Here is a 56,262-nt window from a genome sequence, read left to right as displayed (position 1 = left end):
CGCAAAAGCCCGACAAGGACGGTACGACCGCCGAAGAGCGCTCGAATACGGCGCGGCTCAATGCCGAACAGGCCGCGCGCGCCAAGGCCGACAACACGACCTATGCGCAGGAAGTATCGGCCGCGCAGCAGCAGGTCGCACACGACCAGCAGGTGTTTACCGAGGAAACCGCCGCCTATGAGGCGGAGAAGGCCCGTGTTGCCGCGATGTCCGCCGAAGAACGGATGAAGTGGGAAGCCGATGTCGCCGCGTGCAAGGCGGGCGACACGACGCGCTGCGCTGCTCCGGCAACGCCGCCGCACTAAGGCGTCAATTTGCCGGAACGGGCGCCATTTCATCGGTGGGTGCGTCCTCGCCCGCCGGTGAAATGATGCGAGGGCCGTCGCTTGCTGCTGCCACAGGCGGCTCGGGGTCGGGAAAGCGCCCGCCGTAGCGATAATCGTCGCGCACGTCATGGGATGGCGATACGTCGGCCTCGACCGCACCGAGTTCGCGGAATTCGTCGCTCATCCGGTCGTCGCGGCTCGCGCGCAGTCGCATAGCGACGCCATAGCTGTCCGCGCAATCGGGGCAAGGTGCGGCACCTTCGCCTTGCGCGGTCAGTGCGCCCGGGTTGGCGCTGAGGTGCGAATAGGACGCGGGCTCGCCCGGCCCGCGGCCCAGTCGCGATCCCGCCGCCATGTCGCCAAGTGCAATCCCGCCGGCAGCGCCTGCGAGCGCCAGCAGCGACCAACGCAGCAGCCGCGCGCCTCTATGCCGACTCACGGCGAAAGATAATTTCTTCGCCATCGACAGATTTGCTCATGACTGTGCGTATGATGCAAGTCCTGCGCCATGATATTGCCCGCCGGCTGTCCGTTGGTCGACGGATGAGCGCCTTTCGTCCGCAAATCGAGCCGCTGTTCGCGCCGATCGATCCAAACGCGATTCTGATGACGTCTAGGGAGTATCACCCCCTTGCGGGATATCGGACGACGGTCTCCCCGGTCCGCCAACCGGTATCCCGCATCCTTTTGAAGAGAGGACTCCCCCATGGCGAAACTTTCCTTATTGCTGGCCGCGCCGGTCGCGCTCGTCGGCTTTGCCGTCCCGGCTGCGGCCGAAGGCGATGGCGAGCGGCGCAGCGTTGTTGTTCGGTATGACGACCTGAACCTGTCGAGCGTCCAGGGTCGCGAACGGCTCAACACGCGCATCAAATTTGCGGTGCAGACGGTGTGCGGCAGCCGTGCGCATTACCGGCAAACCTTGAGCCAGCAGGCCAGCGCACGGCAGTGCGAAGATAGCGCAATGGCCGACGCCGATGTGAAGCTGGCCGGACTGATCAGCGGCGACGGCACACGGCTCGCCGAGCGCGGCCGGATCGTCATCAACGCCGCACCCTGACGGCCCCGCGATCCGGTGACGGAAAAAAAAGCGGCCATGCCCCCGGTTGGTGGCATGGCCGCTTTTCGGTTCAGCCCTGCATGATCGCCTTGACGTCGTGCAGATAGGTGCGGCCGATGCGGTGCACGCCGCCTTCGCCCAGGTCGACGCTCCACGCGCCGTCGCCATGATGTTTCAGCCCTACGATGCCTTCGCGGCGGATCATCTTCGACCGGTGGATTCGCATGAACTGGTCGGGGTTCATGCGCGCTTCCAATGATTTGATCGTCTGGTGGATCAGCCAGCTCCGCCCGCCGACATGCAGCCGCATATAGTCGCGCTCGGCCTCGATCAGGTCGACCTGGCCTGCATCGATGCGCAGCATCTCGCCGCGGTTCTGGACCCAGAACTCGTTGATCCATTTGCTTTTCTGCGCGGGCGCGCGTTCGGTCGCGCGCCATTCGCGCACGCGCGACAGCGCGCGCGCAAGGCGGTCGGGCGAGACCGGCTTGAGCAGATAGTCGACCGCCGCGACGTCGAACGCGGCGACCGCGTAGCGATCGAAAGCGGTAACGAAGACCACCGCGGGCGGATTGTCGAGCCCCTCGATCGCGGCGGCGACCTCAAGGCCATTGAGATCGGGCATCGCGATGTCGCAGAGCACGAGGTCGGGCGCGAGCGCATCGACCATCCGCAGCGCCGAGGCGCCGTCGCTGGCGGTGCCGACGAGCGACACGCCGTCCTGTTGTCCTGTCAGGATCTGCAAGCGTTCGATCGCGAGCGGTTCGTCGTCGACGATCAGGGTGCGAAGCGTCTGGATCATCAGCAGGCCTCCCGTGCCAGCGGCAACCACAGCGACACGACAAAGCCGCCATCGTCCGACTTGCCCCATTCGCATCCAGCCGAGGGACCATAGCGCGTCAACAGGCGTTCGCGGACATTGCCCAGTCCCAGCCCGGTTCCCGAAGCCGGAACCGGCGCCTTGGGGTCGATATCATTTTCGATGCGGAGCACCAGCAGGCCATATTCGGCGCTGGCGGACAGGCGGATCGCGATCTTCCCCTTGGTCGGTGCGACACCATATTTGATCGCATTTTCGATGATCGGCTGCAGGATCAGCACCGGTACGCACGCATTTTTCAGCTCGTCGGGCATCGTCACCGCGACCTGCAACCGGTCGGGAAAGCGCGTCTGTTCGATGTCGAGATAGAGCCGCTGGAGCGCAATTTCCTCGTCGAGGCTGACAAGCTGTTCGGGATCGACCGCGAGGCTGGAGCGGAGGAAAGACGAGAGGTTCATGATCATCGTCTCGGCCTCGCTCTTCGACCCCTTGAGGACGAGCGTCGACAGCGAGTTGAGCGTGTTGAACAGGAAGTGCGGATTGACCTGGTAATGCAGCGCGCGAAGCTGCGCATTCTTGGCTTCCATCCGGAAATGGTTCGCGCGGCGTTCGACCGCGCGCATCTCGTTGGCATAGCCGAAGGCGACATAGAGTGCGGCCCATACCGCAAAGAAGAAATACCAGCGGATCGAGCTGTCGAGGATCAGCACCGTTTCCCATGCGCCGGGATATTTCGCCTGCATTTCCTCGATGATCTTGGCGCCGTCGGACACGGGGAACCAGTAATAGAAGACGAGCAGGTTGACCGTCGCATAGACGATCACCAGCGGCACCGCGGCGCCGAGCGCCGCCGCGAGCCGCGCGCCGAAGCTTTGCGGCTGGGCGCGGCGGAGGAGCTGGTAGAGCACGAAGGTGCACAAAATGCCCGCGATCACCACGACGGCGCGGCGTCCGGCCGAGGGCCATTGCTCGGGCGCTCCGGTGAGCATCGCGAGGCCCGTCGTGATCAGGAAATAGATCAGCCACATGGCGATGATCGACCCGATCGCGACGCGCGGATTGACGCGGGCGTCGGAGGCGCGCCAGTCGGGCGCCGCCGCCAGCATTTTCGCGCGCTGATCGCGTAGCGCGTCTTTGCGGTTTGTCACATTCATTGACGTTGCCTTAGCGCCAAAAGCCGGTCGATGGCTAGCGTGCGCCGGGCCGCCAGTCGAAGCTGCGCGCGCCTTGGTCGAAAGCCATATGCCGCTCAGGCCACGGGTTGCGGCAGCGCCCGGCGCCAGTTGCCGCGCCGATAGATCGCCCATGCCATCGCCAGCGAAGCGAGCGAGGACAGCGGGAAGCTCCACCAGAGGATATCGCTGCCGACCGCCGGATAGCCGAAATAATAGATGCCGAGGCGGATCGGGAACATCGACAGGAACAGGATGACGAGCGGCGGGACGACCGAACCATTGGCGCGCAAGGTGCTGATGAGCACGATCGTCGTGCCGAAGGGCAGGAAGGTCCAGGTCGCGATCAGCTGGATATTGCGCGACACCTCGATCGCGGGGCTTTCGCTGCCGAGGAAGAGCGCGAGTGCGGCGCGGTCGAAAACGAGGAGGAGGACGATCAGCACACCCGTCATGACGAGGTTGATCGCTATGCCGCTGTTCGTCACCGACGCGACACGATCCCAGCGCCCGGCGCCGATATTCTGCGCCGCCATCGAGCTGACCGCGGCGCCGACCGCGAGCGCGGGCATCTGGATATAATTCCAGAGCTGGAGCGTCGCGCCATAGGCAGCGGCGGTGACGAGCCCCTCGCGGTTGACGAGCCCGACCATGACTAGCCCGGCGCCCGAGATGACGAGCATCTGCGCGCCCATCGGCAGGCCGCGGCCGATGATGAAGCGCAGCTCCGACCATTTGGGAAGGAGGTAGGCGAGTTCATGCCCGCGCAGGCGCAGAACATGGTTCTTCGCGTAGAACCAGCCGATCATGCCCGCGAGGCTGATCGTCCCCGCGAGCGCGGTCGCGAGCGCGCTGCCCGCGATGCCGAGGCGGGGGAAGGGGCCGAGGCCGAGGATCAGGATGGGGTTGAACGCGATGTCGAGCACGACCGCGAGGATCATGAAGCGCAAGGGCGTCATCGCGTCGCCCGCACCGCGCGAGGCCATCATCAAGGTGACCGACAGCATCGACGCGGGGACCGCGAGGAAGGTGACGCGGAGATAATCATGCGCGAGCGCAAAGGCCTCGGGCGGCGTCTCGAGCCAGCGCAATATCTGGTCCGACGCGAACCAGCCGATGATCGCGATGACGACCGAAAAGATCAGCGCGAGGCCGATCACGCCGCCGGTCGCACGGCGTGCGGCGTCGATATCGCCGCGGCCCATCGACTGACCGATCAGCACGGTGGCGGCCATGCCGAAGCCGAAGAAGGCGCCGAACATCAGGAACATGATGATGTTCGCATTGGCGGTCGCGGCGAGCGCGCTGTTGCCGAGGAATTGCCCGACCCAGATTGCGTTCACCGAACCCGACAAGGTCTGGAGGACGTTCGACGCGAGCGTCGGCAGCGCAAAGAGGATCAATGTCTTGGTGATCGGCCCCTGCGTCAGGTCCATCCGCCCGCCGCCGCGTGCGGTCTGGCGCGGCGGGACGGGGCTCGCGGCCGGATCGGCGGCGGCTGCGACGGGGGTCGGGGTGACGGGACCATCCTCGCTCAACGCGCGGGCCCGCCTTCGAGGTCGCCAGTGCATTGGAGCTCGGGATCGGCCTTCGCCTTGCGTTCGAACTCGCGGGTCTGTTTGGTAACGCCCGGGAACAGGCGATCGGGCGCAACATGATAGGACTGGATCAGCGTCAGCGCCCATCCATAGTGGCGCGCCCCGGCGGCGCAGCTATCGCTGCCGCCGTCGCCTTCGCCCCAGACGGTGCGCCAGCTCGCTGTGCCATCGCGCGTCAGGATAAATTTGAAGCCACCGATCGCACCATTGTCGCCCTCCGCATAGGCGATCGCGCGATCGCCGTCGTGCCAGACCCTGAGATGGCGAAAGGTGAAGCGGAAATCCGGGTGCGAGCGCAGCGTGTCGAGGATCGCGATGCGCTCGGCGCTGCCGACGGCGGGGGTATGCGGGGCGGCTTCGCTTGCAGCCAGCGGCGCCGCGAACAGCAGCGCCGTGGCCAGAAGCGGAACCCGCAACCCGCGCATCACCCCAGCCGCGCCAGTGCGGCGGTCAGGCGATCGGCTTCGGCCTCCTTGGCGGCATGATCGGCGCGCGCCTTTTCGACCGCTTCGGGCTTGGCGCGTTCGACGAACGACGGGTTGTTCAGGCGTCCCGCGAGGCCGTCGCGTTCCTTCGCTGCGGCGGCGAGCGCCTTGGTCAGCCGGTCGCGCTCGGCGGCGATATCGATCACGCCTTCGAGTGGGACGGTGATCGTCTCGCCTTCGACGACGAGCTGCGCCGAGGCGCCAGCGGGGGCGGGGTCGAAGCTCACGTTCTCGAGGCGCGCGAGGCGGTCGAGCTGCGCCGCGAGCTTGTCGGTGCGGCCCTTCAGCGACGCCGGGAAGTGCGCGGTCAGGCGCGCGCCCGGCGGCAGGCCAAGTTCGGCTTTGGCGGTGCGCAGTTCGCTGACCAGCTTGATCAGCCAGTCGATGTCGGCGCTGGCGTCGGTATCGCGCGCGGCGTCCGGAGCGGGCCATTTCGCGGTGATCAACGGATAATCCGCGCGGTCGCCAAGCCCTGTCCACAGCTCTTCGGTGATGAAGGGCATGAAGGGGTGGAGCATGACGAGGATCTGGTCGAGCACCCAGCCGGCGACGGCCTTGGTCTCGTCGTCGATCGCGCCCTTGATCAGTTCGAGATACCAGTCGCAGAAACGGTCCCACGCAAAGCTGTATATCGCGTTCGCGGCTTCGTCGAAGCGATAGGCGGCGAAGGCGGTCTCCATCGCCGCAACGGTCGCGGCGACCTCGCCGATGATCCAGCGGTTGACCGGCAGCGCCGCGGCGGGCGCTTCAAGGCTGGTCGAGGCGGAAATGCCATTGGCCTCGCAGAAACGCGCCGCGTTCCAGAGCTTGGTCGCGAAATTGCGATAGCCCGCGAGGCGCGCGTCATCCATCTTGATGTCGCGGCCCTGGCTTTCCATCGCCGACATGAAGAAGCGCAGCGCGTCGGCGCCATACTGGTCGATCAGCCCGAGCGGGTCGACGACATTGCCCTTCGACTTCGACATCTTCGCGCCGTCGGGCGCGCGGACGAGGCCGTGGAGATAGAGCGTCTTCCACGGCACGTCGCCCATGAACTCCATCCCCTGCATCGCCATGCGCGCATCCCAGAAGAAGAGGATGTCGAAGCCCGAGATCAGGACGTCGTTGGGATAGTGGCGCTTCAGCAGGTCGCTATTCTCGGGCCAGCCGAGCGTCGCGAAGGGCCAGAGCGCGGAAGAGAACCAGGTGTCGAGGACGTCGGCGTCGCGAGTCAAAATTATCGCACCGGGAAGATCCTTCTCCCTCAGCTTCTCACGCCACTCGTCTTTCTGGTCGTGGGAATCCGCAAAGAAGATGTGATCTTCGGTAAGGCCTTCGATGTTATAAAATTCCACGGCCTGCTTCCGAATAACATCTTCGGATTCACCTACGAAAATGCTTTCTAAGCGGTTCTTTTCGACGCCAGTGAAGCCCACATGCCCATCGACGATTTGGCCGCCTGTCGTTTTCGCAGGCCCATACCACGCCGGAATCCGGTGACCCCACCAGAGCTGGCGCGAGACGCACCACGGCTGGATATTCTCCATCCAGTTGAAGAAGGTCTTTTCCCACGTCTTGGGGACGATGTTGATGCGCCCGTCGCGCACCGCCGCCATCGGCGGCTGCGCCAGCGTTTCGGCGTCGACATACCATTGATCGGTCAGCCATGGCTCGATCACCACGCCGCCGCGATCGCCGAACGGCGTTTGGATCGTGCGCGGTTCGAAGTCGTGCTCGCCGCCGTCCTTGTCGACGTGCGGGATGAGGAAGCCCGCTTCCTTAATCCGCGTCACGACGAGTTCGCGCGCACCGTCGACCCCGTCGCGCTTGAAACGGTGGAGGCCGAGATATTCGTCGGGGACCAGCCCATCGGCGGTCTGGATGACGTTCGCGTCGCCGTCGAGCATGTTGAGCATCTCGGCGGGCTTGAAGCCCGCGCGCTTGCCGACGTCGAAGTCGTTGAAGTCGTGCCCCGGCGTGATCTTCACCGCGCCTGAACCCAGCTCGGGGTCGGCATGTTCGTCGGCGACCACCTTGAAGCGGCGGCCGGTGAGCGGCTGGAGAATATCCTTGCCGATCACGCTCTTGTAGCGCGCATCGTCGGGGTGCACCGCGACCGCCATGTCGGCGAGCATCGTTTCGGGGCGCGTCGTCGCGACCACGATATGATCGCGGCCATCGTCGAGCGTCACGCCATCGGCGAGCGGATATTTGAAGTGCCAGAAGCCGCCCTGCACCTCGTGCGTCTCGACCTCGAGGTCCGAAATCGCAGTCTTGAGCTTCGGATCCCAGTTCACGAGGCGCTTGTCGCGGTAGATCAGCCCCTTTTTGTGCAGGTCGACGAACACCTTGACCACGGCCTCGGTAAAATGCGGGTCCATCGTGAACTGCTCGCGCGACCAGTCCATCGAACAGCCGAGGCGGCGAAGCTGGCCGGTGATCTGGCCGCCGCTTTCCGCCTTCCACTGCCACACCTTGTCGATGAAATCTTCGCGGCTGTAATTGGTGCGCTTGTCCTGCCGCTCTTCCATCTGGCGTTCGACGACCATCTGCGTCGCGATACCGGCATGGTCCATGCCGACGACCCACAGCGCGTCCTTGCCGCGCAGGCGCTCGTAACGGACGAGCACGTCCTGCAACGTGTTATCGAGCGCATGGCCGATATGCAGCGCGCCGGTGACGTTCGGCGGCGGGTTGACGATCGTGAAGGGTGTCGCATCGGGACGCGCGGGACGGAAGAGTCCACGGCTTTCCCATTCATGGGCCCATTTCACCTCGATAGCGGCGGGATCGAACGTTTTTTCCATCGGCATAGCCCGGCGCCTTTGCCAGCCGGGGGGCGAGGCGGCAAGGGGGCGCGGTTACCCACGCCCCCTGTCGTCATCATTTTTTGAGGTGGCTGCCCAGCCAGTTGAACACCGTCTGATGCCACTGGACGCTGTTTGCGCCCTTCAGAACCCAATGGTTTTCGTCGGGGAACACGAGCAGTTCCGACGGAATGTTGCGGCGCTGGAGCGCCGTGAAGGCGGCGAGGCCCTGACTGTAGGGGATGCGGAAATCCTTCTCGCTCGTGATCACCAGCATCGGGGTTTTCCACTTGGTGACATGATTGACCGGGTTCCACTTTTCGGGGTCGGTGCGTTCCCACCAGGGGCCGCCATGATCCCATTCGTCGAACCACAATTCCTCGGTCTCAAACGCCATCGCGCGGAGATCAAAGACGCCGTCATGCTGGACGAGGCATTTGAAGCCGTCGGTCCACTGACCCGCGATCCAGTTCATCATATAGCCGCCATAGGAGGCGCCGAGCGCGCAGGCGTTATTGAGGTCGAGCTGCGCATCCTGCTTGCCCGCCGCGGCGAGGCCGAGCTTCAGGTCCTCGAGCGGCTTGCCGCCCCAATCCTTGTTGATGCTGTCGGTGAATGCCTGCCCATAGCCCGTCGAACCGTGGAAATCGACGGTGACGACGCCATAGCCCTGCTGCGCGAAGACGCGCGGGTTCCAGCGCGTCGACCAGCTGTTGCCAAAGCTCGACTGCGGGCCGCCGTGGACGATGAAGGCGACGGGCAGCTTCTGCACGGGGCTGACGGGCTTCAGGATCATGCCCCACACCTTGTCGCCGTTCGCGCCCGCGAACTGGATGCGATCGAGTTCGACGCGATCGAACTCAGCGAGGCGCGCGGCGTTGACCGCGGTGATCTGCTTCACCTTGCCTTTCGCGTCGCGAACGAAGAGGTCGGTCGGCGCAAGTGCGCTGTTGCGCGAATAAAGAAGCGCGCCGCCGGGCAGCGGGCTAACGTCGCCGATATTGCCTTCGAAGGCTTCGGTCGTCGCTTTCAGCTTCTCGACCTTACCCGTCACGGCGTCGACGCGGAACACCGGATGCTCGAGCGTGTCCTGCGCGGTCACATAGAGCGACTTGCCGTCGGGTGCCCAGGCGATCGAGCCGACCGAGCGGTCCCACGCATCGGTCAGTTTCTTCGTTTCGCCGCTTTCGAGATTGCGGAGCATCAGCACCTGCCGGTCGGCCTCATAGCCGGGGCGTGCCATCGCGGCATAGGCGAGCCATTTGCCGTCGGGCGAGGGGGTGGGCAGGGTGTCGGTCGCCTGATTGTCCTGCGTCAGGTTGACCGGCATCATCCGGCTGTCGACGAGCCAGCTATAGATATCGAGATTGGTCGACATCGGTTCGTTCCGGTCGGCCTTGCGCAGCGTGAAGAAGACGGTGCGGCTGTCGGCGCCCCATGCGAGTTCCTCGCCGCCGCCGAAAGGCTTCGACGGGCTGTCGCCGGTCAGGCCCGCGTCGACGGCGCGCGCGGCACTCGCCTTGCCGCCTGCGAGATTGAAGACAAAGGGGCGGCTGTAAGTGCCGGGGGTTTCCCACTCGTCCCAGTGGCGGACGAAGCCCGCGCCATCCCTGTAAAGACGGCCGGCGCCGGGGCCGGGAAGCGCGCCCTTGTCCTTGGCATCGCAGCCGAAGTCGGTGCATTCGCGTGCGATGTCGCCCCATGCGAGCAGTTTCGCTGCATCGGGCGAAATCTTGAAGCCCGACACGTCGGCCTTGGTATCGGTCACCTGCGTTGCCGCGCCGCCCGCCTTGGGATCGACGCGCCAGACCTGGCTTTTGCCCGAGGCGTTCGAAAGGAAATAGAGGATGCCGTCCTTGTCGAAGGCGGGGGCGGTTTCATTTTTGCCCGCGGCATCGGCGATGGCGACGGGCTTTGCGTCCTTTGCATTGCGGTCGACGAGCCACAGCCCGGTCGAGCGCTTGTACGTCTCGCCCTCGGTCTCGGTCATCTGGAACACGACCCAGCGCCCGTCGGGCGACGCGGTCGGCGCGGCGACGCGCTTCAGTGTCGCAAGGTCGACCTCGGTCATCGGCCGGGCGAAGGCGGGGGTAGAGAGGGCGGCGGCGAGCGCGATCGCGCTGCAGAGGATGTGGTTTCGCATGAAAGCGGTTTAGCGATGCGGCGCGCCGGTTCAAGGACGAACCTTTTCCGGTTCGCGATCATGCCCTGTCGGCTGGCCCCGCGATATTCTGGCTTGCGGATGCGCAAATAAACCTCTCTGGCCCGCTGGCTCCAAAGATCGCATCGGGCCGGTCGTGCAGCGAGAAGGTAATCGATGTTCCGCGCCCTGTTGAACCGCACCCGCCTGTTCGTCCCGCTGCTTGCGGGGGCAAGCCTGCGCGACCGCGTGATCGCGAGTGTCGGGGCGGTGCTGGGGATCGGTTTTGTCGGCCTGTCGTGCGTGGCGCTGTTCCCCTCGTCGATACCGTGGATCGTCGCGCCGATGGGCGCATCGGCGGTGCTGCTGTTCGCGGTTCCGGCAAGCCCACTCGCCCAGCCATGGTCGATTGCGGGGGGCAATTTCGTTTCGGCGTTCGTTGGCGCCGTGGTCGCGCAGCTCATTCCCGATCCCGCAATTGCCGCGGCCGTCGCCGTTTCGCTGGCGATCCTGACGATGTCGCTTCTGCGTTGCCTGCATCCGCCGGGGGGCGCCGCGGCGCTCAGTGCGGTGCTCGGCGGCTATGCACTGCTATCCGAACATGTCGTCGAGTTCCTGTTCGTCGTGCTCGTCAACTCGCTGCTGCTGGTGTCGATCGGCTGGCTGTTCCATCGCTTTTCGGGGCATAGCTATCCCCACCGCGCGCAGCCGGTCGAGGGCAGGGCGCTTCCGCCAGCGCCCGCGTCGGGACTGTCGATGGACGATATCGACAAGGCGCTCGACGACCTTGGCGAAACCTTCGACATCAGCCGCGAGGACCTCGCCCTGTTGCTAGAGCGTGCGGAGGTGCACGCCGCGGCGCGGAGCGCCCGGCGCTAGGCGGCGCTACCGCACCAGCACGCCGCCCTTCATCACATGGTCGATCGTTTCGAGCGCGCCGATGTCGGTGAGCGGATCGGCCTTGACCGCCACGAAGTCGGCATAACGGCCGGGCACGATCGCGCCGACGTCGGTACGGCCCATTTCCTCGGCGGCGCGGCCGGTGGCCGACCGGATTGCCTGCATCGGGGTCATCCCATATTTGACCATGTTGCGGAACTGACGCGCGTTGAGCCCGTGCGGATAGACGCCGGCGTCGGTCGCATAGCCGATGTTGACGCCCAGTTCGACCGCGCGGCGGAAGGCGGCGCGCTGCGCATCGGTCGTCTCGCGATTCTTGCGCAGATACTCTTCGGGCCAGCCCTCCTTCGTGCCGACCTCGTCGATATAGGTGCCGTTGTAGATGTCCATCGCGAGCCACGTGCCATGCTTCTTTGCGAGCTGCAGCGTCGCTTCGTCGGCGAGGCTCGCATGTTCGATGCTGTCGACCCCCGCGTTGATGGCGTTCTGAATCCCGATGGCGCCGTGGGCATGCGCAGTGACCTTCTTGCCGCGGGCATGGGCGACCTTCACGATCGCGCGCAGCTGTTCGGGCGTGAGTTCGGGCGCGCCGGGCTCGGTGCCGATCGCGAGCACGGCGCCGGTCGCGATCGTCTTGATGAAGTCGGCGCCATGGTCGAGCAAATACGTTGTCTTTGCCGCCGCCTCTTCGGGCGTCGCCGCGACACCGAGCCGCATATCGGGCGGCAATTGTTCGTTCGGGACGACGCCGTTGAGTTCGCCGCCACCCTTCGGAATCGTGAGGTAGGCACCCGCGACCCACATGCGCGGGCCGGGCACGTCGCCGCGCTCGATCGCGTTGCGCAGCGTGACGTCGGTGAGCCCGCGATAGGTGCCGACGTCGCGCACGCTGGTGAACCCGGCTTCGAGCGTGACGCGTGCGTTGCGCGCGCCGACGAGCGCGGTTTCGGCGGGCGACGCCTTCATCGGTGCCGCGAGATCGGCGCTCTGGCCGAGGTCGGCGAGGTGGGTATGGAGATCGATCAGACCGGGCAAGACGGTATAGGCTGACCAGTCGATCACGTGCATACCGCGCGGGGTTTGCCCGCAGCGTTCAATCCGTTCGATCCGATCGTGCATGACGATGATGCACTGATTCACCTGCACCGTGTCGCTGACGCCGTCGATCAGTCGCCCGGTGCGGATATATTGCGGGCCATAGTCGGCCTGCTGCGCGGTAGCCGGGGCGGGCTGGCCGAATGCCAGAGCCGCGACGGCGGCGATCAGCCCGCGCTGCCGAACGCGTCGCACTGGCGCGGATCCCCCGATTGCAGTCCGCGGCGCAGCCAGCTCATCCGCTGTTCACTCGTCCCGTGGGTAAAGCTCTCGGGCACCGGCCGCTGCCCGGCCGAGCGCATCAGCGTATCGTCGCCGATCGCATTGGCGGCGCGCATCGCTTCTTCCATGTCACCCGGCTCCATCACCGGCTGGCCGTCGCTGGTCTTCGCACGCGCCGCCCAGACGCCGGCATAGCAGTCCGCCTGAAGCTCCATGCGGACCTGCAGCGCATTGCCTTCGGCCTGCGAGGCGCGCTGCTGCGCGCGGCGAACCTGTTCGGAAATGCCGCTGATCGTCTGGATATGGTGTCCGACCTCGTGCGCGATCACATAGGCCTGCGCCGCGTCGCCCGCGGCGCCGAAGCGTTGTTCAAGCTCGCGGAAAAAGCTGGTGTCGAGATAGACTCCCTGGTCGGCGGGACAATAGAAGGGACCCATCGCGGCCTGTGCAGCGCCGCATTTTGATTCGTTCCGCTCGGTGAAGAAGTTGAGCCGGGGCTTCTGATAGCCGTTGATCAGTCCGCCCCAGACGGTGTGGGTCGACCCGAATACATTACAGGCAAAGCGTTCGGCTTCGGTGTCGCACGCGACATTTGCGCCGCTACGGCTGTCGGTCATCGGGTCGCTCGTGCCGCCGCCCATGCTCAGCATATTCGCGCCGGGGCCGAGAAGGAAAAATGCCGCCACGCCGATGAGCAGGATGGTGCCGCAACCCATCTTGCGGCCGAGCAGCATCGGAAGGAAGCCGATCAGCAGTCCGCCGAGACCGCCGCCTCCGCCGCCACCCCCGAAACCGCCGCCGCCGCGGCCAAGGTCGCGGATATCGTCGCCGGGATCATAGTCGTCGAGGCGCATCGGGCTTCTCCACCGGTGAATGGTCGTTTCGCCGCGAGTGTTACAGCAGCGCCAAGCAATTGGAAGGGGCTTCGAATATAATCGAGCCATTGCAATGGCTCGTGCTGCGGTGCACAAATCCGCGACACATCCAACGAAGGATCGCCGAGTCCATGCCCCGCCGCGCCGCCCGTGCCGCATTGCCATTGCCCGATCTCGTTGTGCTCGTCTTGCAGGGCGGCGGTGCGCTGGGGGCTTTTCAGGCGGGGGTGTATGAGGCGCTCATCGAGCTTGGTATCGAACTCGACTGGGTGGCCGGGATTTCGATCGGCGCGGTCAACGCCGCGATCATTGCCGGGAACGAGCGCGATCAGGCCGTGAGCAAGATGCGCGAGTTCTGGGAGGGCGTGTCCTCCGCGCTGCCGTCGCTGCCGACCGCGGACAATGACTGGGCGCGCGAGTGGTCGCATATGGTGGCGGCGGGGCAGGTGATGGCCTTTGGCGTGCCGGGCTTTTTTACGCCGCGTTTTCCGCCGCCTGCCTTTGCCGAACGGCAGACGCCCGAGGCGGTGAGCTTCTATGACACCGCGCCGCTGGTCCAGACGCTCGACCGGCTGGTCGACTGGGACCGGGTGAACAACGGCAAGGTGCGCCTGTCGGTTGGTGCGGTCGCGGTCGAGACGGGCAATTTCCGCTATTTCGATACGAAACTCGAAACGCTGGATGCGCGCCACATCCTCGCTTCGGGCGCGCTGCCGCCCGGCCTGCCGCCGGTCGAGATCGACGGCACATGGTATTGGGACGGCGGGCTCGTGTCGAACACCCCGCTTGAACATGTCGTCGAGGCGGCGAACGAGGATATGCTGGTATTCCAGGTCGACCTGTTCCCCGCGCGCGGCGAGCGGCCGCACGACCTCGAAGAAGCCTGGTCGCGCGAGAAGGATATCCGCTTTTCGAGCCGCACGCGCCGCATTTCGGACGGGCTTGTGCGGCGGCGCAAGGAGCATCGGTTGATCGACCGGATGCTGCAGAAACTGCCACCCGAATTCGCCGATCTGTCTGAAGTGAAGGCGGTGCGCAAGATGGTCGATTGCAAGGCGCTCAACGTCGTTCAGCTGATCCACGAACCGCCCAAATGGCAGACCGGCGCGCGGGATTTCGAATTTTCGCGTTCGACGATGGAGGTCAACTGGGCGCTCGGCCGCGATGCGGTCGAGGCCGCAATGAAGGACGGCCACCTGCTCGCCGACAGCATCGCCGAAGGACGGTCGGACAGCTTCGCGGTGCAATCCAATACGCTGCGACCAAAGACCGAGTCCGACGTTTCCTGACTCTCTCCCCCACCGAAAGGATTATCTTATGCGCCTCACAGGAAAGACCGCTCTTGTCACCGGATCGACGTCGGGTATCGGGCTGGGGATAGCGAAAGTGCTCGCTGCCGAAGGCGCGAACATCATCATCAACGGATTTGGCGAAGCCGATGCGATCGAGACCGAGCGCAAGGGGCTGGAAGCGATCAACGGCGGCAAGGCCGCCTATGACGGCGCCGACCTGACGAAACCCGAACAGATCGAGGCGATGTTCCAGCGCGCCGACAAGGATTTCGGCGGCGTCGACATCCTCGTCAACAATGCCGGGATGCAGTTCGTGTCACCGGTCGAGGATTTCCCGCCCGAAAAATGGGACATGATCATCGCGCTCAACCTGACCGCGGCGTTCCACACGATCCGCCACGCGGTTCCGGGCATGCGCAAGAAGAAATGGGGGCGCATCATCGCGACCGCGTCGGCGCATTCGCTCGTCGCCTCGCCGTTCAAATCGGCCTATGTCACCGCCAAGCACGGGCTCGCCGGCCTGACCAAGACGGTCGCGCTCGAAGTCGCCGACGCCGGGATCACGGTCAATTGCATCAGCCCCGGCTATGTCTGGACGCCGCTGGTCGAAAACCAGATTCCCGACACGATGAAGGCGCGAAACATGACGCGCGAACAGGTGATCAACGACGTCCTGCTCGCCGGCCAGCCGACGAAGCAATTCGTGACGGTCGAGCAGGTCGCGGCGGTCGCGTCCTTCTTGACGCGCGACGAGGCGGCGAACATTACCGGTGCCAACCTCAGCGTCGATGGCGGCTGGACCGCGGCATAAGATGTTGCGGCCTTGAGCAATCTCCTTTGCCCTCCTAAGGTTAATGCAACCGGACCGGGGAGTGACGGAGAATGAGGGGTCGTACGAGTTTGATTTTTGCCCTGGCGCTGGGCCTGACGGTCGGCGCCTGCCGAACGGTGCCGCCCGTGCCGCCGTCGGCGGCCGATGCGCCGGCGGAAACGGGCACATGGCGCGGCACCGCGACGGCGCAGGACCAGGCGCGGATTCGCGGCTGGTACAGCAGCTGGCAGACCGCGCTGGCCGACGCCCGGGCAAAGGGCTTTGGCGCCGATATCGATCGTGAAGGCGTGCTGTTACAACCGACCGCAGCCTTGCCCAACCCGCATATGCCGGCGGGTGATTACCGGTGCCGGACGATCAAGATCGGCGCGCAAGGGCGAAACGGCCTTTCCTACGTCGCCTATGGCTGGTTCCGCTGCCGTGTCTCGGCCGAGCAGGGTCTGTCGAGCCTGACCAAGATCACGGGGTCGCAGCGGCCCGTCGGGCTGATCTTTCCCGACAATCTGAAACGGCAGGTCTTCCTCGGCACGCTCGAGCTGGGCGACGAGAAGATGGCGGTCAATTACGGCAGCGACCGGATGCGCGACATGGCCGGGCTGGTCGAGCGGATCGGTGACAATCGCTGGCGGCTGGTGCTGCCCGCGCCGGCCTATGAATCCTTGCTCGACGTGATCGAACTGGTCCCGGCGGGCTGACAGACAGATAAACAGGGGAAATTGCATGCGGATCTTGTGGACAAGCGCGGCTGCGCTGGCTCTCGCTGTGCCGGCGGCGGCGCAGACGTTGGGGGGCGAGGTGCAGAAGCAGATGCCGTCGCTGATGACGATCTACAAGGATCTCCACGCCAATCCCGAACTCAGCTTCATGGAGGTGCGCTCGGCGGGCATCCTCGCGGCGGAAGCACGCAAGCTGGGGTTCGAGGTGACCGAGAAGGTCGGCGGCACGGGCGTCGTCGCGGTGATGAAGAACGGGCCGGGCCCCGTCGTGCTCGTTCGCGCCGACATGGACGGCCTGCCGGTCACCGAACAGACCGGGCTGCCCGGCGCGTCGAAAGTGCGCGTGACCACGAAGGAAGGCGTCGAGACGGGGGTGATGCATGCGTGCGGCCACGACACGCATATGACCGCGTGGATCGGCGTTGCGCGGCTGATGGCGGCGAACAAGGCCAAATGGTCGGGCACGCTGGTGATGATCGGCCAGCCCGCCGAAGAACGCGGCGCGGGCGCGCGGATGATGCTCGCCGATGGGCTATATACGCGCTTTCCCAAGCCGGAATATGTGCTGGCCTTCCACGACGCGGCGCAGTTTCCCGCGGGCATGATTGGCTACACGCCGGGCTATGCGCTCGCCAATGTCGACAGTGTCGATATCACGGTCAAAGGCGTAGGCGGCCACGGCGCCTATCCGCAGACGACCAAGGACCCGATCGTGCTCGCAAGCCGCATCGTCGGTGCGCTCCAGACGCTCGTCTCGCGCGAGATCAGCCCGCTCGACAGCGCCGTGGTGACGGTCGGCAGCTTCCACGCGGGCGCGAAGCACAATATCATTTCGGACGAAGCCAAACTGCAGCTGACGGTGCGCAGCTATAGCGACGAAGTGCGCGATCACCTGCTCGACGGCATCGCGCGCATCGCCAAGGGCGAGGCGATCGCCGCCGGAATGCCCGACGACAAGATGCCCGTCGTGACGGTGCAGAAGGACGAGTATACGCCCGCGACCTTCAACACCCCGGAATTCACCGAGGAGATGGCGGCGTTCCTGAAAACGAGCTTCGGAAACGATCGCGTCGTCCAGATGCCGCCGGTGATGGGCGGCGAGGATTTCAGCCGCTTCGGCCGCGAGGACAAGAGCATCAAGAGCCTGATCGTCTGGGTCGGCGGCGTGCCGCAGGCCGAATATGACGCGGCGAAGAAGGAAGGGCGCACCTTGCCCAGCCTCCATTCGCCCTTCTGGGCGCCTGATGCGCCCGCGGTCATCTCGACCGCGACCGAGGCGCTGACGGCGATGTCGATGAAGCTGATGGCGAAAAAATAGGCGGGCGCGCGGAACCCTACGGTTGCCCAACATCGCAGGCTGGTCCGCCACCATTTCCCAAATAAATTGGGATGGACCTGTTCGCGAGGCTGTGGTGAGCAAAAGACATGTCTGCCAATGAACCCGCTCCCGGCTTGACCGCATGCCTCACGGATCGGGAAATGGAAGTCCTTCGCCTGTTGGTGGCGGGGCATACCGTCAAGACCATCGCCGCGCGTCTGGGCCGCTCCGAAACCTCGATCAACGAGCGTTTGCGCGCTGCCCGGCGCAAGACGGGGGTCGGCAGCAGCCGCGAATTGGCGCGTCTTCTCGACGTCCAAAAAACTTGTGACGAAAATATCGATCTTCCGGGACAGCGCGCCAGCGTGAACGATTGGACGCACACCGCAACCGTCGGGGTTCGCGGGTCGAAAGGAATGATCGTCATGCTCATCGCAATACCCTTGGCCGCCGCCGGGTTAATGGTCGCAACCGCCCCTTCCGCCGATCAGGCCGGAGCGCCAAACGCCGTTCACGGCGCGGCATCCACGCAGCTGCCGCTGGTCGGAAGCTGGTCGCTGGACGCATCGCTCATGCCGGAGACGGAGCGGCCGCGACGCGTGACGATGACCTTCCGTCCGTCGCAAGACGGCAAGTGGACAACGCGTGTCGAAATCGTCGCGCCGGACGGCTCCAGCAGGCATTCGGAATCGACCGCCGCCCTCGATGGCGTCCCGGTGCCGATCACCGGCAATATGGATTTCATCGACAGCGTGGCCTTGCGCCAACCAGCGCCGGACACATTGGTCATGACGCTGGGCAAGGCCGGTTCGCGGGTGTCGACGCGAGTGTACACCGTCGCGAAGGATCTGAAATCCATGACCGAAACGATTGTCTGGTCCAGCGACAACCGTCAGAAACTGGAAACGACGCATTTCAATCGGATCGATTGATCGCAGCCCGGCTTTCGCCGCCGGCATCGTGCGGCTTGAGCATGTTCGATCGTCCATCGTCGGGCTTGCTCGGGTCAGGCCCGGGATGATGTGCGTCCTGCCGAGTCACAGGCGTCGCCTGCGCCGGCAACGCCCCCTCCCAACCTTCGGCGCCCCGGGCTTGCCCCCGGGGCGCCGCCTTGTCGCTTTTGCGATATCGCGACGGGCAGCGCGGCTGCCATCCCTGGTTTCAGCGTCATTCCCCCGTGAAGGCGGCGAAGCTGCCGCCGCGGCCGGCGCCTTCGGTAAAGCGTTTGGCGCCCGTTGCTGCGCCTTCGCGTAGCGGAGCGACCCCGGCGTGTGCCTCGTGCGCGAGCGCGCCTTCGATATCGAAATCCCATTGGCGATAGGCGCTCAGCCGGTCGCTGTTCATGCAGAGTTGCGGGAAGGCGGCAACCTGCTTCGCCAGTTCGATTGCGGCGGCGAGCGCTTCGCCATCGGCGACGACCCGGTCGGCGAGGCCGATGCGATGCGCTTCGTCGGCGGTCACCGCACGGCCGGTCAGGATCATGTCGAGCGCACGGCCTTGCCCGACGATGCGCGGCAGGCGCACGGTGCCGCCATCGATCAGCGGCACGCCCCAGCGGCGGCAATAGACCCCGAACACTGCGCTTGTCGCTGCGACGCGCAGGTCGCACCAGAGCGCGAGTTCGAGCCCGCCGGCGACGGCGTGGCCTTCCACCGCGGCGATCACCGGCTTTTCGAGCAGCATGCGCGTCGGTCCCATCGGGCCGGGGCCGTCGGGGTCGTAAGGCGAGGTGCCGACGGCATTGAGGTCGAAGCCCGCGCAGAAATGACCCCCGCTTCCCGTGAGGATCGCGACGCGTGCCCCGGCATCGGCGGCAAAGGCGATGAAAGCGTCGCGGAGGGCGAGCGCGGTTTCCGGATCGACCGCATTGCGCCGCGCGGGGCGATCGACGGTGACGATGGTCACCGGGCCATCATGATCGACAATCACGGACATGCAGGGCTCCAGCGCGCCGGATGCGCGTCACACGGGCTAGCATGATGCGGCCGGGACTTGAAAGAGCGGCGCTTGTCCCCTAAATGCGATTCATGCGGGCCGGGCCCCTCTGGCGTCGGCGGGGTATTTCCCGCCACGTGATGTCGGACCGCATCGGGTGACACCGATGCTCTGGCCCATCTCCCCTCTACCCCCGGGACCGGCATCGGCGTCACCTGCTTGATTTATCAATCAGGAGGCCTTTTATGACGCTCAATCCCAATCTTTACCGCCTGACCGTGCTGCATCGCCAGCTCGACGAGGCCGAACGCCGCGAAGTGCGGCGCCGCGGTGCCGATCCGTTTCGGCTATTGCGTTTGAAGACGCTGAAGCTTGCGGTCAAAAAGCGGCTTGCCGCGCTGACGGTGCGGCCCGCGCTGCGCCCGGCGTTCGCTCGCTAAACCCACCATAATCGACGACCGGGAGCGCTGCCTTTTTGCGAAGGCGGCGCCCTCGGCATATCCAGGGAATATCATCATGGAATTTCTGTTCGCCGACTGGCTGGGAACCCCGGCCTGGTTCTGGCTCGCCTTCCTCACGCTCGTCATCGCGCTCACCGCGTTCGACCTTGGCGTGCTCAACAAGGAAAACAAGGAGATGGGGATCGGCGAGAGCCTGAAACTCTCCTTGCTCTACATCGGTATCGCGACCGCCTTCGGCGCGTGGGTCTGGGCCGCGAAGGGCGGCGAGGCGGGCCTGCAATATTATACTGGCTTCTTCATCGAGAAGGCGCTGTCGATCGACAATATCTTCGTGATCTCGCTGATCTTCACGACCTTCGCGATCCCGCCGCGTTACCAGTATCGCGCGCTTCTTTGGGGCATCGTCGCGGTCATCGTACTGCGCGGCATCATGATCGCGGGCGGCGCGGCGCTGGTCACCGAATATGGCTGGCTGCTCTATATCTTCGCGGCATTCCTCGTGTTCACGGGCGTGAAGATGCTGTTCACCAGCGAACAGCCGATGGACGTCGCGGGCAATCCGGTCGTCAAATGGCTATCGCGCCGGATGCCGATCACGAACGAGCTGCATGGCGAGAAATTCTTCGTGCGCGTGCCCGATACGAAGACCGGCAAGATCGTCCTCGCCGCGACGCCGCTGTTCCTCGCGCTCGTCGTGATCAATCTGGCCGACCTTGTGTTCGCGGTCGACAGCGTGCCGGCGATCTTCGCGATCACGACCGACACCTTCATCGTCTACACGTCGAACATCATGGCGATCCTTGGCCTGCGCGCGCTCTATTTCGCGCTGTCGGCAATGGTGCACCGCTTCCATTACCTCAAATATGCGCTCGCGCTGGTGCTGGTGTTCATCGGGTCGAAGATTTTCGTGGCCGATTTCGTGTTGGGCGGCGCGAAATTCCCGCCGCTCGTCAGCCTTGGTGTCACGGTGGCGCTGATCGCGGGTGGTGTCGTCTGGTCGCTCGTCAAGACGCGCGAGGAGGACGCGGTGAAGTCCTGACGAAAATGTCCGCCGGAGGCCTCGCGGCTTCCGACGGACAGGCTTTCCTCCCCAGGAAAGCTCGGGAGGCGCGGGGCGGGTCGCTGACCCCGCGCCAAGAGGGGTGACGCGGGGGCTGCAACATTTCCCCCGCGTCGAACTCGTATCAGGCGGCGAACTGGTTCATCGTGTTGTCCTTGCCTGCGGCCTTGAGCGCCGCTTCGCCGGCGAAATATTCCTTGTGGTCGTCGCCGATGTCGCTTCCGCTCATATTCTGATGCTTCACGCAGGCGATGCCCTGGCGGATTTCCTTGCGCTGGACGCCCTTGACGTAGCCGAGCATCGCTTCGTCGCCGAAATATTCCTTCGCGAGATTGTCGGTCGACAGCGACGCGGTGTGATAGGTCGGCAGCGTGATGAGGTGGTGGAAGATGCCCGCCCGCTTCGCCGCGTCGCGCTGGAAGGTGCGAATGCGGTTGTCGGCCTCGGCTCCCAGTTCGGTGTCGTCATAATCGACGCTCATCAGCTTGGCGCGGTCATAGGCGCTGACGTCCTTGCCGTCCTTCTCCCAGGCGTCGAACACCTGCTGGCGGAAGTTCAGCGTCCAGTTGAAGCTCGGCGAATTGTTATAGGCGAGCTTCGCATTGGGAACGACTTCGCGGATGCGGTCGACCATGCCGGCGATCTGTTCGATGTGCGGCTTTTCGGTTTCGATCCACAGGAGGTCGGCGCCGTTCTGCAGCGAGGCGATGCAATCCATCACGCAGCGATCCTCGCCGGTTCCGGCGCGGAACTGATAGAGGTTCGAGGGCAGGCGCTTCGGACGCACCAGCTTGCCGTCGCGGTTGATCAGGACGTCGCCGGGGTTGCCCGCGCCCTCGACCTCTTCGCAATCGAGATAGCTGTTATACTGGTCGCCGAGATCGCCGGGTTCCTTGGTGAAGGCGATCTGCTTGGTGAGGCCCGCGCCGAGGCTGTCGGTGCGCGTCACGATGATGCCGTCCTCGACGCCGAGTTCCATGAAGGCATAGCGGCACGCGCGGATCTTCGCGATGAAGTCCTCGTGCGGCACGGTGACCTTGCCGTCCTGGTGGCCGCACTGCTTTTCGTCCGAGACCTGATTTTCGATCTGCAAGGCACACGCCCCGGCTTCGATCATCTTCTTGGCGAGGAGGTACGTCGCCTCGGCGTTGCCGAAGCCCGCGTCGATGTCGGCGATGATCGGCACGACGTGCGTTTCATGATTGTCGATCGCGGCCTGAATCTGCTTCGCCTTGAGTTCGTCACCCTCGGCGCGCGCGGCGTCGAGGTCGCGGAACAGCATGCCGAGTTCGCGGGCGTCGGCCTGGCGGAGGAAGGTGTAGATTTCCTCGATCAGCGCGGGAACGCTGGTCTTTTCGTGCATCGACTGGTCGGGCAGCGGACCGAATTCGCTGCGCAGCGCCGCGACCATCCAGCCCGAGAGGTAGATGTAGCGACCCTTGACGGTGCCGAAATGCTTCTTGATCGAGATCATCTTCTGCTGCGCGATAAAGCCGTGCCAGCAGCCCAAGGACTGGGTGTAGTTCGCGGGGTCGGCGTCATAGGCGGCCATGTCGGCGCGCATGATGCGCGCGGTGTAGCGGGCGACGTCGAGGCCGGTCTTGAACTTGTTCTGGGCGCGCATGCGGGCGATGCTTTCGCCGCTGATGCCGTCCCACGTGCCGTCGTAATCGCGGATGAGGCGGCCTGCCTGTGCCATGTCTTCCTGGTAGCCCATCGTCTTGTCCTTGTTCGGAGGTGATGCGTGGAAGTTGGCGAAGTTGCCGCGGAAAGTGAAAAGCTTTGTCAATAATATTTGTGAAATATGGCCGATAGGTGTAAATCAGCATGTAAATCAGTAAAGAAAGTTACAAGCGATGGCGGAGCGGCGGGTGTTTGCGGGGCCGGCGGTGCGCAAGGTGCGGCGCGAGGCGGCGATGACGCAGGCGGCGATGGCCGAGGCGCTCGACATATCGCCGAGCTACCTCAACCTGATCGAGCATGGCCAGCGCCCCTTGTCGGCAACGGTGATCGTCCGGCTCGCCGAACGTTTCGGGTTCGACGCGGCGAAGCTCGGCGCCGACGAAGTGCCCGGCGGGCTGGCGGGGCTGCGGCGGCGGCTCGCCGATCCGCGCTTCGCCGACCTCGGGATTGGCGGACAGGAGGTCGAGGAATGGTTGCAGAGTGCGCCGGCGACCGCCGCCGCCTTTGCGCGACTGTTCGATGCGGCGCCCGAGGCACGCACCGAAGGGGAAGGCGATGCGCCCGAAGTTGCCGCCGTCCGCCGCGCGATCGAGAAATGGCGCAACCATTTCCCCGACCTCGATGCGCGCGCCGAGGAACTCGCCGACGAGCTGCGGCTTGCGGGCGGCGACCTGTACGGCACGATTTCGGAACGGCTGCGCACGCGGCACCAGCTCGGTATCCGCATCCTGCCGAGCGACGTGATGCCCGACCGGCTGCGCTGGCTCGACTGGCATGCGCGGCAATTGATGCTGAACGAGCTGCTGCGTCCCGCGTCGCGCACCTTCCAGGCCGCTGCAACGCTGGCACAGGTCGAGGCGAAGGGCGAAATCGACGCGCTGGTCGCCGGTGCGGAATTTGCCGAACCGGCTGCGGCGCGCCTGTTCGAGCGGCATCTGATCCATTATTTTGCCGCGGCGCTGATGATGCCGTACAGCCGTTTCCTGCGCGCCTGCGACGCGACGGGCTATGACCTGCTGCTGCTCCAGCGCCGCTTCGGAGCGGGCTTTGAGCAGGTCGCGCACCGGCTGACGACGCTCCAGCGCGTCGGCGCGCGCGGGCTGCCCTTTTTCATGCTGCGTATCGACCGCGCGGGGCAGGGCAGCAAGCGCTACGCGGGGGCGAGCCAGTCGCCGCTCGTCGACGGCGATGCGCGCTGTCCGCTGTGGGGCGTGCACGAAGCCTTCGCGCGGCCCGGCGAAGTCGTCGCCGACCTCGTCGAGCTGGAGGACGGATCGCGCTGGTTCACCCAATCGCGCTCGGTTGCGGCCCCCGGCGCGACGGGCAGCGGCACGCCCGCACGCTTTGCGGTGTGCGTCGGCGTCGACGCCAAGGTCGCGGCACCGTTGATCGCGGCGCGCGGGATCGACCTGATGCGCAGTCCGGCGACGCCGATCGGGCTCGGATGCCGGCGCTGCACGCGCACCGGCTGCGTCCAGCGATCGATGCCGCCGCTCGGCCGCCCGCTGCGGTTCCGCGAAGGCGAGCGCGGGGTGAGCGCATTCGATTTTGCGGGCGATTAATCTTCCAAGCCCGGTGCATTGCTTAATTTGACATCCGTCGTGCCGTATTGGGAAGGGGGCGCGGTGATCGACCGTGACGGGACCGGGAATGCTTGTTCGAATAGAAGCCGAAGACGTCGAAATCGGGATGTTCATCCACGCCTTTGAAGGATCGTGGTTCGATCATCCGTTTTGGCGGAGCTATTTTCGCGTCGAAACGCACGAACAATTACGCCGGATCCGCAATTCGGGAATCGACGGGCTGGTGATCGATGCCGCGCGCGGGTTGGCGCCGCGCGCAGACCGGCAGGCCCCCGGGGACGGGGCAAAGCCACCACATGGCAAGCAGCCGCCCGCATCCGAAAGGCCGTGGGGCGACGCAATGTCGTTCCGCTCGACACCGACTTTTGGACCGCCCCAGCCGCCGCCGCGCGACAAGCCGCGCCGTCGCCGCGGCCATGCGACCGAATGCCGCCGCGCCAAGAAGGTGATCGAACGGACGCGCGAGGCCGTCGTCGATATGTTTGCGGCGGCGCGTCTGGGCCGCGCGGTCGAGGTAAGGCGCATGGTCACGCTGGCGCGTTCGATCGGGGCATCGATCGAGCGCGATTCAAAGGCGCTGATCAACCTCGTCCGGCTGAAGGACAAGGACGAATATACCTATCTCCACTCGGTGGCGGTCTGTGCGCTGATGATCAACTTCGCGCGCCATCTGGAACTCGATCCGCAGGAGGTCGAGGATCTGGGCGTCGCAGGCCTGCTGCACGACGTCGGCAAGGTCGCGATTTCGGACGAAATATTGAACAAGCCCGGCGCGCTGTCGAAGGGCGAAATGCGGTCGGTCCGGTCGCATCCGGTGGCGGGCCACCGCCTGCTGGCGAGTTCGCCCGGCGCGCCCGACATGGCGCTCGAACTGTGCCTACGCCACCATGAAAAGATCGACGGTACCGGCTATCCCGACGGCCTCGCCGGCGATGCGCTGTCGCTCGCCGCGCGCATGGGCGCGATTTGCGATGTCTATGACGCCGTGACGTCGAACCGTCCGTACAAGGACGCGTGGACGCCGTGCGAAGCGCTGACTCGGATGAACCAATGGGCCGGGCATTTCGACCAGGCGCTGCTCGATCGCTTTGCCGACAGCCTCGGCATTTTTCCCGCGGGCACGCTGGTGCGGCTGTCGACGGGGGAATTGGGGATCGTGATGGGCAGTGCAGACGACGCGCCGGAGAATGTCGTCGTCCGGGCCTTTTTCGATTGCGAGACGCTGGCCGAAATCACGCCGGTCGACCGCACGATCGCACCGGCAATGGACCATCCGCGGATCGTGGCGCGCGACAGCCCGACCTTCTGGCGCTTTGCCGACTGGGATGCGCTGCGCGTCCGCATCATGAGCGGCGCCGCCGCACCCGCAGCGGGGCAGGGCGACACGCAACCGATCGGCCCGCGCGGCGCCGATCGATAGGCGCAGCAGCGGACCGCGCCGGGCGCGCCGTCCACCCTTTCCCGATCAGGCCTTTTGTGCAGCCGCCCAACGGTCGATCACCGATTCGAGCACCGAGATCGGCATGGCGCCCGCCGACAGCGCAGTGTCGTGGAAACCGCGGATATCGAATTTGTCGCCGAGCGCGGCCTTGGCCTTTTCGCGGATCGCGACCCAGCGTGTCTGCCCGACCATATAGCTCGTCGCCTGGCCCGGCCACACGCAATAGCGCTCGATTTCGGTGACGTTCGATCCTTCGGGGGTGCCGAGCGCGTCGTTATAATAGGCGATCGCCTTCTCGCGGCTCCAGCGATAATGGTGGAGGCCGGTGTCGACGACGAGGCGCGCGGCGCGGAACATATAGGATTGCAGATAGCCGAGCTGGCCCCACGGATCGTTCGCATAGACGCCCATCTCGTCGGCGAGCTGTTCGGCATAGAGCCCCCAGCCTTCGGTATAGACCGAATAGGCGGGCAGGCGGCGGAGGCGCGGAATGCCCTCGGCCTCCTGCGCGAGCGCGATCTGGTGGTGATGGCCGGGCGTCGCTTCGTGATAGGTGAGCGTCGGCAGCGTCCATGACGGGTTTTCGGCGGTATCGCGCAAGTTGATATAATAAGCGCCGGGGCGCGAGCCATCGAGCGCGGGGATCTGGTAATAGCCGCCGGGCGCGCCGGCCTCGATTTCCGGCGGCACGCGGCGGATGTCGCATTTCGCCTTGGGCAAACGGCCAAAGGCTTCGGGCAGGCGGCGCTGCATTTCCTGAATCTGTTCGTTCAATTTGGCGATCAGGTCGGCCTTGCCCTTGTCGGTGTTGGGATAAAGGAAGCGCGGGTCCTTGCCGAGTTCGCGCATCCGCTGCGCGACGGTGCCCTTGGTCATGCCCTGCTTCCTGAAGATCGCGTCGGCGCGCGCGGTGAGCGCGGCCATGCGATCGAGCCCGAGCTGGTGCACCTCTTCGGCCGACATGCCTGTCGTCGTCGCATAGCGCAGCGCATAGGCGTAATATTCGTCGCCCTTCGGCAGGCGCCACACGCCGGCATCGTGCGTCGCGCGCGGGCGGACGGCAGTGAGTTCGGCCGCCTGTCGCTGCATTGCAGGATAGATCCTGCCTTCGACGATCGCGGCGCAGCGTTTCGCCCAGTCGCCCGGGATGTCGGCGGTCTTGGTCTTGAGATTGGTGGCAAGGATATTCGCGTCGGGCAGGGGCGCCATGATGCTTTTGAAGAGGGTCAGCGTGCGGTCGACGACGAAATCGGGCGGGATGACCCCTGCGGCATGGTCGGCCTTGATGCGGTCGGTTTCATTGTCGAGCTGGACCGCGAAATCGGCGCAGCGCGCGAGGTACGCCTCGGCATCGGCGGCGTTCGCGATGCTGTGCTGGTTGACGAGGAAATCGGGGATCGAGCGATAGGACCCGCTGAGTTGCGTCACCGGATGCGGTTCAGGCCAGCTGTGAAGTCCATAGGAGAAGGTGTCGTAAGCCTTGACATAATCCTCCCACGGCCCGCGGAAGGTCTCATAATTGACGAGGTCCATGCCCGAGAGCTTTTTCGGGTCGATCGTCTTCAGTTCCTTGAGCCCGGTGCGATAGAGGTCGTGCCCGCGCTTGATGCCGGCGGGCGAGCGGTCGGCGAGCTTTGCCTTGGCGGCGGCGCGGTCGCCCTTGTCGGCGCCGAGCGAAGTCGCGAATTCGGGGTCCTGATCGAGCAGCATGTCGTAGATGCGCTCGTAGATCGCGGTCAGCCGCGCGCCTTCGCTGTCGGGGGCGGTCGCGAGCGCGGCGCGCGCGGGCGAGCGGACGGCGCCAAGCATCGACGAGGCCGTGGCGGCGGCAAGCAGGGTGCGACGGTCGAACATATTGCGATCTCCGGAAAAATTGTCGGCTGCGGGCAGTCGCCCACGCATAGGTGTCTTGTTATAGCAACTCACCGCCCGCGCAAGGGGGTTCCGCCGGGATGCGCTATTCGCGCGCCTTGGCGGCCAGTCGGACGTCCTGCGACCGATCGAGCGGCATGACCAATATGTCGTCGCCGTCGACGATCACCGCGATATTTTCCATACCGATGACCGACACGCGTTTGTCGCCCCCGCGGACCAGGTTGCCGCGGCTGTCGTGCAGGAAGGCGTCACCGGCGACGACATTGCCGTCGGCGTCCTTTTCGCCCAGCGCGTGGAGCGTGTGCCAGCTGCCGAGGTCGGACCAGCCCATCGATGCGGGCACGACCGCGACACGATTGTCCTTTTCCATCACAGCATAATCGATCGAATCGGAGGGCGCGCGTTCGAATTCGATGGCGTCGGCGTAAACCGCATCGCCATCGCGCATTCCCGCCGCGACGGCGCGGTCGGCGGCCTCGAAAATCGCGCGGCAGTGCGTCAGCATCGCGTCGCGCATCCGCGCTGCGCGGAACAGGAATATCCCGGCATTCCAGCTATACCCGCCCGCCGCGAGCATCGCCTCGGCGTCGGCGAGCGGTGGCTTTTCGATGAAACGCTCGACCGCAAAGCCGTCTTCGCCGAGCGGCGCGCCGCCCGCGATATAGCCGAACCCCGTTTCGGGGCGGTCGGGCGTGATGCCGAAGGTGACGAGCCAATCCTGCTGCGCGAGGCGCGCGCCCTTGGCGATTGCGGCATGGAAGGCCGGGACGTCGGCGATCACATGGTCGCTGGGCATCACGAGCAGCAGCGTGTCGGCGTCGGCCGAGGCGACCGCGAGCGCGATCGCCGCGGCGGTGTTGCGCGGCATCGGCTCGACGAGCAGCGACGCTTCGCTTGTGCCCATCTGGTCGCGCACCGTCGCGACATGGCCGTCGCCGCACAGCACGATCGGCGGCAGGAAGTCGGCGCCCGCGGGGGTTCGCTCGACGGTCTGCCGGAACAGGCTTTTCGTACCCGTCAGCGGCAGGAACTGCTTGGCGCGGGTGCCGCGCGATTCGGGCCACAAGCGGGTGCCGGCGCCGCCGCACAGGATTACGGGCTGGATCATCAACGTCATGAAATCGGGTCTATCGTTTCGGATGCCGCGGGTCATCCCCCTTGCTGCGATGGCAAGTGTAAAATTAACCGACAGTTGACGCCTCGGCTGTAGTATCGGGTGCGCGAAAGGTTTCCATGTTTCGGCTTTTTAAACATTATGTTCCGCACGCCGTCGTCTGGCTGGCGCTGATCGAGTTTCTGGCGCTGCTCGCGTCGGCCGAGGGCGCGTGGCACCTCTATGCGCACCAGGCGGGTTTCGACGCGGGGCCGCTCGGCGACCGCTGGCTGCCTCTCGCGACCTTTGCGCTCGCCAATTCGCTCGCGATGATGGCGACGGGCATGTACGGGAACGAGGGGCTGCGCTCGATGCGCTTCGCGACAGCGCGGCTGCTCGCCGCGATCTCGCTCGGCGTGATTTTCCTGTCGGTTCTCGGCTTCCTGCTGCCGACCGCGACGCTGTGGCGCGCCAACAGCCTCTATGCGATGATCTTTGCGATCGGGACGCTGTTCGTCATCCGGCTTGCGCTGACCCAGTCGGCAGGGACCGAGGCGTTCCGCCGCCGCATCCTCGTGCTCGGCGCCGGGCCGCGGGCCGCGCGCCTTGCGGCGCTGGCCGACGCGCCGGGAAGCGGGCTCGAAATGGTCGGCTTCGTCGCGATGAGCGGCGCCGAAACGACGGTGCCGGGCGCCGTCGCCCGCGAGGCGATCGACAATCTGTCGGACCATGTCGTGATGCTGCGCGCCGGCGAAGTGGTGCTGGCGCTCGAGGAACGGCGCAACGCGCTGCCGCTGAACGACCTGCTCCGCGTCAAGACGACGGGGGTGCATGTCAACGATATCGCGAGCTTCATCGAGCGCGAAACGGGGCGCGTCGACCTCGCGACGACGAACCCCAGCGGCCTGATCTTTTCCGACGGATTCTCGGCGGGGCAGCGAATATCCAAGGTCGGCAAGCGATTGTTTGACATCCTCGCCAGCCTGATCGTGCTGATCGTCGGCCTGCCGCTGGTGATCGTCGCGGGGATCGCGGTCGTCCTCGACAGCCGCGGGCCGGTCTTTTACCGCCAGCCGCGCGTCGGACTGTTCGGCGAGCCCTACGACATCTTCAAGATCCGCTCGATGCGCACCGATGCCGAGGCCGCGGGCAAGGCGGTGTGGGCGAGCGAAAACGACCCGCGCGTCACGCGCGTCGGCCGCATCATCCGCAAGCTGCGCATCGACGAACTGCCGCAGACCTGGTGCGTGCTGAAAGGCGACATGAGCTTCGTCGGCCCGCGCCCCGAACGGCCGAGCTTCGTCGAGGAACTCGAACAAAAGCTGCCCTATTATGCCGAGCGGCACATGGTGAAACCCGGCCTGACCGGGTGGGCGCAGATCAACTATCCCTATGGCGCGTCGGTCGAGGATGCGCGCGTGAAGCTCGAGTATGACCTCTATTATGCGAAGAATTATTCGCCCTTCCTCGACCTGTTGATCCTGCTCCAGACGGTGCGCGTCGTGTTGTGGCCGGACGGGGCCCGCTGACCATGGTTGCCGGGCTGTCGCAGATATTGTCCGGTCTCGCGCTGGCGGGTTTTGCCGGCGTGGCGCTGTGGCTGTTGATGCGGCCGCGCGCGCGCATGGCGGCGTTGATGCCCGCGCCGCGCCTCCTAGTCGCGGCCGCCGCGGCGACCGCGCTGTGGTGCGCAGCGGGAGCGGTCTTCGCGCCGGGATCGTCGCAATCGCTGGTCGCACAGGCGCTGCGCGACCTCGCGATGCTCGGCTGGCTGGGTGCGACCTTCGGGCCGTCGCGCGGGCCGATGTCGCGGCCGCTGCGCCTGATCCTGAAGATGCTGGCGACCATCTGCGTGCTGACGCTGTTGCTCGGCACCGCGGCGCACCTGCGCGCGGGCGCCGCGGCGGAGCCGTGGATGGCGCCGACGCTGACTTTTGCCGCCATGATCGTTGCGGTCGGCGGGCTGCTGATCATCGATGGCGGGGTTCGCCACGCCGGCGCCGGGCAGCGGATGCCCGTGATGGCGGTCGCGGGCGGCTTCGCGATGCTGTGGGCGTACGAACTCAACGCGCAGCTGATCGGCGCGCTGACCGGCGAGACGGCGTCGACGCTGATCGCGCTGTTGCCCGTGGTCGCGCTGCTTACCCTGCCGACCTATGTCCTCGCGGCGCTCGATGTCGGGCGCGAGCGGATGCGCCTGTCGCGCACCGCGGCCATGCGCACGCTGATCCTGCTCGGCGCCGCCGCCTATCTGGTGCTGATCGGGCTGACCGGCGCCGTCGCGCGGCTGTTCGGCGGCGATTATGCCGAACTGGCGCAGGCGATCTCGCTCGCGGTCGCGCTCGGCGCGGGCGGCCTGTTGCTCGCCTCGGCGCGGTCGCGCGCATGGCTGTCGGTGATGATCTCCAAACATTTCTTCGAGCACCGCTATGACTATCGCGCGGAATGGATGCGCTTCACCGCGACGCTGGGGCAGGGCGGGGGCGAGGATGACCGCAACCTGTATCGCCGCGTCGCCAAGGCGCTCGCCGAACTGACCGGCAGCCCCGGCGCGCTGCTGATGCTCCCCGGCGCCTCGGGCGGCTTTCGCATCGCCGAGCAGTGGCACTGGCCGGCGGGGATCGAGGACAGCGCGACGCTGTCGCTGCGCTCGGCCTTCATGCTGCAGGAGACGCGCCATATCGTCGACCTCGACGCCGAACGACGCGGACAGGGGAACGAGGATCTCGCGATCCCCGACTGGCTGATCGCCGACACGCGCGCGTGGGTCGTCGTGCCGGTGCTGCACTTCCAGCGGATGATCGCGATCGTCGTGCTGCATCGCCCCGCGGTGTCGCGCGCGCTCGACTGGGAAGACCTCGACGTACTGCGCATCGCCGGACAGCAGGCGGCGAGCTACCTCGCCGAATCGCAGAGCCAGCAGGCGCTTTCGGAGGCGCGGCGGTTCGACGAGTTCAACCGCCGCTTTGCCTTCATCATGCACGACATCAAGAATCTGGCGAGCCAGCTCAGCCTGCTCGCGCGCAACGCCGAACGCCACGCCGACAAGCCCGACTTTCGCGCCGACATGGTCGAGACGCTGAAAATTTCGGCGGGGCGGCTCAGCGACCTGCTCGTCCGCCTGTCGCCGCGCGAGCGCGGGCCGGCCGCCGAGGCCGGGCGGACGCTGATCGAACCGGTTCTGAATGGCATTGCCGTCGAGGCACGGCCGCGCCGCTCGCTCTTCGTCGGCTGCCAGGCGGGCCTGTCGGCCTGGGCCGACGCCGCGTCGATCCGGCAGGTCGTCCAGCACCTTGTCGCCAACGCGATCGATGCGTCGGCACCCGAGACGCCGGTACAGGTCGTCGCCGTCGCCGAACAGGGGCGTGTGCGCATCGATGTGATCGACCAGGGCAGCGGTATGACGCGCGACTTCATCCGCGACGAGCTGTTCAAGCCCTTCGTGTCGACGAAGGAATCGGGGTTCGGGCTGGGCGCCTTTGAAGCCTTGCAGGTCGCGCAGGCGATGGGCGGCACGATCGAGGTGGCGAGCGAACCGGGGAAGGGCAGCGATTTCACGCTGTGGCTGCCGCTCGCCGATGCGCATGGCGACGCCGGGATCGACGCACGGGTAATGAAAGTGGCTTCGAAATGAGTGAGAGTGGGGGCGCTATCCGTAAACTGCTGGTGGTCGAGGACGACCCGGGGCTGCAGACGCAGCTCAAATGGGCCTATGAGGATTATGCGGTGCTGATCGCGGGCGACCACGACGCGGCGATCGACCTGCTTCGCGCCGAGGAGCCCGACGTGGTGACGCTCGACCTTGGCCTGCCGCCCGATCCCGACGGCACGCGCGAGGGGTTTCGGACGCTCAAGACGATCCTCGAGATCAAACCCGATACGAAGGTCATCGTCGTGTCGGGGCACGGCGAACGCGCCAGCGCGCTGGCGGCGATCGCGAACGGCGCGTGGGATTTCTATCAGAAGCCGATCGATATCGACGAGCTGGGGCTGATCGTCCGCCGCGCCTTTCATGTCCGCGAGCTGGAGGTCGAGAATGCACGGCTGGCGAGCCAAGGCAGCGGCGACAACCGCGTGCTCGGCGGCATGATCACCGGCGCGCCCGAGATGCAGAAGGTCGCGCGCACGATCGAACGTGTCGCAAACCTCGATGTCAGTGTGATGCTGCTCGGCGCGAGCGGCACCGGCAAGGAATTGCTTGCGCGCGGGCTGCACGAGGCGAGCGGGCGGCGCGACGGCGCGTTCGTCGCGATCAATTGCGCCGCAATCCCCGAGAATCTGCTCGAAAGCGAGCTGTTCGGGCATGAGAAGGGCGCGTTCACCGGCGCCGTGAAGACGACCGAGGGCAAGATCGAGCTCGCGCACGGCGGCACGCTTTTCCTCGACGAGGTCGGCGACATCCCGCTGCCGCTCCAGGTCAAATTGCTGCGCTTCCTGCAGGAACGTACGATCGAGCGTATCGGAGGGCGCAAGGCGATTGCGGTCGACACGCGGATCGTCTGTGCGACGCACCGCGACCTCGACGCGATGATCGCCGACCAGAGTTTTCGCGACGACCTCTATTACCGCCTCGCCGAAATGGTCGTGAAAATCCCGTCGCTCGCCGAGCGGCCGGGCGATGCGGTGCTGCTCGCGCGCCATTTCCTCCACCAATATGCGCCCGAGATGAACCCCGGCGTGCGCGGCTTTGCGCCCGATGCGTTGCAGGCGATCGACGAGGGGCGCTGGCCGGGCAACGTCCGCGAGCTTGAAAACCGCATCAAGCGCGCCGTTATCATGGCCGACGGTAAGCTGGTGATGCGCGAGGATCTCGATATGGCGGGCGATAGTGTCGACGGCGAGGAGGCGTGGCTCAACCTGCGTAGCGCGCGCGAAGCCGCCGACCGCGTCGCGATCCGCCGCGCGATGACGCAGAGCGAGGGTAATATCTCCGCCGCCGCGAAGCTGCTCGGGATCAGCCGCCCGACGCTGTACGACCTGCTCAAGCAATATCGGATGCACGCCTGAATGGATTGGCGCCGCCTCTGGACCGGCGCGCCGTTCGTTGCGGCGCTGCTGCTGGGGGCGTGCGGCGACGCGGCCTCGACCGCGCCGCGCCACGCGCTCGAACAACGCCGTTCGGCGTTGCAGGATGCGATCGCCGACGATCCGCAATCGATCGTGCGGCGCGTCGAACTCGCGCGCGTCGCGATCGCACTGGGTGACGGCGTCGGCGCCGAAGCGGCGGTGAAAGCGGCGCTGGGCGCCGGCGCGAAGGAAGCGGCGCTACGCCCGCTGCTCGCGCGCGCCTATGCGATGCAGGGCGACGGCGCGCGTGCGTTTCAGACGCTCGATGGCGGACCGATCATCCCCGAGATGATCGGCGAGGCGGCGTGGGTCGCGGGCGACGTCCACCTCGGCAATGGCGACCTGGCCGCGGCGCGCGAAGCCTATGACCGCGCGGTGCAGGAACTGCCGCGCAATGCGGCGTTGTGGGTGAGTGTCGCGCGCTTTCGTGACGCCAATGCCGACACGCGCGGCGCGCGCGACGCGGCCGATTATGCGATCGAGCTCGACAAGGCGAACAGCCCGGCGCTGGCGTTCAAGGCCAATTTGGTGCGCACGGAGGAAGGACTCCAGGCTTCGCTCGGCTGGTACGACAAGGCGCTCGCTGCCGATCCCGACAATGCCGACGCACTGATCGAGCAGGCGGCGACGCTCGGCGACCTTGGCCGCTATCGCGATATGCTGACCGCGCTGCGCCACGCCGCGACGATCGTCCCGCGCGACCCGCGGATCCATTACCTGCAAGCGGTGCTGGCGGCGCGGGCGGGCAATTACCGGCTCGCGCGCAGCCTGCTGCAACGCACGCGCGGCGAACTCGACGAGCAGCCGTCGTTCATGCTGCTGAGCGCGGTCGTCGAGCTCGAGCTGGGCGGCGAGGCCGTCGCGGCGACCTGGGCCGACCGGCTGATCGCCGAACAGCCGGACAATTTCACCGCCCGCCGGATCCTTGCCGCCGCCGACTGGGCCGGCGGCGATGCCGACGGCGCATCGGAAGCGCTGGCGCCGATCGTGTCGCGCCCCGACGCCGACAGCTGGTCGTTGCTGCTCGCCGCGCGGGTGGCCGCCGAACTGGGGCGGCGGATCGAATCGGCAGACTATCTGGGCCGCGCGGCGACGCTTGCGCGCGGCGAAGCCGTCCCCTTTGCCGCCGACAATGATTATGGGCTGTTGACGATGGCGGCCGACGCCGAGCCGCTGAACCCGGCGGCGGCGATCCCCGCCATTTCGGCCGACCTGTCGAGCGGCAACAGCGCCCGTGCCATCGCGCGCGCCGCGCGAATCCGCGATGCGAACCGCGGCGTTGCCGACGCGCATATCCTGCTGGGCGATGCGGCGCTGGCGGGCGGGCAGTTCGACCTCGCGATCCGGTCCTATCGCGCCGCGCGCGAACTCGATGCGGGAGAGCGGACGACGCTTCGGCTCGCCAACGCGCTATACCGTGCGGGCGATGTCGCCGGCTCGGGCGCGGCGATCCTCGCGTTGCGCGACAGCCAGCCGTCGAGCGTTGCCGCCGACCGGCTGGCGGGGCATCTTGCGATGGATATCGAGCATTGGGACGACGCGATCGCATATTTCGACCGCGTCCGCAGCAGGATCGGCGATCGCGATGTCGTGATCCTGCGCGAACTTGCGCGGGCGTGGGCGGCGAAGGGCGACGATGCGCGCGCGCTGCGGCTGATCGATCGCGCCTATCGGCTGCAACCGCTCAATGCCGCAATCATGGAATTTTACGCCGACCTGCTAGCGCGCCGCAGCAACCAGCAGGCCGCGGCAGACTTGCGCGACAAGGCCGCGCAAATCGGGCGTTAAGCTTCGGTCAGATCGAGCAGGGCGCGCGCGTCGAGGCCGATGCGGCGCATCTGCTGTGCGACGGGGGGCCAGACGTTCGCGAGGAAATCGGCGCGCATCAGGTCGCGGAGGCGTTCGGTCGCGCCTTCGGCGACGAACATGCCGACGCCGCGCTTGACCGTCACCAGTCCTTCGTCCTGAAAGGTCTGATAGGCCTTTGCCACCGTCAGCGGGTTGGCGCCCTCCTCGGCCGCCAGCGATCGCACCGACGGCAACATGTCGCCGTCGCGAAACTGGCCGTCGAGGATGGCGTTCGCGATGACATCGCGCAGGCGCTGGTACACGGGTTTGGACTGATCGAGCATGCCGCCTTAATGCCATAAGACAGCAGCACAGTCAAATTATGATTATTACAAAGTGTTGCCGTTAGGCGTAACTAAATTTCCCAAGCGCGAACAACATCATCATATTCGGGTCGCGGCCGCTCGTCGAGGTCGCGCGACGCGGTGCCGAGAAAGAAATAACCGACAATTTTGTCGCCGTCGCCCGCGCCGAACGCTGCGGCGACATCGGGACTGAAGGCTGCCCAGCCGGTGAGCCAGCTCGCGACGAAACCGTGCGCGTGCGCGGCGTGGAGCAGGTTCATGCCGACCGCGCCGGCTGACATCTGCTGTTCCCAGACGGGTATCTTGGCGCCCGGGACGGGGGTCGAGACGAGTACGAGCAGGGTGGGGGCCTGATGTGCGAACTGGTCGAGCGCGGAGAGGTCCATGCCCGCAGCGCCGGGATTTTCCGCCACCCATGCTTTTTTCAGCAGCGCAGCGAAGGCGTCGCGCTGGCCGTCGGCGATCGTTACGATCCGCCAGGGCGCGAGCTTGCCGTGGTCGGGGGTGCGCAGCGCGAGCGCGATGATGTCCCGAAGCTGCGCGGCGTCGGGGCCGGGCGCGATCATGTCGCGCGCCTTGCCCGAGCGGCGGGTGGCGAGATGGGCGAGGAGCGAGGATGTGTCGTTGAACATGGTGCGCCATGTGGCGTTTCGCGTCACTTTGCGCAAGTGTTGCGAACGGTTCGCAACAGTTTTTGGCCCGTCCGAAGCGGTTTCACGCGCAATTAGATTCTTCCCATACGCAATTTTGACGCTAGTGTTACGGCCATCTGCCTCGCTTACGGGGCCTATAACCATATCCAGGGAAGGGTCGCCATGACCAAAGCCTATGCCCAGCACGGGGATGCCGCCGGGACGTTTCTCGGCCACCCGAAGGGCCTGTTTGTCCTGTTTTTCGCCGAAATGTGGGAGCGATTCTCCTATTACGGGATGCGCGCACTCCTGATTTTCTACCTGACCAAGCACTGGCTGTTTTCGGACGGGGAATCGGGCGTCATCTACGGTGCCTATACCGCGCTCGTCTACATCACGCCGGTGCTCGGCGGCTATCTGGCCGACCGCTGGCTCGGGCAGCGAAAGGCGGTCACTTACGGCGCCATATTGCTGACATTCGGCCATTTCATCATGGGATTCGAGGGTGATGGCGGGCAAGATCCGGCCAGCCTCAGCATCTTCTGGCTCGCGCTTGCTTTCATCATCGTCGGTTCGGGCTTCCTGAAAGCCAATATCTCGGTGATCGTCGGCCAGCTCTATCCGCGCACCGACGTGCGCCGCGATGGCGCCTACACGATCTTCTATATGGGGATTAACCTCGGCGCCTTCCTTGGTTCGCTGCTCTGCGGCTATCTCGGCGAGGTCTATGGCTGGTCCTATGGCTTCGGCGCTGCCGGCTTCGGCATGCTGCTCGGCCTGATCGTCTTCATCTGGGGCAAGCCGCTGCTGCTCGGCCGCGGCGAGCCGGAGGATCCGGCGAAACTGGCGCAGCCCGTCATGGGCATCAAGTTCGAATGGCTGCTCTACATCGTCGGCCTGCTCGCCGTCGGCGTGTGCTGGTGGATGGTGCAGAATCAGGCGCTGGTCGGGACGCTGCTCGGCGTCGCGGGTGCCTTGCTCGTCGCTTATGTGATCTTCACCGCCGTCGTGAAACTGCCCTCGCAGGACCGCGACCGCATCTTCGCCGCGATGTTCCTGATCCTCGGCTCGATCCTCTTCTGGGCCTTGTTCGAACAGGCGGGCTCGTCGCTCAACCTCTTCGCCGACCGCTATGTCGATCGCGCCGGGGTGCCGGCGTCGGTCTTCCAGTCGCTCAACGCCGGTTACATCGTCCTCTTCGCGCCGCTCTTCGCGGCGCTCTGGACCTGGCTCGGCCGCCGCGGGTGGGAACCTTCGGCACCCGCCAAGTTCGGCCTCGCGATGCTCCAGCTCGGGCTCGGCTTCTTCGTGCTCAAATGGGGCGCCGAAGCCGCGGGCATGGAAAATGCGACGCCGGTGCTGTTCATCTTCCTGATCTACCTGCTCCATACGACCGGCGAGCTTTGCCTGTCGCCCGTGGGCCTCAGCGCGATGAACCGCCTCGCACCCGCGCATATGGCGTCGCTGATCATGGGCACCTGGTTCTTCGCATCGGCGACCGGCAATTTCGCCGCGGGCCTGATCGCGGCGGCGACGGGGTCGGAAAAAGCAAGCGGCGAGGGCGCCGGCAAGGCGCTCGTGCTCGACGTCTACCAGACGATCGGCCTTTGGGCGGTCGGCTTCGGTATCCTCGTGATCGTCGTCTCGCCGCTGATCAAGAAGCTGATGCACCTCGACTCGCTGCGCGATGCCGAGGATCTGGCTGGTCAGAAGGAACTCGCCGAGCCGCAGGCGGCTGGCGTTCATCCTGAACCCAAGGGGGCGTAATCAATGATCCGGGGTGTGAAGGGCAGCCTGCTGGCTGCGGTATCGCTGGCGCTCGTCGGTTGTGCGGCGAGCAAGGGAGAGACGGCCTCGGCGGGCGACAAGCCCGCCGCGAGCGCCGAGAAGCCGGTGAAGTTCAACAAGGATCCCTATCCGTCGACCTACAAGCCCTATGCGGGGCAGGTTACGGCGGTCCGCAATGTCACCATCTTCGACGGTGAGGGCGGGCGGATCGACAATGGCACCGTGCTGCTCGCGAACGGCAAGGTCGAGGCCGTGGGCGGCCCCGATACCCCGATCCCGGCGGACATCGCGGTCTATGACGGCACCGGCAAGTTCCTCACCCCCGGCATCATCGACATCCACAGTCACCTAGGCGACTATCCGTCGCCCAGCGTCGATGCGCATTCGGACGGCAATGAGGCCACCTCGCCGACCACCCCCGAAGTCTGGTCGGAGCATAGCGTCTGGCCGCAGGACCCGGGGTTCAGCCGTGCGCTGGCGAATGGCGGCGTGACCGCACTCCAGATCCTGCCGGGGAGCGCGAACCTGATGGGCGGGCGCTCGATCACGCTCAAGAATGTGCCCTCGCGCACGGTGCAGGGGATGAAATTCCCCGATGCGCCCTATGGCCTGAAAATGGCGTGCGGCGAGAATCCGAAGCGCGTCTATGGCGGCAAGGGGCGCATGCCCTCGACCCGCATGGGCAATTTCGCGGTGAACCGCGCGACCTGGCAAAAGGCCGCAGCGTACAAGAAGAAGATGGACGACGGGAAAGCCGTCGACCGCGATCTCGCGATGGAAACGCTCGCGGGCGTGTTGTCGGGCGAGATCCTTGTTCACAACCATTGCTATCGCGCCGACGAAATGGCGCTCGTCATCGATATGTCGAAGGAGTTCGGCTACAAGGTGTCGACCTTCCACCACGCGGTCGAAGCGTACAAGATCGCCGATATCCTTCAGAAGGAAGGCATCTGCTCGGCGATGTGGGCCGACTGGTGGGGCTTCAAGATGGAAGCCTATGACAGCGTCAACGAGAATATCCCGCTCGTCTACAAGGCGGGTGCCTGCACGATCGTCCACTCGGACGACGCGAACCAGATCCAGCGGCTCAACCAGGAAGCGGCCAAGGCGCGCGCCGCGGGCCGCCGTATCGGGATCGACGTCAGCGACGAACTGGCATGGACGTGGCTGTCGTATAATCCGGCGAAGGCGCTGGGCATCGCCGACCGGACGGGCAGCCTGAAGCCGGGCAAGATGGCCGACGTCGTGCTGTGGAACGGCAATCCGTTCAGCGCCTATACCCGCCCCGAAAAGGTGTGGATCGATGGCGCGTTGATGTTCGACGCGAACGATCCGAAACGGCGTCCGGTGAGCGATTTCGAACTGGGCCAGCCGGGTGAAGGAGACGTGAAATGATCCGCGCACTCCTTCTTTCCGCTGCAGCCATCATTGCTGCTCCCGCCGCTGCGCAGGATGTCGCGATCGTCAATGCCAAGCTCGTCATCGGTGACGGCAGCGCGCCGATCGAGGGCGGCACCGTCGTCGTCCGCGGCGGCAAGGTCGTCGCGGCAGGCGCGGGCGTTGCCGTGCCTGCGGGCATCGAACGCGTCGATGCGCAGGGGCGTTATGTGACGCCGGGTATCGTCGCGGCGTTCAGCCGCGTCGGGTTGACCGAAGTCGATGCCGTCACCGGCACCAATGATCGGTCGGCGCCGCGCACGCGCTTTTCGGCGGGGCTCGATATCGCGCCCGCGCTCAACCCGATGGGTTCGCCCGTCGCGGTGAACCGCGCATCGGGCGTGACCCGCGCGATCGTCGCGCCCAGCGGCAGCAGCAATCTGTTCGCGGGCCAAGGCGCGGTCGTCGACCTTGCCGACGACATGGACATGGTAACGCGCCCGCGTGCGCTGCAATATGTCGCGTTCGGCGAGGATGGATCGGCAAAGGCGGGGGGCAGCCGCGCGGCGACCTTCCTGCTCTTCCGCGAACAATTGCTCGCGGCGCGCAGCTATGCCCGCAACCCCGCGACGCTCGCTGAATGGGGCAATGACGCGATGATCCAGCGCGCCGACGCTGATGCGCTGGTGCGCGTGATCGACGGCACGACGCCGTTGTTCGTGCGTGTCGACCGCGCCGCCGACATCGTCAATGTGCTGAAGCTGCGGCAGGACTTCCCCGCGCTGAAGCTTGTGCTCGTCGGGGTGACCGAGGGCTGGCTCGTCGCGCGCGAGATCGCGGCGGCAAAGGTGCCGGTGCTCGTCTCGCCGCTCACCGACCTGCCGTCGAGCTTCGAACAGCTCGGCGCGACGCAGTCGAATGCGGGCCGCCTCAAGGCCGCGGGCGTCGATGTGTCGGTCGGCGTGTTCGACGACGATGATGCGCACAAGATGGGTTACGCGACGCAATATGCCGGCAACCTCGTCGGGCTGGCGCGCGTGCCCGGCGCGAGCGGGATGACGTGGGATCAGGCCTTCGCATCGATCAGCAGCGTTCCTGCGCGCGCGGTCGGCATGGAAGGCAGCATCGGTTCGCTGCGTCCGGGCCGCGCCGGTGACGTCGTGATCTGGGACAATGACCCCCTCGAACTCGGCAGCCGCCCGACCGCGATCTGGATCGACGGCAAGGCGCAGTCGCTGACGACGCGGCAGGACCGCCTGCGCGATCGGTACGCGACGCCGCAGGAAGGCGCTTTGCCCAAGGCTTACGACCGCTAAGAATCGGGCGGGCGCTTCGGCGCCTGCCCGCTTCACTGCTCATGTTGACACTGTTACCTTTGTAGCGGATGGTGCCGGCACGATGCCGCGAGTCGTCTGCCATCGGGGCGGTCGGCGGCGGGAAATTCGCTCGATGAGGGGATTGGCCGTGCAACCGATATCGCTTTTGATCACCACCTGCGTGCTGTTTGTCGGCTCGCATCTCATCCTGTCGCATCCGCTTCGAGACGGGCTTGCAGGGCGGATGGGGGAGCGGGGGTTCCAGATCGTCTATTCGGTCGTTGCGATCGCGACGTTCATCATGGTCGTGCAGGCGTGGCGCGGGATGCCGCCCGAACCGCCCATATGGGCGGTCGGCGACGGGCTGTGGGGCCTCGCATCGCTGCTCGTGCTGTTCGCGAGCATCTTGTTCATGGGATCGCTGATCGGCAATCCGGCGCTGCCCGCGCCGAACGCCGCGAGGGATGCGGCGGCCGCCCCGCGCGGGGTCTTTGCGATCACGCGGCACCCGATGATGTGGGGCTTCACCCTATGGGCGGTCGCGCATGTCGTCGTGATGCCGACCGCGGCGCAGATCATCCTGTCCGCCACGATCATCTTCCTCGCGCTCGTCGGGTCGGCGGGGCAGGATGTGAAGAAGGCGCGGCTGATGGGCGATAGCTGGCGCGGCTGGGCGGCGCGGACCAGCTTCGTCCCGTTCGCGCGGCAGGTTGGCGGCGGCGCGCCCTGGGGCGATACGATCCCGCGGCCGCATGCCTTGTTCGGCGGGATTATGCTATGGCTTGTCGCGACTTGGGCGCATGGCGCGCTGGGCTATATGATCGCGGGTATCTGGCGCTGGGTGGGATAGGATCGGCATGAACGCAAGCACGCACCTCAACGACCTGTCGCTGCGGCTGCTCGGGCGCGCGTTCGACGAGCTCGACGTCGAGGAATCGCGGGTCGTGGAGTCGATCGCGCAGCGCGCGCCGAGCAGCCGCGACGCCGCCGATATCGAGGATGCGCAGGCGAGCACGGGCGACCGGCTCGCCGACAAGGTCGCGGCGGTCGGCGGCTCGTGGGGCTTTATCATCGTCTTTGCGCTGATCCTGTTCGGCTGGATGCTGCTCAATTCGGAAGTGCTCCAGCGCTTCGGGTTGGCGTTCGACCCTTATCCCTTCATCTTCCTCAACCTGATGCTCTCCACGCTCGCCGCGGTGCAGGCGCCGATCATCATGATGAGCCAGAACCGGCAGGCCGCGAAGGACCGGCTGACCGCGAGCGTCGATTACGAAATCAACCTGCGCGCCGAGCTGGAAATCATGCGGCTGCACGAAAAGCTCGACCAGATGCGCATTCATGAGTTGGCGGAGAAGGTCGATACCTTGTGCGAGCGGATGGATGGCGCGAGCAAAGCTTAGTCGCGCACTGTCCGGTCGGGCGAACACATGGTTTGTTCGAGTACGTCCGCGATTTCTGCCATGCGGATCGTGAATACACCGCCTTCAGCCCGTCGCCATTCGGCGATGCCTTCCGCTGCGTCGGGGAATTCAGCGACAGATTCTACAGGAGCGATCAGACTGTCGCGCATCGTCTTTTCCGAAACGGGGAGATGCGCGACCTCACCCGCATCGCCATTGCAAGCGAGTTTCAGGCCGATCAGACCGATATGGTAGATCGTGCTGTCACCTTCGCCTTCGATTAACGCGATGCGCAAGAGCGATCCCGTGTCCGATGGCCGATGGTGATAGGACCATATTTGACCAACCGCATAGCGGGCTTCTGGTTGGGCTGCTGCAGTCACGGGTAAGAGACACAGACCAACGGCAATGGTCCGAATTGGCCGGAGCAGCGCATTCAAAGCCGCACCATCCGCATTCCCATTTCACCATAGCGCGGGCCGCTCGTCCCGCCCTTCGGCGCCGCCGCCTCGATCGCGGCGAGGTCGTCGGCGGTCAGCGTGACCTCGGCCGCGGCGACGCTGTCCTCCATCGTCGCGCGGCGCTTGGTGCCGGGGATCGGAACGATGTCGGGCCCTTGCGCAAGCAGCCACGCCAGCGCGACCTGCGCCTTCGACACGCCATGATTGTCCGCGACCGCGCCGATCGCGTCGACGATCGCGAGATTTGCGGGCAGATTCTCGTCCGAATAGCGCGGGTCGTTGCGGCGCCAGTCATTCTCGGGAAGCTCGTCGCGGCTGCGCACCGCGCCCGCGAGGAAGCCGCGGCCGAGCGGCGAATAGGGGACGAAGCCGATGCCGTTCTCGCGGCAGGCGCCAAGGATTTCGTCCTCGATATCGCGCTCCCAGATCGAATATTCGCTCTGGAGCGCGGTGATCGGCGCGGCCTTCGCGGCGCGGCGGATCGTTTCGGGGCCGGCTTCGGACAGCGCGATGTGGCGGACCTTGCCCTCCTTCACCAGCTCCATCATCCCGCCGACTGTCTCCTCGATCGGGACCGACGGGTCGACGCGGTGCTGGTAGAAAAGGTCGATCGTGTCGATGCCGAGCCGCTGGAGCGAGCCTTCGCACGCGGCGCGCGCGTTCGCGGGCGAGCCGTCGACGCCGACGATCTGGCTGCCCTCGAATTTGAAGCCGAATTTGGTCGCGATCACCAGCCCGTCGCGCTTGCCCCTGATCGCGTCACCCAGCAGTTCTTCGTTGCTGAACGGCCCGTAGATTTGCGCGGTGTCGAAGAAGGTGACGCCGAGGTCGATCGCGCGGTGGATCGTGCGCGTCGATTCGTCGAGGTCGGCGGCCTCGCCATAGAGGATGTTGCCGCCCTTGATCATCGGCATGCAGCCGATACCGATCGCCGACACTTCCAGGCCGTGGCCGAGCTTGCGATATTTCATGGGGTTTCTCCTGCGAGGGGGACATCGTCTTCGACACCGTCGGCGGCATATTTCGTCGCTGCGACGTCGCCGACGACATTGCCGAGTGTACGGAAAATGTCGGGAAATGTCTCGACCGCAACGAGCAGCCCCAAGGGCGCGACGGGGACGCCCATCGAGATCGCGATCGGCGCGATCGAGGTCACGAAGCTGATCGAGCCGGGCAGGCTGACCGACGAGAGCGCCGCGGCGAGCGCAACCCCGAGGCCCACGGCCATTTCCCACGGCGTCAGTTCGACGCCGAACAGCCAGGCGACATAGACGACGACCGCGAGGTTCATTGCCGGGCTGGTGAATCGGAACAGCGCGACCGCGAGCGGCAGGACGATGTCGGCCTTTTTCGGATCGACGCCGAGTTCCTCCGACGATTTCAGCATCGCGGGCAGGCTGGCGAGCGAGCTTTGCGTGCTGATCGCGACCGCGAAGGTCGGCACCATCGCGCGAATGAAGCGCGGCAGCGGTACGCCGACGACAAATACCGCGAGGAGGAAGCCGAGGATGATCGTGCAGGCGCCGATCGCAGAGAGCATCAGCACATAATGGACGAGGCCGCCGAAGGCCGCGACCCCGGCCTTGATCGCTAGCGCGTAGCCGAGCGCGAAAACGCCGAGCGGCGCGAGTGCGAGCACCCAGCCGATGACGACGAGCATCGCATCGCCCAGCGCCTTGAAGAAGCCTGACAGGGTGGCGCGTTCGACGCTCCCGATCCGGCTGATCGCAAAGGCGAAAATGGTAGTGAAGACGATCAGCGGCAGAATCGATGTGTCGGCCGCCGCGGCAATCGGATTGGTCGGGATGAGGCCGAGGATGAAATCGGTGAAGGTCGGCGAGGGCACGGCTTCGGTCGAGCCCCCCAGGCCGTGACGCAGCCCCGCGGCCGCCGCGGCGGACATGGGGAAAGTCTGGAGCAGAAGCGGCAGCACGATCAGGGTCATCAGCCCGGCGAGGATATTGGCGCCGATGAAGATCAGAACCGCGCGGCTCGCCAGCTTGCCCGCCCGCGCGGCATCGGCGGTGGCGGTGATGCCCGTTACGAGGAGCGCGACGATCAGCGGGATGATCGTCATCTTGAGCGCGTTGAGCCAGAGCAGGCCGATCCATTCGACATAAGGCAGCGATGCCGTGCCCCACTCGACCGAGACCATCTCGACGCCGACCCCGAGCAACATGCCGGCGACCAGCGCCGAGAGAATGAACCAAGCGGATTTCAAAGTGGATTCTCCCGGCGTTTTTTCTGGCCTGCTTGCCAAGCAAAAGAGGGTGACTTAGAGCACCTCCCGGAAGAAACGGGAACCGGTTTTTGGGCCGGGAAATGCTCTGCGGGGGCCATCCCGTGGACGCCGGGGCAGGCATTTGTCTGGCCGTCGGCTTAGGTAGCAGAGGTGTCATGCGCAAGTTTTTCGGAACCGACGGGATTCGTGGCCTGACCAACCAGGTCCCGATGACGGCGGAAGTCGCGATGCGCGTCGGCATGGCGGCGGGCGCGCACTTCCTGCGCGGCGACCATAAGCACCGCGTCGTGATCGGCAAGGATACGCGATTGTCGGGCTATATGCTCGAAAACGCACTCGTCGCCGGGTTCACGAGCGTCGGCATGGACGTGGTGCAGGTCGGCCCGATGCCGACCCCCGCGATCGCGATGCTGACGCGCTCGATGCGCGCCGACCTGGGCGTCATGCTGTCGGCGAGCCACAACCCGTTCCACGACAATGGCATCAAATTGTTCGGCCCCGACGGATATAAATTGTCCGACGAGGACGAGGCGCAGATCGAGCACCTGCTGACCGTCGAGCCAAAGCTTGCCGCCGCGGCGCATATCGGCCGCGCGAAGCGGATCGACGACGCGCGTGGCCGCTATATTCATGCGGTGAAGCAGAGCCTGCCCGAATCGGTGCGCCTCGACGGGCTGCGCATCGTGCTCGATTGCGCGAATGGCGCGGCGTATAACAGCGCGCCGACGGTGTTCTGGGAACTTGGCGCCGATGTCGTCGCGATCGGCGTCACCCCGAACGGGATCAACATCAATGACAAATGCGGATCGACCGCGCCCGCGCTGCTTCAGGAAACCGTGGTGGCAAGCGGCGCCGACATCGGCATCGCGCTCGACGGCGACGCCGACCGGCTGATCGTCGTCGACGAAAAGGGAACGATCGTCGACGGCGACCAGATCATGGGGCTGATCGGTGCAAGCTGGGCGCGGCAGGGACGGCTGAAGGGCGGCGGGGTCGTTGCGACCGTCATGTCGAATCTCGGCCTCGAACGCTTCCTCGAAGGCGAGGGGCTGCGGCTCGAACGCACCAAGGTCGGCGACCGCTACGTCCTCGAACGCATGAAGGAAGGCGGTTTCAACGTCGGCGGCGAGCAGTCGGGGCATATGATCCTGTCCGACCATGCGACGACCGGCGACGGCACGCTCGCGGCGTTGCAGGTGCTCGCCGAACTCGTCGCGGCGGGGAAACCCGCGAGCGAATTGCTGCACCAGTTCGACCCGGTGCCGCAGCTTTTGAAGAATGTTCGCTTCGCGGGGGGCAAGCCGCTCGAGGACAAGCAGGTCATCGCTGCGATTGCCGAGGGCGAAGCGGCGCTCAACGGGCGCGGCCGCCTCGTCATCCGTCCGTCGGGCACCGAGCCCCTGATCCGCGTGATGGCCGAGGGCGACGATGCCGGACAGGTGGAGCAGGTCGTTGACATGATCTGCGACGCGGTACGTGCCGCGGCCGCATAACCATTTGATTTTTTAGAACCGAAAGAGACTTACCATGCTTGAAATGCGACCCGATTGCGAAAAGTGCGGCCGTGACCTGCCCGCCAACCTCCACGGCGCCTTCATCTGTTCGTTCGAATGCACCTTCTGCGCGAACTGCGCCGACAAGCTCGACGAGATTTGCCCCAATTGCGGCGGCGACCTGCTCGACCGGCCGCTGCGCGAGGGCGCGGCGCTGGCGAAGTTCCCGGCATCGACGGAGCGAAAGCATAAGGCGTGACCGCACGCGTCCTGATTATCGCCGGTTCGGATAGCGGCGGCGGTGCGGGCATCCAGGCCGACATCAAGGCGGTCACGATGCTCGGCGGTCATGCGATGACCGCGATCACCGCGATCACCGCGCAGAACACGCTGGGGGTGCAGGGCGTCCATCCGGTTCCGACCGCGATGGTGCTGGCGCAGATCGACAGCGTCGCGTCGGATATCGGCGTGGATGCGGTCAAGATCGGGATGATCGGCAGCGCCGAAACCGCCGCCGCGGTGGCGGAGCGCCTGTCGCAGCCCGATCTCGCGCAGGCGGCGCTGGTGTTCGACCCGGTGATGATCGCGACGAGCGGATCGGTGCTCGCCGACGCCGCGACGATCGACGCGTTCCGCGCGCTGCTGGACCGTGCGATGGTCGCGACACCGAACCTGCCCGAACTGGAAGCGCTCGGCGGCGAAGAAGCGGTGCTCGCGCACGGATGTTCCTTGCTCGTCAAGGGCGGCCATGCCGAGGGCGAGACGGTGATCGACCGCCTGCTCGAAACGGGCGAGGGTGAGGTCGCGCACTGGGAAGCGCCGCGCATCGACACCCCGCACAGCCACGGCACCGGCTGCACGCTCGCGAGCGCGATCGCGTGCGGTTTGGCGCAAGGCATGCCGCTCGAACCCGCGATAGCGCGCGCCCGCGACTTCGTGCGCCTGTCGCTGCTCGACGCGCCGGGACTGGGGCAGGGGCATGGCCCGATGGGCCAGCAGTTCGTTCGCAACGACGGGCTGTTCACCGGTCCGGCGCTCAACCAGATCACGCTGCCCGCAAACGACTATGCCGTGTCGGTCGCCTTCTACAAACAAATGGGTTTGAAACAGATCGTCGATAGCCCCGACAATGGTTATGCGCGCTTCGTGGCGGCGAATGGCGTGACGCTGTCGATCCATGTCGGAGATGGAACCGCGGGCGGCGCGACCGCCTATCTCGAAAGCGGTGCGCTCGACGCGTGGGTCGCCTACCTCGCGCGCCGCGGCGTGCGTTTCGATCAGATGCCAAAGGATGAGGAATGGGGCTGGCGCGAGGCGCGTCTGGCCGATCCGGCGGGCAATCGGCTGTGCCTGTATCAGGCGGCCGAATATCGGCGGTATCCGCCGTGGCGCATATGATCGTCGGCGTCGACGAAGCGGGCCGCGGCCCTCTTGCGGGACCGGTCGTCGCGGCTGCGGTGCTGCTCTGCGAGGGCGGGATCGCCGGGCTCGACGATAGCAAGAAGCTCACCGCCAGACGCCGGGGCGAACTCGAAGCGCAGATCAAGGCGCGCTGCCGCTGGGGCGTCGGCGAGGCCAGCGTCGAGGAAATCGACCGCATCAATATCTTGCAGGCGACGTTCCTTGCGATGACGCGCGCGGTCGAAGCGCTCGGTTTCGAGCCCGCCGAGGTTCTGGTCGACGGCAACCGCCTGCCGCGCTGGCGCTACAGCGCGCGCGCCATCGTTGGCGGTGACGCGCTGCATCCCTGTATTTCGGCGGCGAGCATCCTCGCCAAGGAGCATCGCGACCGTTTCATGGTCGCGGCCGCACGCGATTTCCCGGGTTTTGGTTGGGAAACCAACATGGGCTATGGTACGGCGCATCATCTCGCGGCGCTGCGCCAGCATGGCCCCACGCCGCACCATCGGACCAGCTTTGCCCCGGTCGCACAAATGCAACTGGTCTGACCGCCCGCAGCCTAAAAGCCTAAGAGGGGAAAAGGCGATGAGCAGAGGATTTTCGGCCGACGACGTCGGCGCGCAAACGGGGCGGCGTTTTCTTGTCACCGGTGCCAATGCCGGAATAGGGTTCGAAGCCTCGAAGGTTCTTGCCGCGCGCGGCGCGCATGTGATCCTCGCCTGCCGCGACGAGGACAAGGCCGAGGCGGCGATGAATCGCATCCGGGTCGATGTTCCGAAAGCCGAATTGTCGTTCCAGCCGCTCGATCTCGCCGACCTCGATCAGGTCAGGGATGCCGCGAAGACGGTGCTGGCGGGGCCGCGGATCGATGTGCTGGTGAACAATGCCGGGGTGATGATCCCGCCGCGAACGCTGACAAAGCAGGGGTATGAGCTGCAATTCGGGGTCAACCACCTCGGCACCTTCGCGCTCACCGGGCTGATCCACCCCCATGTCGACGACCGCATCGTCATCACCGGCAGCATCGCGCACAAGAGCGGGGCGATGGATTACAGCGACCTGTCGGCGTCGCGCAGCTATCACAATTGGGCGCGCTACCAGATGAGCAAGCTCGCCAACCTGCTCCACATGTTCGAGCTCGACCGCCGGTTGAGCGCTGCCGGGCGCGCGACACAGGCGATCGGGTGCCACCCCGGGGTCGCACTCACCGAATTGACGCGGCATTTGCCGATGCCGCTGCGCGCGATGACCCCGCTCGCCGCGCCTTTCTTTAACAGTGCCGCGCAGGGCGCTTGGCCGACCTTGCAGGCGGCAACCGGCGCGCGCGTGCAGGGCGGCGACTATCTCGGGCCGCAGGGGCTTGGCGAGATATCGGGGCGTTCGGGGCCGGCGCGTGCGACGCGCGATGCGCGCGACCCGAAGCTGGCGCGCGAGCTGTGGCAGCGCTCGATCGACCTGACCGGGGTCGATCCGGGTCTTTGACCCTCATCGGCGAAATTTTTTTCGGGGGTGAGTCCTCATCGCCACACCACCAGTGGTTGAGTCTCCGAGTCGCGGCCGACTCCATATGGTGTGTCAGACTCCTTTCGTTCTCATATCGTTAACCAGTTAGTCACGCGGAATCCCTAGAGTTCTGCGCTTGACGGCGGACTCCGCCGGACTCATCAGGGCCTTCTTACGAGCAAGGAACGGGGTGAAGCATGGGTGTGATGGAACGGGTCAAGGCGCCGGCGACGAAGAAGCGGACGCCGAAAGTCGACCCCGCGGACCTGCCGCTCGACAGCATCCTGCAGGGCGATTGCGTCGAGATGATGCGCAGCCTGCCTGCCGCATCGGTCGACATGATCTTCGCCGATCCGCCGTACAACCTCCAGCTCGGCGGCGACCTGCTGCGTCCCGACGGCAGCCAGGTCGACGCGGTCGACGATGATTGGGACAAGTTCGACAGCCTTGCGACCTATGATCGCTTCACTCAGGCGTGGCTCAAGGAAGCGAAACGCATCCTGAAGCCGAACGGCAGCATCTGGGTGATCGGCAGCTATCACAACATTTTCCGCGTCGGCACCGCGCTGCAGGACAATGGCTACTGGATCCTCAACGACATCGTGTGGCGCAAGGCGAACCCCATGCCCAATTTCAAGGGCACGCGCTTCACCAACGCGCACGAGACGCTGATCTGGGCGTCGATGGGCGAGAAGTCGCGCTACACCTTCAACTACCGCGCGATGAAGACGCTCAACGACGAGCTTCAGATGCGTTCGGACTGGCTGATCCCGATCTGCGGCGGGCAGGAGCGGCTCAAGAAGGGCGGCACCAAGGTCCACCCGACGCAAAAGCCCGAAGCCTTGCTCTATCGCATCCTGCTCGCCTGTTCGAACCCGGGCGACGTGATCCTCGATCCCTTCTTCGGCACCGGCACGACCGGCGCGGTTGCGAAGCGTCTCGGCCGCCACTTCATCGGCATCGAGCGCGAGGATGACTATATCGAGGCCGCGCTGGAACGTATCGAACTCGCGCTGCCGCTCGACGAAAGCGCGGTGAAAACGATGATGGCGCCGAAGGCCGCGACACGCGTTGCCTTTGGTACGCTCGTCGAATGCGGCATGATCGCGCCGGGAACGGTGCTGACCGACACGAAACGCCGCTGGAAGGCGAAGGTGCGCGTCGACGGCAGCCTCGAATGCGAAGGCCAGCCCGCGGGGTCGATCCACAAGGTCGGCGCGGGGTTGCAGGGCGCGCCGAGCTGTAACGGCTGGACCTTCTGGCACATCGATACCGGCAAGGAACTGCGTGTGATCGACGCGGTGCGGCAGGATTGGCTGCTGGCGAACGAAGCCTGATGTTCCAGCCGCTGACCAGGCCCGACCTCGGCGCCGCGTCGGCGGCCGCGCAAATCTATTGCCGCCCGACCTGTTTTGTCGACCGACCGCACGAGCTCGACGACGATTGCCTGCGGATCGCCGACACGATGGTCTGGTTCGCGGCGTGGCACGTCAGCCTGCGCGACGGTTCGACGGTCAAATCGGCGATCGTGCCGGTTTCCGAATGGGCCGGCTGGGTCGCTGCGATGCCCGACCGGCTGGCGCAGGCCGCAACCGCGCAGCGCGCCGGTGTCGCGCGGCCGCGCGGCGTGCTCCAACTCGGCGAGCGGACGATCCGGCTGAACGAGCCGCAACTCATGGGCATATTGAACGTCACGCCCGACAGTTTTTCGGACGGCGGCAAGCATGTCGATACGGCCGCCGCGACCGAAGCCGGCTTCGCGATGGGCGCCGCCGGGGCGGCGATCATCGACGTCGGCGGCGAATCGACGCGCCCCGGCGCGCCGCTGATCTGGGAAGGCGACGAGATCCAGCGCATCGAAGGCGTCGTCGCGGCGCTTGCGCGCGGCGGCGTCGCGGTGTCGATCGACACGCGCAAGGCCGCGGTGATGGAGGCGGCGCTCGCCGCCGGCGCGCACATCGTCAACGATATTTCGGCGCTGCGCTATGATGAGCGCGCGATGGAGGTCGTCGCGAAAGCGAGCTGTCCCGTCGTGCTGATGCACGCGCCGTCGGCCAAGAGCGATCCGCACGAGGGCGGAGACTATGCGCATGTCCTGTTCGACGTTTACGACATGCTCGCCGAGCGCGTCGCGGCGTGCATCGCCGGCGGAATCGACGCATCGCGCATCATCGTCGATCCCGGCCTCGGCTTCGGCAAGAGCATCGGCGACAATCTCGCGCTCATCAACGGCCTTACGCTGTTTCACACGCTTGGCTGCCCGATCCTGTTCGGCGCGAGCCGCAAGCGGATGATCGGCGCACTCGATAACGAGGCGCCCGCAGACCAGCGCCTCGGCGGCACGGTGGCGCTCCATTATCAGGCGGCGGCGCAGGGCGCGCAATTGCTGCGCGTCCACGATATTGCCGAGAACCGGCAGGCGCTGCGAATCTGGCGCGGCTTGAGGGATGCGGCGCTGACCGCCTGATCAGGCCGCGGTATCGATCCCGAGGTCGCTCAATTTGCGATAGAGGGTCGAGCGGCCGATGCCGAGGCGGCGGGCGACTTCGCTCATCCGGCCGCGATAGTGGCCGATCGCGAGGCGGATCACGTCGGCCTCGATCTCTTCGAGCGGGCGCAAATTGCCGTCGGGCAGGTACAGCGTGACGCCGATCGCCTCGCCATTGATTGCGACTTCGCCGGCGCTGCCGGTTCCGCCGCCGAGAGTAGCCTCGATCGCGCGGAAATCGGCGCTGGTGAGCACGTCGGTCTTGCTCTCGACCGCGGCGCGGAACAGCACGTCCTGCAACTGGCGGACGTTGCCCGGCCAGGCATAGGCGGCGAGCAGGCGCAGCGCGTCGTCGGTGATGCCGATCGTCGCCATGCCCGGCAGGCCGCCGATGCGCGCGAGCAGGTGGCGCGCGAGCGGACCGACGTCGCCGCGGCGTTCGGAAAGCGAGGGCAGGGTGAATTGCGCGCTCGACAGCGCATAGAACAGGTCTTCGCGGAAATGCCCGGCCTCGATCAGCTTGTCGAGCGGGCTCGCGCTGGTGGCGATGATGCGGACGTCGACGCTCTGGCGGATCGAGCCGCCGATCATCTGGACTTCGCCGCTGTTGAGGAATTCGACGAGCTTTGCCTGCGTCTCGAGCGGGATGCATTCGACATGGTCGATGATGATGCTGCCGCCGTCGGCCTGGACGAGCCGGCCGACCTGCCGGTCGAATGCGCCGGCAAAGGCGCCGCGTTCGTGGCCGAACAGCCCCGATCCGATCAGGCCCGGCGACACCGCCGAGCAATCGACCATAACGAGCTGGCCGCGCGCGCGCGGGCTGGCGCTGTGGATCGCGCGCGCGAAGACCTCCTTGCCGGTGCCGGGTTTGCCGTTGATCATCACCGGCACACGCGCACGCGCGGCCTTGGCGGCGATGGCGAGCGCGCTGCGGAAATTCGGGCTCGATCCGATGATTTCCTCGAAGGCGAGCGGGGCGCGCAGCTTTTCGGTGAGCGGACGCAGCTCGCCCTGCGGGCCGCTGGTCGACACGACGCGATCGAGCGCTTCGAGCAGGCGATCGGGCGCGATCGGTTTCTGGACGAAGTCGCTCGCGCCGGCGCGCATCGCACCGACCGCGACCTCGACCCCGTTGCGCATCGTGATCACGACGAGCGGCAGCGCGGGGCGCCAGCGGCGGAGCTCGGCGACGAATTCGGAAATGTCCATCCCCGGCGCGCCCTGGTCGACGAGCACGGCGTCGAGCGCCATGCCTTCCTGCGTGCCGAGCTTGGCGAGCGCGGTGTCGGTGTCGGCGGCGATGACGCTGCGCCAGCCGCCGCGCGATACCAGCGCCGCCAGGAAGCGCTGCTGGGCAGGCTCGCTGTCGACGATCATCACCATTCGCGTGTCGCGCGTGTTCGTCATCGTTTCGAATCTGCCCCCTGAACCGACATTGCTATGGGTTTGTTCTGCTGAAGCGGGCATATCTATCCGATAGGGGTAAAAGGGCGATTAAGGCCGTTCGTCTTTTGGCACAGCGAGGCGGTGAGGCCAAACCCGCACTTGAGCATCGCCGGACGCGTGGCTAAGACCGGCGCGAAGGCCGATTCTGGGGCGGGGCACTGCGTGTCCTGCTCGCGGTAAACGGCGGAAAAAGGGGAAAAGCGATGGCGCAACAGGAAATGAAGGCAGCGAACGACACCTATGCGGGTTTCCTCAGCCTGCTGAAAATCGGGTCGATCATCACCGCGGTCGTCACCGTCGGCGTCGTCCTTCTCATCGCGTCCTGATCCGACCGGCATGCGCATCGCCGTCTTGAAGGAGCTCGCCGCCGGCGAGACCCGCGTCGCCGCGACCCCGGAAACCGTGAAGAAATTCATTGGCTTGGGCGCCGAAGTTGCCGTTGAATCGGGGGCAGGGGCCGAAGCCTCGATTGCCGACGCCGATTATAGCGCCGCGGGCGCGAAGGTCGGAAGCCGCGCCGACGCGCTGAAGGGCGCGAACATCATCTTGGGCATCCAGGGACCCGACCCCAAGAGCCTCTCGGGCTTTGCCGACGGCGCCTGGCTCGCCGCGGGGCTCAACCCGTTCGGCGAACGCGAACGCGTCGACGCCTATGCGAAGCTCGGGCTCGAAGCGCTGGCGATGGAATTCATGCCGCGCATCACGCGCGCGCAGTCGATGGACATCCTGTCGAGCCAGGCGAACCTCGCCGGATACAAGGCGGTGCTGATGGCGGCGAACGCCTATGGCCGCGCCTTTCCGATGATGATGACCGCCGCGGGTACGGTCAGCGCCGCGAAGGCGTTTATCATGGGGGTCGGCGTCGCCGGGCTTCAGGCGATCGCGACCGCGCGCCGCCTCGGCGCACAGGTCAGCGCGACCGACGTGCGTGCCGCGACCAAGGAACAGATCATGTCGCTCGGTGCCAAGCCGATCTTCGTCGAGAGCGTCGCGGGGATCGAGGGCGAGGGCGCGGGCGGCTATGCCACCGAAATGTCCGACGAATATAAGGCGGCGCAGGCCGAACTCGTGTCGTCGCATATCGCCAAGCAGGACATCGTCATCACCACCGCGCTGATCCCGGGGCGCCCTGCGCCGCGGCTCATCAGCGACGCGCAACTCGCGACGATGCGCAGCGGCAGCGTGATCGTCGACATGGCGGCCGAAAGCGGCGGCAATGTCGAGGGTTCGGTTTCGGGCGAGGCAAAGAAGATCCACGGCGTCACCGTGATCGGCGCGAAGAATATCGCCGCGCTGATGCCCGCGGACACCAGCGCGCTGTTCAGCCGCAATCTGTTCAACTTCCTCTCGGCCTTCTGGGACAAAGAAGCCGGCAAGCCCGTGCTCGACGAGGAAATCGGCAATGCGGTGCGCCTGACGCAGGGCGGCAAGGTCGTGAACGAGCGGCTGCTGGGGTGAGCTTGCTGCTGGCCCTCGCGCTGGCGGAAGCGACTGCGCCGGCGGCACCGCCGCCGGGCCTGCAATTTTCCTTCTGGCGGATGGCGGCTTTCAAATCGCGGGCAAAGGATCTCGGCTGTAATGCTGGTGGGCTCGACGGCGAACTCGAAGCGGTCCGCAAGCAACTGGCAAAGCGCTATGGCAAGGAAGCCTTTGCCTGGCCCAAAACTCCTCCGCCTGCCGGCAGGAGCGAAGGCGACTGCTATATATCCCTGATGGTGTATCGAACGAATCTCGGCGATTTCAAGCGCGACGCTGCCGCCGCGCTGGCGGCTGCGCCCTAGCCGGTTCGACCGGCGCGGATCGTGCTTTTTCCTGAAAATTGGCCGATTTCAGCCTTTTCATGAAACTTCCTTTGGTTACTATGCGTTCAGGGTTCGTAACCCTGACTCTCAACCAACTGGAGAATGATTGATGTCGTCTGCGAAGCTTTTCGCCACTCCCCTCCTTGTGCTTGCCACGCTCTCGCCCGCCTATGCGCAGGAAACTGCCGCACCGGCCGAAGTCGCTGTCGATGCCGCTGCCGATGCTGCTGTCGATGTCGCTGCTCCGGCGGACGCCGCTGCCGATGCCGCCGCACCGGCCGAGCGTACGGGCATTGCGCTCGAAATCGGTACCAAGCCCGATCACAAGACGTTGGCGAATGCGCTGACCGCGGCGGGCGTTTCGGAAAAGCTCGCCGGCCAGCCGTTCACCATCTTCGCGCCGACCGATCAGGCCTTTGCCGCGGTGCCGCAGTCGATGACCGACTGGCTGATGAACCCGAACAACACCGAATCGCTTGCGAAGGTGCTGACCTATCACGTCGTCCCGGGCCGCGTGACCGCGGAGGATCTTTTCGCGAAGATCAAGGCAGGCGGCGGCAAGGCGACGCTCGCGACCATCGAGGGCGAAGCGCTGACCTTCACCGAGGTGCAGGGCAATATCAAGGTCGACGGCACGCAGGGCAGCAGCGGCTTCATCACCCAGCCCGACGTCGAACAGTCGAACGGTAATATTCACGTCATCAACGGCGTGTTGATGCCGACCCTCGGCTGACGATTCGCGCCGCTGCGATCGTCATTTGAAGGATAAGGACATGAAAACCCATCTGATCTTGACGGCCGCAGCGGTGGCGCTCGCGCTGTCGGGTTGCGGCAGCAAAAAGGATGCGCCGGTTGAGCCGGCGACGGTGTCGGGAAGTGAAGCCGCGCCCGCTGCCTCCGCCGATCCCTCGACGATGCAGGCGGG

The 56,262-nt window shown here is 65.9% G+C and carries 52 protein-coding genes (2 of these 52 cut by a window edge); 33 read left to right on the top strand and 19 right to left on the bottom strand.

The features are described 5' to 3' along the window. Window positions 1–305, top strand: the 3' portion of a protein-coding gene (locus ACIPPQ_RS14155) for a hypothetical protein (RefSeq protein ID WP_446544701.1). 91 nt of this gene lie to the left of the window's left edge; the window shows 305 of its 396 coding nt (coding positions 92–396); the start codon falls outside the window, past its left edge; the stop codon is at window positions 303–305. 4 nt (window positions 306–309) lie between these two features. Here ACIPPQ_RS14155 and ACIPPQ_RS14150 read toward each other — a convergent pair whose 3' ends face one another. After that, window positions 310–765, bottom strand: a complete 456-nt coding sequence (locus tag ACIPPQ_RS14150; RefSeq protein ID WP_446544700.1) for a hypothetical protein — start codon at window positions 763–765, stop codon at window positions 310–312. A gap of 267 nt (window positions 766–1,032) precedes the next feature. Here ACIPPQ_RS14150 and ACIPPQ_RS14145 point away from each other — a divergent pair, with 267 nt between their 5' ends. Further along, entirely contained in the window at window positions 1,033–1,383 is a 351-nt protein-coding gene (locus tag ACIPPQ_RS14145; protein WP_446544699.1) for a UrcA family protein, read from the top strand. 70 nt (window positions 1,384–1,453) lie between these two features. On the opposite strand, the gene ACIPPQ_RS14140 is transcribed toward ACIPPQ_RS14145, so the two are convergent. From ACIPPQ_RS14140 to ACIPPQ_RS14115, 6 genes are all read right to left on the bottom strand, one after another. Further along, a complete protein-coding gene (locus ACIPPQ_RS14140; RefSeq protein ID WP_446544698.1) occupies window positions 1,454–2,185 on the bottom strand; it encodes a LytR/AlgR family response regulator transcription factor in 732 nt (243 codons plus the stop codon). Beyond that, window positions 2,185–3,357, bottom strand: coding sequence for a sensor histidine kinase (locus ACIPPQ_RS14135; protein ID WP_446544697.1), 1,173 nt, complete (start codon window positions 3,355–3,357; stop codon window positions 2,185–2,187). Before ACIPPQ_RS14135 ends, ACIPPQ_RS14140 begins: the two co-directional genes overlap by 1 nt. 95 nt (window positions 3,358–3,452) lie before the next feature. Further along, window positions 3,453–4,811: an MATE family efflux transporter gene (locus ACIPPQ_RS14130; RefSeq protein ID WP_446544721.1), complete on the bottom strand. Its 1,359-nt coding sequence runs from the start codon at window positions 4,809–4,811 to the stop codon at window positions 3,453–3,455. 98 nt (window positions 4,812–4,909) lie between these two features. Further along, on the bottom strand, window positions 4,910–5,398 hold the full coding sequence (locus ACIPPQ_RS14125) for a hypothetical protein (RefSeq protein ID WP_446544696.1): 489 nt from the start codon (window positions 5,396–5,398) through the stop codon (window positions 4,910–4,912). Next, entirely contained in the window at window positions 5,398–8,250 is a 2,853-nt protein-coding gene (locus ACIPPQ_RS14120; RefSeq protein ID WP_446544695.1) for a valine--tRNA ligase, read from the bottom strand. Before ACIPPQ_RS14120 ends, ACIPPQ_RS14125 begins: the two co-directional genes overlap by 1 nt. A gap of 70 nt (window positions 8,251–8,320) precedes the next feature. Then, a complete protein-coding gene (locus ACIPPQ_RS14115) occupies window positions 8,321–10,387 on the bottom strand; it encodes a prolyl oligopeptidase family serine peptidase (RefSeq protein ID WP_446544694.1) in 2,067 nt (688 codons plus the stop codon). Between the two features lie 174 nt (window positions 10,388–10,561). Here ACIPPQ_RS14115 and ACIPPQ_RS14110 point away from each other — a divergent pair, with 174 nt between their 5' ends. Continuing rightward, window positions 10,562–11,263, top strand: coding sequence for an HPP family protein (locus ACIPPQ_RS14110; RefSeq protein WP_446544693.1), 702 nt, complete (start codon window positions 10,562–10,564; stop codon window positions 11,261–11,263). 6 nt (window positions 11,264–11,269) lie between these two features. Here ACIPPQ_RS14110 and ACIPPQ_RS14105 read toward each other — a convergent pair whose 3' ends face one another. Together ACIPPQ_RS14105 and ypfJ are read right to left on the bottom strand one after the other, a co-directional pair. Further along, entirely contained in the window at window positions 11,270–12,574 is a 1,305-nt protein-coding gene (locus ACIPPQ_RS14105; protein ID WP_446544692.1) for an amidohydrolase family protein, read from the bottom strand. Then, window positions 12,547–13,455, bottom strand: coding sequence for a KPN_02809 family neutral zinc metallopeptidase (gene ypfJ / locus ACIPPQ_RS14100; RefSeq protein ID WP_446544691.1), 909 nt, complete (start codon window positions 13,453–13,455; stop codon window positions 12,547–12,549). The genes ACIPPQ_RS14105 and ypfJ overlap by 28 nt, the downstream gene beginning before the upstream one ends. 152 nt (window positions 13,456–13,607) lie before the next feature. On the opposite strand from ypfJ, the gene ACIPPQ_RS14095 reads away from it, so the two are divergent. The 5 genes from ACIPPQ_RS14095 to ACIPPQ_RS14075 all read left to right on the top strand — a co-directional run bounded on the left by ACIPPQ_RS14095 (window position 13,608) and on the right by ACIPPQ_RS14075 (window position 18,566). After that, the gene (locus ACIPPQ_RS14095; RefSeq protein ID WP_446544690.1) at window positions 13,608–14,765 is read left to right on the top strand and encodes a patatin-like phospholipase family protein; all 1,158 of its coding nucleotides are present in this window, start codon (window positions 13,608–13,610) and stop codon (window positions 14,763–14,765) included. A 28-nt stretch (window positions 14,766–14,793) separates the two neighbouring features. Then, the gene (locus ACIPPQ_RS14090; RefSeq protein WP_446544689.1) at window positions 14,794–15,579 is read left to right on the top strand and encodes a 3-hydroxybutyrate dehydrogenase; all 786 of its coding nucleotides are present in this window, start codon (window positions 14,794–14,796) and stop codon (window positions 15,577–15,579) included. Between the two features lie 89 nt (window positions 15,580–15,668). Then, window positions 15,669–16,295 carry a DUF4893 domain-containing protein gene (locus ACIPPQ_RS14085; RefSeq protein WP_446544688.1) on the top strand — a complete coding sequence of 209 codons (627 nt, stop codon included), beginning with the start codon at window positions 15,669–15,671 and terminating at the stop codon, window positions 16,293–16,295. A gap of 25 nt (window positions 16,296–16,320) precedes the next feature. Then, entirely contained in the window at window positions 16,321–17,634 is a 1,314-nt protein-coding gene (locus tag ACIPPQ_RS14080; protein ID WP_446544687.1) for an amidohydrolase, read from the top strand. A 161-nt stretch (window positions 17,635–17,795) separates the two neighbouring features. Beyond that, window positions 17,796–18,566, top strand: coding sequence for a helix-turn-helix domain-containing protein (locus ACIPPQ_RS14075; RefSeq protein ID WP_446544686.1), 771 nt, complete (start codon window positions 17,796–17,798; stop codon window positions 18,564–18,566). 235 nt (window positions 18,567–18,801) lie between these two features. Here ACIPPQ_RS14075 and ACIPPQ_RS14070 read toward each other — a convergent pair whose 3' ends face one another. Beyond that, a complete protein-coding gene (locus tag ACIPPQ_RS14070) occupies window positions 18,802–19,569 on the bottom strand; it encodes a crotonase/enoyl-CoA hydratase family protein (protein WP_446544685.1) in 768 nt (255 codons plus the stop codon). 245 nt (window positions 19,570–19,814) lie between these two features. On the opposite strand from ACIPPQ_RS14070, the gene ACIPPQ_RS14065 reads away from it, so the two are divergent. Together ACIPPQ_RS14065 and ACIPPQ_RS14060 are read left to right on the top strand one after the other, a co-directional pair. After that, complete coding sequence (locus ACIPPQ_RS14065) at window positions 19,815–20,009, top strand: DUF465 domain-containing protein (protein ID WP_446544684.1); 195 nt, start codon at window positions 19,815–19,817, stop codon at window positions 20,007–20,009. A 76-nt stretch (window positions 20,010–20,085) separates the two neighbouring features. Then, window positions 20,086–21,069, top strand: coding sequence for a TerC family protein (locus ACIPPQ_RS14060; RefSeq protein WP_446544683.1), 984 nt, complete (start codon window positions 20,086–20,088; stop codon window positions 21,067–21,069). Window positions 21,070–21,214: 145 nt separating this feature from the next. Here the strand turns inward: ACIPPQ_RS14060 and ACIPPQ_RS14055 are convergent, their stop codons facing one another. Beyond that, complete coding sequence (locus ACIPPQ_RS14055) at window positions 21,215–22,807, bottom strand: isocitrate lyase (protein ID WP_446544682.1); 1,593 nt, start codon at window positions 22,805–22,807, stop codon at window positions 21,215–21,217. A gap of 139 nt (window positions 22,808–22,946) precedes the next feature. On the opposite strand from ACIPPQ_RS14055, the gene ACIPPQ_RS14050 reads away from it, so the two are divergent. Both ACIPPQ_RS14050 and ACIPPQ_RS14045 read left to right on the top strand, forming a co-directional pair. Then, entirely contained in the window at window positions 22,947–24,335 is a 1,389-nt protein-coding gene (locus tag ACIPPQ_RS14050; protein ID WP_446544681.1) for a helix-turn-helix domain-containing protein, read from the top strand. 88 nt (window positions 24,336–24,423) lie between these two features. Next, the gene (locus ACIPPQ_RS14045) at window positions 24,424–25,776 is read left to right on the top strand and encodes an HD-GYP domain-containing protein (protein WP_446544680.1); all 1,353 of its coding nucleotides are present in this window, start codon (window positions 24,424–24,426) and stop codon (window positions 25,774–25,776) included. Between the two features lie 45 nt (window positions 25,777–25,821). Here the strand turns inward: ACIPPQ_RS14045 and ACIPPQ_RS14040 are convergent, their stop codons facing one another. Then, window positions 25,822–27,651, bottom strand: a complete 1,830-nt coding sequence (locus ACIPPQ_RS14040) for a DUF885 domain-containing protein (RefSeq protein ID WP_446544679.1) — start codon at window positions 27,649–27,651, stop codon at window positions 25,822–25,824. Window positions 27,652–27,754: 103 nt separating this feature from the next. After that, the gene (locus ACIPPQ_RS14035; protein WP_446544678.1) at window positions 27,755–28,789 is read right to left on the bottom strand and encodes a mannose-1-phosphate guanylyltransferase; all 1,035 of its coding nucleotides are present in this window, start codon (window positions 28,787–28,789) and stop codon (window positions 27,755–27,757) included. A gap of 116 nt (window positions 28,790–28,905) precedes the next feature. On the opposite strand from ACIPPQ_RS14035, the gene ACIPPQ_RS14030 reads away from it, so the two are divergent. Genes ACIPPQ_RS14030 through ACIPPQ_RS14015 form a run of 4 tightly spaced genes read left to right on the top strand, consistent with a single transcriptional unit; the run spans window position 28,906 to window position 35,620 of the window. After that, window positions 28,906–30,294 (top strand): TIGR03013 family XrtA/PEP-CTERM system glycosyltransferase, encoded by a 1,389-nt coding sequence (locus tag ACIPPQ_RS14030; protein ID WP_446544677.1) that lies wholly within the window; start codon window positions 28,906–28,908, stop codon window positions 30,292–30,294. 2 nt (window positions 30,295–30,296) lie between these two features. Further along, entirely contained in the window at window positions 30,297–32,399 is a 2,103-nt protein-coding gene (gene prsK / locus ACIPPQ_RS14025) for an XrtA/PEP-CTERM system histidine kinase PrsK (protein WP_446544676.1), read from the top strand. Continuing rightward, entirely contained in the window at window positions 32,396–33,772 is a 1,377-nt protein-coding gene (prsR, locus tag ACIPPQ_RS14020; RefSeq protein WP_446544675.1) for a PEP-CTERM-box response regulator transcription factor, read from the top strand. The genes prsK and prsR overlap by 4 nt, the downstream gene beginning before the upstream one ends. Continuing rightward, complete coding sequence (locus tag ACIPPQ_RS14015) at window positions 33,773–35,620, top strand: tetratricopeptide repeat protein (RefSeq protein WP_446544674.1); 1,848 nt, start codon at window positions 33,773–33,775, stop codon at window positions 35,618–35,620. On the opposite strand, the gene ACIPPQ_RS14010 is transcribed toward ACIPPQ_RS14015, so the two are convergent. Together ACIPPQ_RS14010 and ACIPPQ_RS14005 are read right to left on the bottom strand one after the other, a co-directional pair. Next, window positions 35,617–35,964, bottom strand: coding sequence for a GntR family transcriptional regulator (locus tag ACIPPQ_RS14010; protein WP_446544673.1), 348 nt, complete (start codon window positions 35,962–35,964; stop codon window positions 35,617–35,619). The genes ACIPPQ_RS14015 and ACIPPQ_RS14010 overlap by 4 nt on opposite strands. A gap of 71 nt (window positions 35,965–36,035) precedes the next feature. Further along, window positions 36,036–36,617: a nitroreductase family protein gene (locus ACIPPQ_RS14005; protein WP_446544672.1), complete on the bottom strand. Its 582-nt coding sequence runs from the start codon at window positions 36,615–36,617 to the stop codon at window positions 36,036–36,038. Between the two features lie 183 nt (window positions 36,618–36,800). Here ACIPPQ_RS14005 and ACIPPQ_RS14000 point away from each other — a divergent pair, with 183 nt between their 5' ends. The 5 genes from ACIPPQ_RS14000 to ACIPPQ_RS13980 all read left to right on the top strand — a co-directional run bounded on the left by ACIPPQ_RS14000 (window position 36,801) and on the right by ACIPPQ_RS13980 (window position 42,498). Next, entirely contained in the window at window positions 36,801–38,384 is a 1,584-nt protein-coding gene (locus ACIPPQ_RS14000) for a peptide MFS transporter (protein WP_446544671.1), read from the top strand. 3 nt (window positions 38,385–38,387) lie between these two features. Continuing rightward, the gene (locus tag ACIPPQ_RS13995) at window positions 38,388–39,800 is read left to right on the top strand and encodes an amidohydrolase (protein ID WP_446544670.1); all 1,413 of its coding nucleotides are present in this window, start codon (window positions 38,388–38,390) and stop codon (window positions 39,798–39,800) included. Continuing rightward, the gene (locus tag ACIPPQ_RS13990; RefSeq protein WP_446544669.1) at window positions 39,797–41,098 is read left to right on the top strand and encodes an amidohydrolase family protein; all 1,302 of its coding nucleotides are present in this window, start codon (window positions 39,797–39,799) and stop codon (window positions 41,096–41,098) included. Before ACIPPQ_RS13995 ends, ACIPPQ_RS13990 begins: the two co-directional genes overlap by 4 nt. Window positions 41,099–41,246: 148 nt before the next feature. Then, on the top strand, window positions 41,247–41,948 hold the full coding sequence (locus tag ACIPPQ_RS13985; RefSeq protein ID WP_446544668.1) for an NnrU family protein: 702 nt from the start codon (window positions 41,247–41,249) through the stop codon (window positions 41,946–41,948). 7 nt (window positions 41,949–41,955) lie between these two features. Continuing rightward, complete coding sequence (locus tag ACIPPQ_RS13980) at window positions 41,956–42,498, top strand: DUF1003 domain-containing protein (RefSeq protein WP_446544667.1); 543 nt, start codon at window positions 41,956–41,958, stop codon at window positions 42,496–42,498. Here ACIPPQ_RS13980 and ACIPPQ_RS13975 read toward each other — a convergent pair. The 3 genes from ACIPPQ_RS13975 to ACIPPQ_RS13965 all read right to left on the bottom strand — a co-directional run bounded on the left by ACIPPQ_RS13975 (window position 42,495) and on the right by ACIPPQ_RS13965 (window position 45,180). Then, the gene (locus ACIPPQ_RS13975) at window positions 42,495–42,794 is read right to left on the bottom strand and encodes a hypothetical protein (protein ID WP_446544666.1); all 300 of its coding nucleotides are present in this window, start codon (window positions 42,792–42,794) and stop codon (window positions 42,495–42,497) included. The two genes, ACIPPQ_RS13980 and ACIPPQ_RS13975, sit on opposite strands and share 4 nt — an antisense overlap. 140 nt (window positions 42,795–42,934) lie before the next feature. Beyond that, the gene (locus tag ACIPPQ_RS13970; RefSeq protein ID WP_446544665.1) at window positions 42,935–43,930 is read right to left on the bottom strand and encodes an aldo/keto reductase; all 996 of its coding nucleotides are present in this window, start codon (window positions 43,928–43,930) and stop codon (window positions 42,935–42,937) included. Continuing rightward, window positions 43,927–45,180 (bottom strand): dicarboxylate/amino acid:cation symporter, encoded by a 1,254-nt coding sequence (locus tag ACIPPQ_RS13965; protein WP_446544664.1) that lies wholly within the window; start codon window positions 45,178–45,180, stop codon window positions 43,927–43,929. Before ACIPPQ_RS13965 ends, ACIPPQ_RS13970 begins: the two co-directional genes overlap by 4 nt. Before the next feature lie 176 nt (window positions 45,181–45,356). Here ACIPPQ_RS13965 and glmM point away from each other — a divergent pair, with 176 nt between their 5' ends. The 7 genes from glmM (at window position 45,357) to folP (ending at window position 52,065) form a co-directional block, all read left to right on the top strand. After that, a complete protein-coding gene (gene glmM, locus ACIPPQ_RS13960; protein ID WP_446544663.1) occupies window positions 45,357–46,694 on the top strand; it encodes a phosphoglucosamine mutase in 1,338 nt (445 codons plus the stop codon). A 34-nt stretch (window positions 46,695–46,728) separates the two neighbouring features. After that, window positions 46,729–46,953, top strand: a complete 225-nt coding sequence (locus ACIPPQ_RS13955; RefSeq protein WP_327454298.1) for a DUF1272 domain-containing protein — start codon at window positions 46,729–46,731, stop codon at window positions 46,951–46,953. Next, window positions 46,950–48,092, top strand: a complete 1,143-nt coding sequence (gene thiD / locus ACIPPQ_RS13950) for a bifunctional hydroxymethylpyrimidine kinase/phosphomethylpyrimidine kinase (protein WP_446544662.1) — start codon at window positions 46,950–46,952, stop codon at window positions 48,090–48,092. The genes ACIPPQ_RS13955 and thiD overlap by 4 nt, the downstream gene beginning before the upstream one ends. Beyond that, complete coding sequence (locus ACIPPQ_RS13945; protein WP_446544720.1) at window positions 48,089–48,643, top strand: ribonuclease HII; 555 nt, start codon at window positions 48,089–48,091, stop codon at window positions 48,641–48,643. Before thiD ends, ACIPPQ_RS13945 begins: the two co-directional genes overlap by 4 nt. A 37-nt stretch (window positions 48,644–48,680) precedes the next feature. Next, the gene (locus ACIPPQ_RS13940) at window positions 48,681–49,577 is read left to right on the top strand and encodes an oxidoreductase (protein WP_446544661.1); all 897 of its coding nucleotides are present in this window, start codon (window positions 48,681–48,683) and stop codon (window positions 49,575–49,577) included. A gap of 218 nt (window positions 49,578–49,795) precedes the next feature. Continuing rightward, window positions 49,796–50,935: a DNA methyltransferase gene (locus tag ACIPPQ_RS13935; protein ID WP_446544660.1), complete on the top strand. Its 1,140-nt coding sequence runs from the start codon at window positions 49,796–49,798 to the stop codon at window positions 50,933–50,935. Continuing rightward, complete coding sequence (gene folP, locus ACIPPQ_RS13930) at window positions 50,935–52,065, top strand: dihydropteroate synthase (protein WP_446544659.1); 1,131 nt, start codon at window positions 50,935–50,937, stop codon at window positions 52,063–52,065. The genes ACIPPQ_RS13935 and folP overlap by 1 nt, the downstream gene beginning before the upstream one ends. On the opposite strand, the gene ACIPPQ_RS13925 is transcribed toward folP, so the two are convergent. Next, window positions 52,066–53,496, bottom strand: coding sequence for a sigma-54-dependent transcriptional regulator (locus ACIPPQ_RS13925; RefSeq protein ID WP_446544658.1), 1,431 nt, complete (start codon window positions 53,494–53,496; stop codon window positions 52,066–52,068). A gap of 242 nt (window positions 53,497–53,738) precedes the next feature. On the opposite strand from ACIPPQ_RS13925, the gene ACIPPQ_RS13920 reads away from it, so the two are divergent. The 5 genes from ACIPPQ_RS13920 to ACIPPQ_RS13900 form a co-directional block, all read left to right on the top strand. Then, entirely contained in the window at window positions 53,739–53,861 is a 123-nt protein-coding gene (locus tag ACIPPQ_RS13920) for an aa3-type cytochrome c oxidase subunit IV (protein WP_446544657.1), read from the top strand. A gap of 10 nt (window positions 53,862–53,871) precedes the next feature. Then, window positions 53,872–54,993 (top strand): NAD(P) transhydrogenase subunit alpha, encoded by a 1,122-nt coding sequence (locus ACIPPQ_RS13915; protein WP_446544656.1) that lies wholly within the window; start codon window positions 53,872–53,874, stop codon window positions 54,991–54,993. Then, window positions 54,990–55,316 carry a hypothetical protein gene (locus ACIPPQ_RS13910; protein ID WP_446544655.1) on the top strand — a complete coding sequence of 109 codons (327 nt, stop codon included), beginning with the start codon at window positions 54,990–54,992 and terminating at the stop codon, window positions 55,314–55,316. The genes ACIPPQ_RS13915 and ACIPPQ_RS13910 overlap by 4 nt, the downstream gene beginning before the upstream one ends. A gap of 130 nt (window positions 55,317–55,446) precedes the next feature. Beyond that, window positions 55,447–56,070: a fasciclin domain-containing protein gene (locus ACIPPQ_RS13905; RefSeq protein ID WP_446544654.1), complete on the top strand. Its 624-nt coding sequence runs from the start codon at window positions 55,447–55,449 to the stop codon at window positions 56,068–56,070. Window positions 56,071–56,110: 40 nt separating this feature from the next. After that, window positions 56,111–56,262, top strand: partial view of a fasciclin domain-containing protein gene (locus ACIPPQ_RS13900; protein WP_446544653.1) — the 5' portion only. Its footprint extends 448 nt past the window's final position; only the first 152 of its 600 coding nucleotides appear in the window; its start codon is at window positions 56,111–56,113; its stop codon lies beyond the right edge, outside the window.

It is taken from the genome of Sphingopyxis sp. LARHCG72 (assembly GCF_052871675.1).
The sequence above is the reverse complement of the archived record's forward strand: the minus strand, read 5'-3'. Positions and strand labels throughout refer to the sequence as shown.

Excerpts from the sequence above, each read along its gene's own strand:
- ACIPPQ_RS14145 (WP_446544699.1), top strand. The coding sequence starts at position 1,033 with ATGGCGAAACTTTCCTTATTGCTGGCCGCGCCGGTCGCGCTCGTCGGC.
- ACIPPQ_RS14140 (WP_446544698.1), bottom strand. The coding sequence starts at position 2,185 with ATGATCCAGACGCTTCGCACCCTGATCGTCGACGACGAACCGCTCGCG.
- ACIPPQ_RS14135 (WP_446544697.1), bottom strand. The coding sequence starts at position 3,357 with ATGAATGTGACAAACCGCAAAGACGCGCTACGCGATCAGCGCGCGAAA.
- ACIPPQ_RS14130 (WP_446544721.1), bottom strand. The coding sequence starts at position 4,811 with ATGGACCTGACGCAGGGGCCGATCACCAAGACATTGATCCTCTTTGCG.
- ACIPPQ_RS14125 (WP_446544696.1), bottom strand. The coding sequence starts at position 5,398 with ATGCGCGGGTTGCGGGTTCCGCTTCTGGCCACGGCGCTGCTGTTCGCG.
- ACIPPQ_RS14120 (WP_446544695.1), bottom strand. The coding sequence starts at position 8,250 with ATGCCGATGGAAAAAACGTTCGATCCCGCCGCTATCGAGGTGAAATGG.
- ACIPPQ_RS14115 (WP_446544694.1), bottom strand. The coding sequence starts at position 10,387 with ATGCGAAACCACATCCTCTGCAGCGCGATCGCGCTCGCCGCCGCCCTC.
- ACIPPQ_RS14110 (WP_446544693.1), top strand. The coding sequence starts at position 10,562 with ATGTTCCGCGCCCTGTTGAACCGCACCCGCCTGTTCGTCCCGCTGCTT.
- ypfJ (WP_446544691.1), bottom strand. The coding sequence starts at position 13,455 with ATGCGCCTCGACGACTATGATCCCGGCGACGATATCCGCGACCTTGGC.
- ACIPPQ_RS14095 (WP_446544690.1), top strand. The coding sequence starts at position 13,608 with ATGCCCCGCCGCGCCGCCCGTGCCGCATTGCCATTGCCCGATCTCGTT.
- ACIPPQ_RS14090 (WP_446544689.1), top strand. The coding sequence starts at position 14,794 with ATGCGCCTCACAGGAAAGACCGCTCTTGTCACCGGATCGACGTCGGGT.
- ACIPPQ_RS14080 (WP_446544687.1), top strand. The coding sequence starts at position 16,321 with ATGCGGATCTTGTGGACAAGCGCGGCTGCGCTGGCTCTCGCTGTGCCG.
- ACIPPQ_RS14075 (WP_446544686.1), top strand. The coding sequence starts at position 17,796 with ATGGAAGTCCTTCGCCTGTTGGTGGCGGGGCATACCGTCAAGACCATC.
- ACIPPQ_RS14070 (WP_446544685.1), bottom strand. The coding sequence starts at position 19,569 with ATGTCCGTGATTGTCGATCATGATGGCCCGGTGACCATCGTCACCGTC.
- ACIPPQ_RS14065 (WP_446544684.1), top strand. The coding sequence starts at position 19,815 with ATGACGCTCAATCCCAATCTTTACCGCCTGACCGTGCTGCATCGCCAG.
- ACIPPQ_RS14060 (WP_446544683.1), top strand. The coding sequence starts at position 20,086 with ATGGAATTTCTGTTCGCCGACTGGCTGGGAACCCCGGCCTGGTTCTGG.
- ACIPPQ_RS14055 (WP_446544682.1), bottom strand. The coding sequence starts at position 22,807 with ATGGGCTACCAGGAAGACATGGCACAGGCAGGCCGCCTCATCCGCGAT.
- ACIPPQ_RS14050 (WP_446544681.1), top strand. The coding sequence starts at position 22,947 with ATGGCGGAGCGGCGGGTGTTTGCGGGGCCGGCGGTGCGCAAGGTGCGG.
- ACIPPQ_RS14045 (WP_446544680.1), top strand. The coding sequence starts at position 24,424 with ATGCTTGTTCGAATAGAAGCCGAAGACGTCGAAATCGGGATGTTCATC.
- ACIPPQ_RS14040 (WP_446544679.1), bottom strand. The coding sequence starts at position 27,651 with ATGTTCGACCGTCGCACCCTGCTTGCCGCCGCCACGGCCTCGTCGATG.
- ACIPPQ_RS14035 (WP_446544678.1), bottom strand. The coding sequence starts at position 28,789 with ATGACGTTGATGATCCAGCCCGTAATCCTGTGCGGCGGCGCCGGCACC.
- ACIPPQ_RS14030 (WP_446544677.1), top strand. The coding sequence starts at position 28,906 with ATGTTTCGGCTTTTTAAACATTATGTTCCGCACGCCGTCGTCTGGCTG.
- prsK (WP_446544676.1), top strand. The coding sequence starts at position 30,297 with ATGGTTGCCGGGCTGTCGCAGATATTGTCCGGTCTCGCGCTGGCGGGT.
- prsR (WP_446544675.1), top strand. The coding sequence starts at position 32,396 with ATGAGTGAGAGTGGGGGCGCTATCCGTAAACTGCTGGTGGTCGAGGAC.
- ACIPPQ_RS14015 (WP_446544674.1), top strand. The coding sequence starts at position 33,773 with ATGGATTGGCGCCGCCTCTGGACCGGCGCGCCGTTCGTTGCGGCGCTG.
- ACIPPQ_RS14010 (WP_446544673.1), bottom strand. The coding sequence starts at position 35,964 with ATGCTCGATCAGTCCAAACCCGTGTACCAGCGCCTGCGCGATGTCATC.
- ACIPPQ_RS14005 (WP_446544672.1), bottom strand. The coding sequence starts at position 36,617 with ATGTTCAACGACACATCCTCGCTCCTCGCCCATCTCGCCACCCGCCGC.
- ACIPPQ_RS14000 (WP_446544671.1), top strand. The coding sequence starts at position 36,801 with ATGACCAAAGCCTATGCCCAGCACGGGGATGCCGCCGGGACGTTTCTC.
- ACIPPQ_RS13995 (WP_446544670.1), top strand. The coding sequence starts at position 38,388 with ATGATCCGGGGTGTGAAGGGCAGCCTGCTGGCTGCGGTATCGCTGGCG.
- ACIPPQ_RS13990 (WP_446544669.1), top strand. The coding sequence starts at position 39,797 with ATGATCCGCGCACTCCTTCTTTCCGCTGCAGCCATCATTGCTGCTCCC.
- ACIPPQ_RS13980 (WP_446544667.1), top strand. The coding sequence starts at position 41,956 with ATGAACGCAAGCACGCACCTCAACGACCTGTCGCTGCGGCTGCTCGGG.
- ACIPPQ_RS13970 (WP_446544665.1), bottom strand. The coding sequence starts at position 43,930 with ATGAAATATCGCAAGCTCGGCCACGGCCTGGAAGTGTCGGCGATCGGT.
- glmM (WP_446544663.1), top strand. The coding sequence starts at position 45,357 with ATGCGCAAGTTTTTCGGAACCGACGGGATTCGTGGCCTGACCAACCAG.
- ACIPPQ_RS13955 (WP_327454298.1), top strand. The coding sequence starts at position 46,729 with ATGCTTGAAATGCGACCCGATTGCGAAAAGTGCGGCCGTGACCTGCCC.
- ACIPPQ_RS13945 (WP_446544720.1), top strand. The coding sequence starts at position 48,089 with ATGATCGTCGGCGTCGACGAAGCGGGCCGCGGCCCTCTTGCGGGACCG.
- ACIPPQ_RS13940 (WP_446544661.1), top strand. The coding sequence starts at position 48,681 with ATGAGCAGAGGATTTTCGGCCGACGACGTCGGCGCGCAAACGGGGCGG.
- ACIPPQ_RS13935 (WP_446544660.1), top strand. The coding sequence starts at position 49,796 with ATGGGTGTGATGGAACGGGTCAAGGCGCCGGCGACGAAGAAGCGGACG.
- folP (WP_446544659.1), top strand. The coding sequence starts at position 50,935 with ATGTTCCAGCCGCTGACCAGGCCCGACCTCGGCGCCGCGTCGGCGGCC.
- ACIPPQ_RS13925 (WP_446544658.1), bottom strand. The coding sequence starts at position 53,496 with ATGACGAACACGCGCGACACGCGAATGGTGATGATCGTCGACAGCGAG.
- ACIPPQ_RS13920 (WP_446544657.1), top strand. The coding sequence starts at position 53,739 with ATGGCGCAACAGGAAATGAAGGCAGCGAACGACACCTATGCGGGTTTC.
- ACIPPQ_RS13915 (WP_446544656.1), top strand. The coding sequence starts at position 53,872 with ATGCGCATCGCCGTCTTGAAGGAGCTCGCCGCCGGCGAGACCCGCGTC.
- ACIPPQ_RS13905 (WP_446544654.1), top strand. The coding sequence starts at position 55,447 with ATGTCGTCTGCGAAGCTTTTCGCCACTCCCCTCCTTGTGCTTGCCACG.